The following is a 56762-nucleotide window of genomic DNA, read 5'->3' as shown; positions in this document are numbered from 1 at the left end:
CTGCCCCACCCGATTGCCATGAACAAACGCCACCTCCTGCGCGCCCTGGGCGCCACCGCTGCCGCCGCTGCGGCCTTTGCCAGCCTGCATGCGCCCCTGGCCCATGCCGCCGACGTGAAGAGCTTCCCCTCCAAGACCGTGCGCATCGTGGTGCCAGTGGCCCCTGGTGGCAGCGCCGACAAGCTCACCCGCACCCTGGCGGAAAAGCTCAGCGTGTTGTGGGGCCAGAGCGTGGTGGTGGAGAACGTGGCCGGCGCCAGCGGCACCATCGGCGCGGCGCGCGTGGCCAAGGCCGCGCCCGACGGCTACACCCTGCTGCAGCAGGGCGAGGGCATCACCCTGAACGGCATCCTGTTCAAGGAACTGCCCTACGACACGCAAAAGGCCTTCACCCCCGTGATCAAGGCCGTGGTCAACCCGCAGATCCTGGTGGTGAACCCCGGCACCGGCCTGAACACCTTCGCCGAGTACCTGGCGCGTGCCAGGTCGCAGCCCGAGAGCATCAGCCTGGGCCTGCCCGGCAACGGCGGCATCGCCCACGTGGCGCACGAGATCCTGGCGCAGGAGACCGGCGCCAAGGTCAACTACATTCCCTACCCCGGCGGCGGCCCGGCCACCCAGGACGTGCTGGCCGGGCACACCAATGCCACCTTGATCACACTGGCTGCGGTGACCGAGTTCGTGCGTGCCGGGCGCCTGCGCGCGCTGGCCGTCACCACCAGCTACCGCTCGGCCGCGCTGCCCGACGTGCCCACCGTGGCCGAGGCTGGCGGCCCCGCGGGCTTCTCGGTAGAGAGCTGGCAAGGCTACTTCGCCCCGGCCGGCACCCCGCCCGAGGTCGTGGCCAAGATCAACCAGGACATCCAGACCGTGCTCAAGGCGCCCGATGTGCGTGCCAAGCTCGAGGACCTGGGCTTCAAGATCGCCGGTGGCTCGCCCGCCGACCTGGCGGCCAGCCTGCAGGCCGAGCAGCCCCGCTATTCGCGCGCCATCAAGACGGCCGGCCTGGCCCTGCGCTGACGGACCCGTCCCGTGACCGACCTTTCCAGCACCCCTGCCACCACCGCCCCCTGGATCGCCGCGCTGGAGCAGCTCATCGCCACCCTGGCTTCCACTGCCGTGGAGCGCGACCGGGCTGGCGGCTCCGCGCTCCATGAACGCCAGCTGCTGCGCGCAAGCGGCCTGCTGACGCTGGCGATTCCGCGCCGCTTCGGCGGCCAGGAGCTGCCCTGGCCCGACATCCACCGCATGGTGCGCAGCATCGCCGCGGTGGACGGCTCCCTGGCCCACCTGTTCGGCTTCCAGCACCTGCAGGTGGCATCGGTGCTGCTGTTCGGTTCGGCAGCCCAGCAGGAGCACTACCTGCGCACGGCCGTGCAGGAGCGCTGGTTCTGGGGCAATGCGGTGAACGCGCGCGACACCCGCCTGGCGGTGGCAGCCCACCCCGATGGCTACGTGCTCGACGGCATCAAGGCTTTCTGCTCGGGCGCGCGCGACTCGGACGTGCTCAACGTGTCCGTCACCCTGGGCCAGCACCCCACCGACCGGATCTTTGCCGTCGTCCCTACCGCCCGCGCGGGCATCACGATCAACGACGACTGGGACAACATGGGCCAGCGCCAGACCGACAGCGGCTCCGTGCACTTCGACAACGTGGTCGTGCGCCGCGACGAGATCCTGGGGCCGCCCGGCGTGGCCTCCTCGGCCCGTTCCACCTTGCGCAACCTGATCGGCCAGCTGGTGCTGACCGAGATCTACCTGGGCAATGCCCAGGGCGCGCTGCGCAACGCGGTGGAATATGTCGCCAGCCATGTACAGCCCTGGGCCATGGCCGGCGTGGAAGCGGCGGCGGACGACCCGGTACTGCAGCTCAATGCCGGTGACCTGTGGATACAGCTGCGCGCGGCCACCACATTGGCCGATGTGGCGCTGGAGCGCTTTCAGGCGGCCTGGGACGCGGGCGATCAGCTCACCGAGGCGCAGCGCGGCGAGCTGGCCATCGACATCGCCGCGGCCCGGGTGCAGGCAGGCCGCACGGCGCTGGCCGTGACCTCGCAGATCTTCGAGCTCGTCGGCGCCCGCGCCACCGCGCGCCAGTACGGCTTCGACCGCTACTGGCGCAACGTGCGCGTGCACACCCTGCACGACCCGCTCGACTACCGCCAGAAGGCGGTCGGGCGCTGGCTGCTCACGGGCCAGGTGCCCGACCCCTACGGCTACGGCTGAAACCGCGCAGGTCCTGGCCCGCCTTCCCGTCACCTTTCCCAACCGCTCAAAAAATGCAAATCAACCGCCGCCAATTCAACCTGGGCCTCGGCCTTTCGGGCCTGGCCCTGGGTTCAGCCCCCCTGTCGGCCGCTGCCGCGCAGAAGATCGTCATCGCCGAAAGCCAGGGTTTCAGTTGGGCCATCCCCTACCTGGTGTCCAGCAAGAACCTGTGGAAGAACTACGGCATCGACGCCAGCACGCTGCAGTTCACCTCGGGCCGCCTGGCCTTTGATGCCGCCGTGAGCGGCAAGGCCCAGTTCGCCACCACCACCGACAGCGTGGTCGGCCTGGCCGGCGCCAACGGCGTGCAGTCGGTGATCGTGGCCGAGTTCACCCGCCTGTCCAGCGGCATGGTGGTGGTGGCACGCACCGACCGCGGCATCGACACGCCCGCCCAGCTCAAGGGCAAGCGCGTGGCCACCACGCTGGGGTCAAGCGGCCACTTCTTCCTGTCGCGCTACCTGTCGCTGCACGGCCTCACGCTCAAGGACGTCACCGTCGTCAACCTGCGCGGGCCCGACGCCGTCACCGCCATCACCCAGGGCGGCATCGATGCCTTCGCCTGGGGCTGGGACGCCGGCCAGCAGGCCATCACCAGCGCGGAGGGAAAAGTGCGCCAGCTGCCGGCCGAGGGTTTGGAGAAGGTGTTCCTGAGCCACTATGTGCTCAGCGCCAGCGAAGAACTGGTCAAACGCGACCCCAAGCTTGTGGAATCCGCCGTGCGCGCCCTGCTGGACGCGGAGAAGTTCTACCGGGGCAACACGGCCGACGCGGTCGGCCTGGTGGCCGAACGCACCAAGACCTCGGTCGAGACGACCAAGGAGGGCCTCTCCAACGTGCAGATCGGCGTGCGCCTGGACGACCGCCTGATCGACGACCTGGTGCTCAACGGCGAATGGGCCATCGAGGCCGGTCTGGCGCAGCGCCCCAAGGAAGACCTGCGCCAGCTGTACAAGCGCCTGGTCTACCCCGACGCGCTGCGCGCCGCCGCGCCAGACCGCGTCAGCCTTTCCCGGTGAGCGCGGTGACGACCGGCGCCGCCGTGCGCATCCGCGAGGTGTCGCAGCTGTATGCCTCGGCTTCGGGCCAGATCCACTGGGCGCTGAGCGACGTGGGCCTGGACATCGCCAACGGCGAATTCGTCTGCGCCATCGGCCCCAGCGGCTGCGGCAAGACCACCTTGCTGAACATGATCGCGGGCTTTCTGCAGCCCACGCTGGGCAGTGTCGAGGTGCATGGCCAGGCCGTCCAGGGCCCGGGCCCCGACCGGGGCGTGGTGTTCCAGGAGTACGCGCTCTTCCCCTGGCTGTCGGCGCGCCGCAACGTGGAGTTCGGCCTCAAACAGCAGGGCCTTTCCAGGGCTGCGCGGCGCCAGAAGGCCGATGAACTGCTGGCCCTCACAGGCCTGGCGCATGCGGCCGACCGCTTTCCCTTCGAGCTCTCGGGCGGCATGCGCCAGCGCGTGGCGGTGGCACGCGCGCTGGCCACCGAGCCCAAGGTACTGCTCATGGACGAGCCCTTCGCGGCCATCGACGCACTGACCCGCGCCAGCCTGCAGGACGAATTGCTGCGCATCTGGCAGAAACTGGGCCTGTCGGTGTTCTTCATCACCCACAACATCGAGGAGGCCGTGTTCCTGGCCCAGCGCGTGGTGGTGATGAGCCCGCACCCGGGCCGCATCCAGCGCATCGTGGAGATCGACCTGCCCTACCCCCGGGACCGCGGCGACCCGGCCTTCGGTGCCGTCTACGCGCAGATCCACGAGGCCTTTGCCGACATCGCCCAGGAGGCCACGGCATGAGCGCGCTGCCCGAAACGATTCTGCGTGCCCAAGGTGGCACGCCCGCAACTGCGCCCCGCCCCGCAGCGCAAGCCACTGGCGCCAAGCAGCAGGCCGAACGGGATTTCGTCGCGCGCGAGCGCGGCCGGCGCTTGAATGCGCTGCGCTGGCAGGTGCTGCTCGGCATCGCCGGGGTGCTGCTCTTCCTGGCCGTCTGGGAGATTGCGCCGCGCATCGTGCCGGGCGTGAACCCGAAGATGTTTCCGCCGCCCTCGCACATCGCCTCGGTGTTTGCCGACATGACCTGGGGCAGCGGTGAGATCTGGCCCCATGTGGGGGCCAGCCTGCAGCGCGCCCTGTGGGGCTTTCTGCTGGGTTCGTCCCTGGGCATCGTGGCCGGCGTGGCCACCGGTCGCAGCAGGCTGCTGCGGCACCTGAGCGATCCGGTGATCCACGGGCTGCGCTCCATCCCGGCGATTGCCATCGTGCCGCTGGCCATCGTCTGGTTCGGCCTGGGCGACGTGTCCAAGGTGGCGCTGATCGCCTGGGGCACTTTCTTCCCGGTGTGGCTCAACACCTTCATCGGCGTGCGCGATATCCCGCCGGTGTTCATGCGCTCGGCCGCCTCCCTGGGTGCCAGCCGCCTGGCCGCCGTCACCCAGGTGGCCCTGCCCGCCGCCCTGCCCTTCGTGTTTGCGGGGCTGCGGCACGCGACCTCGGTGGCCTTCGTGGTCGTGGTGGCGGCGGAATTGGTGGGTGCCGAGAAGGGCCTGGGCTTCCTCATTTCGTTTGCGCACCTGGTGTTCCGCGTGGACATCATGTTCGTGGGCCTGATCTACCTGGGCGCCATCGGCTTCGTGGCCGACCAGTTCTTCGCCTGGCTGCTGCACCGGCTGTTCCCCTGGTACGGAGCGGAGGCGCGGCGGTGAGCAGCGTTTCCTCGGCCACCGTGGCCGACCTCGTCCTGACCGGCGGGCAGGTGCTCAGCATGGTGCCGGGCGCCGCGCCGGCCCAGGCCTTGGCGATTGCCGGCGATCGCGTCGTGGCCGTGGGCAGCGACGAAGAGGTCCTGGCCCTGCGGGGCCCGGGCACGCAGCGCATCGACCTGCAGGGGCGCACCGCCGTTCCGGGCCTGATCGATGCCCACGCCCACATGGAGCGCGAAGGGCTCAAGACCCTGCGCCCCAGCCTGGCCCATGCGCGCAGCATTGCCGACGTGCTGGCCGTGGTGCGCAGCGAGGCCCGGAAAGTGCCCCGGGGGCAATGGATCATCACCATGCCGGTGGGGCAGCCACCCTACTACTTCGGCGGCCCGGCGACCCTGGCCGAAGGGCGCATGCCCGACCGGCACGAACTCGATGCGGCGGCACCCGACCACCCGGTGTACATCCCCGGCCTGTTCGGCAACTGGGGCGTTCCGCCCGGGCACAGCGCGCTCAACACCCTGGCACTGCAGCGCAACCACATCACCGCCGACACCTGCCCGGACTGCGCGGGACTGGACATCGTGTTGGGGCCCGACGGTGCGCCGAACGGCGTCATCGTCGAGACCAACAAGCGCCCGGCCATCGAGTTCTCCATCCTCACCCAGGTGCCGCCCTTTTCCTTCGCCGACCGGCTGGAGGGCCTGCGCCGCTCGCTGCCGCTGTACCACGCCTGCGGCACCACCAGCATCTACGAGGGGCACGGCTCCGCCCCCGAGACGATTGCCGTCTACCGCGCGCTCTGGGAGCAAGGCGGCCTGAGCATGCGCACCCGCCTGTGCGTGAGCCCGACCTGGGGCAACGTGGCCGAGGCGAAGCTGGCCATGCGCGATTGGCTGTCCTACGCCCGGGGCAAGGGCAGTGGCGACCCCTGGCTGTCCATCAGCGGCATCTACCTGGGCCTGGGCGGCCAGGCGGCCACGGCCAAGGCGGTGCGGCGCGCCCTGCCCAATACGGGCTGGACGGGCTTCGTGGAATGGGCCAACCGCATCGAGGACTTTGGCGAGCAGGCCTGGCTGGCGGCCGAGCACGACCTGCGCGTGCACAGCGTGGTGGTGGACCGGCTGGCCGAGGTGCTCGACGTGTTCGAGCGCATCGATGCCCGCTTCCCCCTGGCCGGACGGCGCTGGGTGGTGGAGCACATCGGGCGCGTGCAGGCCGCGGACATCCCCCGGATCATCGCGCTCGGGCTGCAGGTCACGGCGATACCGATGTACATGCTCTGGAAGAACGGCGCCACCTACCTCGACGAACCCGATGGGGGCAACGGCTTCCTGCCCCAGCGCAGCCTGCTGGAGGCCGGCATTGCGGTTGCAGCGGGGAGCGACAACATCCCCATCTCCCCGTTCAGCGCGGCCTGGGCCTCGGTGGTGCGCAGCGAGCGCACCACCGGCCGGGTGATCGGCGCCGGCCAGCGGCTGACCCGCCTGCAGGCACTGCAGACCATCACGCGCAACGGGGCCTTCCTCAGCTACGAGGAAGGCGCCAAGGGCACGCTGGAGGCCGGCAAGTGGGCCGATGTCGCCGTGCTGTCGGCCGACCCCCTGGCCGTGCCCGACGAAGAGATCGCGCTGATCCGGTCGGACCTCACCCTGGTGGCTGGGCGGACGGTGCACGAGACCACCCGCTGACCCGCTCTGGCCAGTGCATGCAACACATAAGCATGCACACAAATCTTCGTTGGCCGGGGTGCCCCGCCACCGTAGATTGCCCGTACCCGTCACTTTCCAGATTCCGGAGTTGTCCCCATGCTGTCTTCCTCCCGCACGCCCGGTGCGCGCACCCTCTTTCGCCTGAGTGGCCTTGCGGTCTCGCTGCTGCTCACCGGTCTGGCCAGTGCCGCCGACCTGAGCATCGGCTTCATGCCCGGCCCGTACCGCGATGCGTTCACCAAGGGCATCGAGCCGCTGCTCAAGAAGCAGGGCTACAGCATCAAGTACGTGGAGTTCAGCCAGGGCGTGCAGCCCAATGATGCGGTGGAGCGCGGGCAGATCGATGCCAACATCTTCCAGCACTCACTGTATCTGAACGCCACCAACAAGCAGCAGGGCTTCGACCTGGTGCCCGTGATCCACGTGCCCACGCCGCCCATGGGCCTGTACTCGCAGCGCCACAAGACACTGGAGTCGGTGCCCGACGGCGCCACCGTGACCCTGCCCGCCGATCCGGTGAACGCCGCCCGCGCGCTCAATATCCTGGCCGCCATCGGCTGGATCGAGCTCAAGCCCGACGTGAACCCGATCACGGTGTCCGAGCGCGACATCGCCACCAACCGCAAGAAGCTGCGCCTGGTGCCCCTGGACGCCGCGCAGGCACCGCGCTCGCTGGCCGATGCGGACCTGGCTGCCGTGCAGGGCAACTTCGCCGTTGCGTCCGGCCTCAAGCTGACCGACGCCCTCAAGCAGGAGAACATGACCCTGCCCTACGTGAACGTGGTGGCCGTCAAGCGCGGCAACGAGAACGCCAAGTTCGCCCGGGACATCGCCCAGGCCTACCAGTCGGCGGAATTCCAGCAGGTCTTCAAGGCCAACCCGACCTGGGCCGGCTACCGGCTGCCGGACTACTTCTCCAAGTAAGCAAAGGACAACGGCCTGGCACCCTGCCAGTGCCCATGCCATGCCCTTCGCGCTGCACCTTGCCGACTATGTCCAGGCGCTCCCGTCGTCTCCCTTGGCGCGCCTGGAAGGCCTTTCCCCCTGGGAGTGGACCAGCCAGGCCCAGGAGATCGTGCAGGGCTTGCTTGCGGCGCTGCCAGGCGATGAATTCGCCATCGAGGGAGACATCGCCTGCCACCGCAGCGCCAGGGTGGAGGATGGCGCCGTGCTTAAAGGCCCGCTGGTCCTTGGCGCCCGGTGTCTGGTGGCATCCGGTGCCTACCTGCGCGGAGGCAACTGGGTGGGCGACGACTGTGTGCTGGGGCCGGGAACGGAACTCAAGTCGTCGTTCCTCTTCGCGCAGACAAAGCTGGCGCACTTCAATTTCGTGGGGGACTCGCTGATCGGCAGCGGTGTCAACCTCGAAGCGGGCAGCGTGGTGTGCAATTTCCGCAATGAGCGCGCGGATCCCGAAGTCCGGGTTCTCAGCAATGGGGTGCTTCACCCCACCGGCAAGCACAAGTTCGGCGCATTGATCGGGGACCGCACCCGGATCGGCGCCAATTCGGTGATTGCGCCCGGGGCCCTGGTGTGTCCCCGCACCGTGGTGGCTCGCCTGGAACTGTTGGACCAGGACCCCACCGTACGATGAATCAACCGTTGGCCCCGCCGCTGGCACCCCGGCGCATTTTCTTCGCGTCGGCCATGCAGGCCGCATAGTGCCAGGCGGCAATATTGCTGTTGGAGCGTCGGGCCTTCTGCTCGTAGATGAGCTCCACCATCGGCAAGAGATCAGGTTGGGCGGCCATCAGCCGTTTCATCTGCTGTTCACTGACCCCGGCATCGGCTTTCTGGGCGATGGTCAACACCAGATCCCGATAGCCTTCGCAGGCCTGGCGGTCGTCTTTCGGAAGCGCGTGGACCGGGAGGGCCAGCAGGACCACCAGGGCGACCCACACCAGGCCAGGAAACCGCGTCCCCTCGCCGCTAGTCTTCGGCGGCATAGCCCGTCAGCTCCAGCAGGGTGGCGACAAACGCATCGTGGGAGGGGAGTGCCTTGCGGCGCGTGGCTACCGCTCGCGGCGCCTGCAACGGCTGGCGGGCCGTCGCAGCAGGCAGTACGAGCAGTTCGAGCTCGGGTGCCTCCCCCGCATCCATCTTGAATGGCAGGCCCGCGGGCAGTGCCAGCCATTCCCCGGCTTCGCAGAACACGGCGCTGTGGCCCTGCCCCGACTCCAGGTAGACCAGCAGGCTGCCTTCGACCACCCGGAGCACGAGCACGCCATTGCCATCTGCCTGGTGGCGGCTCCATTCGCCCCACCGGGCCTGCCAGGAACCCGCCTGCAGCGGTAAGCGGATGCACTCTGCGGAGTCCGTCCCCCGCGCGCCTTCGGGCAGCGGCAGGCTGCTGTCGTCCTGGCGGCCGAAATCGGCGCCCAGGGCACGCAGGTGCAGCTTCAGCAGGCTGTCGCAGACATGGGTGGTCCCCCAGCTGCCGTGCACGTCGAATGCGACCAGGGCGCCCATCGCGTGCCTGCCCTTACTGCAGAAAAGCGGGCTTGGCGTAGCCGCGGAACTTGCTGTCCACCACGGCCTGGAAGTCCTTGGAGCGGTAGGCCTCCACCAGGTCCTTGGCCCAAGGCGCTTCCTTGTCGGTGCGCTTGACGGCCACCACGTTGAGGTAGTGGTCGGGTGTCTTTTCGAGCGCCACGGCCTCGGTCAGCTTCAGGCCCGAGGAGATGGCGAAGTTCCCGTTGATGATGGCGTATTCGGTGTCGCCGAGCGAACGCGGCAGCTGGGCCGCTTCAAGGGGGATGAACTTGAACTTGCGCGGGTTCTGCTCGATGTCCTTCTCGGACGCGCGGATCGGGTCGATCCCGGACTTGAGCGTGATCAGCTTGTTCTGCTCCAGCAGCACCAGCGCCCGCGCCAGGTTGCTCGGGTCGTTGGGCAGGGTGAAGCGGTCGCCGTCCCTGGCCTCGGCCAGGGTCTTGCGCTGGGTGGAGTAGACACCCAGCGGCGCGATCGGGCCCTGCACCAGCTCGACGATGTCGAGCTTCTGGTCGGCCGCGAACTTCTTGAGGTACACCAGGTGCTGGAAGAAGTTGGCGTCGAGCGAGCCCTGGGCCAGCGCCAGGTTGGGCTGCACGTAGTCGTTGAACTCGACCAGCTTGACCTTGTAGCCCTTCTTTTCCAGGATGGGCACGATGCCCTGCTTGAGCTGGTCGATGTTGGAGCCGGCGGTGCCGCCGATGGTCAGCTCCTTCTTGGCCGCCTGGGCGCTGGCCTGCAGCGGCACCAGCACGCCGGCGGACAGGGCCAGCAGCGACAGGGAGAGGACGGAACGGCGGAGCAATGCGTTTTTCATGGGAATGCGGGAGAAAAATGGGGAAGAAGGGTTCAGCGCTTGTCGAGCCGGCGCGCGGCCGTGGTGCCCACGAACTGCAGGATCTGCACCAACACCACGAGCAGGGCCACGGTGAGCACCATCACGTCGGTCTGGAAGCGGTAGTAGCCATAGCGGATGGCCAGGTCACCGATGCCGCCGCCGCCCACCACCCCGGCAATGGCCGAATAGGAGAGAAAGCTCACCGAAAGCACCGTGAAGGCCAGCACCAGGCCGGAGCGGGCCTCGACGATCAGCACGCGCCAGATGATCTGCAGCTCGCTCGCGCCCATGGCATGCGCGGCCTCTATCACGCCCCGGGGCACCTCGCGCAGGCACTGGTCGACCAGGCGCGCCAAGTAGGGGATGGCGGCCACCGAGAGTGGCACTGCAGCGGCCAGCGGGCCGATGGACGTGCCCGCGATGAGCCGCGTGAACGGCACCAGCGCCACCAGCAGGATGATGAACGGGAAGGAGCGCACGGTGTTCACGATCCAGTTGAGCACCAGGAACACCGGCCGGTTGGCCAACGACTGGCCCGGACTCAGCAGGAACAGCAGGATGCCCAGTGGCCCGCCGATCAGCAGTGCGGCGCTGAGGCCGATGGCCAGCATCAAGAAAGTCTGGCCGATGGCCACGCCCAGCTCGGGCAGGATGGCGACGATGTTCTCAGGCATAGGCCACTCCCTGCGTTCCGTTGGCGTGCGCGGCATAGCCTGCGGCGGTGGCTTCCTCACGTGCATCGCGCGCGCGGCGGCGCACCAGGGCGTCGATCTCGCGGCCCAGCGCGGTCAGGCGCTGCGCGGGCGGTGCGTCCACGACGAACTGCTCGATCAGCTCGCCCTGCTCCAGGATGGCAACCTGGCGGCACAGCAGTTCCACCACGGGCAGCTCGTGCGTGACGATGACGATGGTCACGCCAATCTTCTGGTTGATGTCGCGCAAGGTGGCCAGCAGCTCCTGCGTGGTCTCGCTGTCCAGGGCCGAGGTCGGCTCGTCGCACAGCAGCACCTTGGGCCGCGGGGCGAGCGCGCGGGCGATCGCCACGCGCTGCTTCTGGCCGCCTGAGAGCTGGGCGGGGTAGCTGTCGATCTTCTCTTCCAGCCCCACCAGCTTGAGGCACTCGCGCACACGCTCGTGGATCTCGGCACGCGAATGGTGGCCGTGGATCTTGAGCGGGAAGGCCACGTTGTCGGCCACCGTGGCGTTCTGGATCAGGTTGAACTGCTGGAAGATCATGCCCAGGCTCTGGCGCGTGTCGCGCAGCTCGCTGCGCGAGAGCGTGGTCAGGTCGCGCCCGCCCACGATCACACGGCCGGCGTCGGGGCGCTCGAGCAGGTTGATCAGGCGCAGCAGCGTGGACTTGCCGGCGCCGCTCTTGCCGATCAGGCCGAAGATGTCACCGGCGTGGATGTCCAGGGACAGGGAGCGCACGGCGTCGAAGCGCTCGCCGTTGGGCAGGGTGAACGACTTCTGGACGGATTCGAGCCGGATCACGGGCACTGTGCCGGGCGCCGGGGGATGCAGGGGGGTGACAGCAGTCATGGAAGTGAATGGCCCGTCGGCAGGCACGCGGGTGGCATGCAGGCCGGGAAGGGGCGGAACATCGAAGCTCTCGAGTATGGGAACGCACGCCCCCTGAGGGAACGACGCATTCGGCGCGTGCATATGCGGATTTCAAGTAAGAGCGGCTGCACAGCGGCGCGCTTGTGTGGTGCGCGCATAAGGTTGCGCGCATTTCTTCGTTGGGGAATGCGCGCTGCGCGGCCACAGTCGGCGGCTTCTTCACCCTTTCATGCCGACACCATGTTGAATATGTTCCGCCGCCGCACCGCGGTGATCACCGCCGTCTCGCTGGCCTCTGCCGCCCTCCTCGCTCCCCATGGTGCCCTGCATGCGCAGGAGAAGAAGACGCTCAAGGTGGGCGTCTCCGTGGGCAACGGCGACCAGATCTTCGAGGTCGTCAAGAAGGTCGCGGCCCGCGACGGCCTGGCCATCGAGGTCGTGGTCTTCAACGACTACCAGCTGCCCAATGCCGCCCTGGCGGCCGGTGACCTGGATGCCAATGCCTTCCAGCACCAGCCCTTCCTGGACAACCAGAACAAGGCGCGCGGCTTCGACATCGTGCCCGTGGGCCTGACCATCACCGCGCCGCTGGGCTTCTACTCGCGCAAGATCAAGAGCATCGACGCGCTGCCCGAAGGCGCCTCGGTGGGCATCCAGAACGACCCGTCCAACGGCAACCGCGCCCTGCTTTTGCTGCAGGAGGCCAAGCTCATCACCTTGAAGCCCGAGGCCGTGAAGAACAACAATGCCACGCCGCTGGACGTGGTGTCGAACCCCAAGAAGCTCAAGCTGGTGCCGCTCGACGCGGCGCAGCTGCCGCGCTCGCTCGATGACCTGACGATCGCCTCGATCAACAACGACTACGCCGAAAAGGCCGGCCTCACCCTGGCCAAGGATGCCGTGATCAAGGAATCGCCCCAGGGCCCCTACGCCAACCTGATCGCCGTGCGCCGCGCCGACAAGGACAAGCCCTGGGCCAAGCAGTTAGTCAAGGCCTACCAGTCGCCCGAGGTGAAGAGCTTCATCGAGACCAAGTTCAACGGCTCGCTGGTTCCCGCCTTCTAAAACGCCTTCGAGCGTGGCCACAGGCCCTGCGCCCTCACCAGGCGGGGCCTGTGCTGCTTTTTTTCCATCCCCTTGCTTGCTGGAGCCCTTCCATGAAACGCCGTTCCGTCCTCCACGCCGCCGCTGCCGGTGCCACCACCCTTGCCCTGCCTGCCGTGGTGCGCGCAGCCGATGCACTCAAGGAAGTGCGCCTGGATTACGCCTACTACTCGCCCACCAGCCTGGTGCTGCGCCGCTTCGGCTGGCTGGAGCAGGAGTTCAAGAAGGACGGCATCGATGTCAAGTGGGTACTCAGCGCCGGCAGCAACCGGGCGCTCGAATACCTCAACGGCAACAGCATCGACATCGGCTCGAGCGCCGGCCTGGCTGCCGTGCTCGCGCGTGCCAACGGCAACCCGATCCGCACACCCTATATCTTCTCCCGGCCCGAGTGGACGGCGCTGGTGGTGCGCAAGGATTCGCCGATCCGCTCCCTTGCTGACCTCAAGGGCAAGAAGGTCGCCGCCACCAAGGGCACGGACCCCTACCTCTTCCTGCTGCGCGCGCTGCAGACCGTGAAGCTGCGCCGCAGCGACATCGAGCACGTGGGCCTGCAGCACGCCGACGGCCGCGTGGCCCTGGAGCAAGGGCGCGTGGACGCCTGGGCCGGACTCGATCCGCTGATGGCGGCCAGCGAGCTCGACGCAGGTTCGCGCCTCATCTACCGCAACGTGGCCTTCAACACCTATGGCTTTCTCAACGTGCGCGAAGACTTCCTGGCACGCCACCCGGCCGTGCTGCTGCGCGTGATCAGCGCCTACGAGCGGGCACGCAAGTGGACGCAGGCCAACACCGTGGAAGCCGCGCGCATCCTGTCGGAAGAGGCCAAGGTCAGCCTGGAGGTGGCGCTACTGCAGCTCAAGCTGCGCACCGACCTGGGCAACCCGCTGCCATCGTCCGAGCACGTCAAGGCCCTGCAGGCGGCCTCGCCGATCCTGCTCGAAGAGCAACTGGTCAAACCCGGCACCAACCTGAACAAGGTCATCGCCGACCTGGTGGATACGCAGTTTGCGCGTGCCCAGCTGGCAGGCGCCGCGGCCTGATCCGTCCATGAGCGCCGTACCGCCGCTGCCGGCCGCTTCGGTCTCCGTGCCCGGCCCGCGGGAGCCGCGGGCTGCAGATGGCCACCGGCCAGCCCGCAAGCTGCCCTCGCGCTGGCTGGGGGTTGCGCTGCCTCTGGTCTTTCTTGCCGGGCTGGAGCTGGCCGTGCGCCTGGGCTGGGTGGCCGCCCATCTGCTGCCCCCGCCGAGCGAGATTGCACGCACGCTGCTGGCGCTGGCCGACCAGGGCCTGGACGGCCATGTGCTGGTCAGCACGGTGCGGGTGCTTGCCGGCTTTGTGCTGGGCGCCGGCCTGGCCATTGCCCTGGGCGTCTGGGTGGGCCTGAGCCGGCATGCCGAGGCGCTACTCGACCCGAGCTTCCAGGCCCTGCGCGCGATTCCTTCGCTGGCCTGGGTGCCGCTGCTCCTGCTGTGGCTGGGCATCGACGAGGGGGCCAAGCTGGCGCTGATTGCCATCGGCGCCTTCTTCCCGGTCTACATGGGCGTGGCCTCGGGCCTGCGCGATGTGGACCGCAAGCTGGTCGAGGTGGCCGAGATGGCGGGCCTTGGGCCCATCGCCCTCGCCCGCCGCGTGCTGCTGCCGGCCGCGCTGCCCGCGGTCTGGACGGGCCTGCGCAACGGCCTGTCGCTGGCCTGGATGTTCATGGTGGCGGCCGAGCTGATTGCCGCCACGCGCGGCCTCGGCTACCTGCTGACCGACGGGCGCGAAACCGGTCGTGCCGACATCGTGCTGGCCGCCATCGTGCTGCTGGCGCTGATGGGCAAGCTCACGGACAGCGGCATGCAGGCGCTGGAGAGCCGCTGGCTGTCCTGGCGCGACACGGTGGCCACACGATGACAACGACGACGACAACCACACCCCATTCCCCCCTGCTCGATGTGCGCGTGCGGCGCAAGCAGTTTGCCGGCAACGAGGTGCTGCGCGACGTGCACCTGCAGCTGCACGAGGGCGAATGCGTCACCCTGGTTGGCGCTAGCGGCTGCGGCAAGAGCACGCTGTTGCGCATCGCTGCCGGGCTGGAGCGCGACTACGACGGCCAGGTGCGCCTGGACGGCCAGCCCACGGCGGGGCCTGCGCGGGACATCCGCTTCGTCTTCCAGGAGCCACGCCTCTTCCCCTGGCTGACCGTGGCCGGCAACGTCGCGTTCGACGGCCAGGGGGCGGGCGATGCGGCGCGCGTGGAGGCCCTGCTGGACGAGGTGGGCCTGGCCGGCTTCGGCCAGCGCCTGCCCAAAGAATTGTCTGGCGGCCAGGCGCAGCGCGTGGCCATTGCGCGGGGTCTGTTCGTGCAGCCGCGCGTGCTGCTGCTCGACGAGCCCTTTTCGGCGGTGGACGCCTTCACACGCCTGAAGCTGCAGGAACTGCTGCTGCGCGTGGCCCGTGCCCACCGCATCGCCGTGCTGATGGTCACGCACGACATTGACGAGGCGGTCTACCTGGGCGACCGCGTGCTGGTGTTCGAGGCGGGTCCCGGCCGCATCAGCGCCTCGGTCGCCGTGCAGGTGCAGCAACCGCGCGACCGCGACGGTACGGCCGTCGGCCTGGCCATTGCCAGCGTGCGCCAGGCCCTGCATAGGGCCCATGCGCTCTGATCGCTGAACTGCCTTGTTCCACCTGCCATGCCGTGCTGCAGGCAACTCTCATTGCATGACCCCGGCGGACCCGCGCATGCGGGAATTGGCATCGCCTTGCAGGCTGATGCGGTCGGCACCGCTGCTGCTCTCGCGGATGCGCGCCACCAGCATGCGGTTGCGGGCCGCAGCCGTGGCCACATCTGCCTGCCGGGCGGCCATGTAGGCCAGGTGGTTGGTCTCGGCCTCGTCATGCGTCTTGCGCCATATGCCATCGGCATAGGCCAGGGCCTGCGCCGCCTGTTGGAGTTCCAGCGGTGCATGCAGGGCCACGGCCGGGTTGGCGCTGGCGGCGCCCACGGCGGCACGCGCGTGCTCGAGCGCCATCGACGGGGCCGTGGCGCAGGCGGACAGAAACCCGGCAGCCGTCGCGCCGGCGGCGAGAACGGCCGTGGTGCGGCGCAGCGCGGAAGGCACACGGGGTGCCAGGATTTCAGGGTGGCGAAACAGCATCTGTCGGGACTATCCAGGGGTTTGCAACGTGGGTATGCACTGCAGTCGGCAAGGTGGAAAAGGCCTATTCTGGCCACGCCCCCCTTCTCATCCAACGAAGGAATGCGAGTTTGCAGATGCGATTTCTGCTGCCGCTGACAAGGCCGCAGGCGACGCAGCAAGTCCATTGCCCTGGTGCCAGCAACGTTGTTCGGTCTCACGTACAAAGAAACCATGCCTAACCATCGCCAACTCAAGCTGGGCGCCTTCATGCGCCCTGTCAGCATCCACACCGGCGCCTGGCGCTACCCTGGTGCGTATGCCGATGCCAACTTCAACTTCGCGCATCTGAAGCGCTTTGCGCAGACGCTGGAGCGCGCGCGCTTCGATGCCTTCTTCATGGCCGACCACCTGGCGGTGCTCAACATGCCGGTGGAGGCGCTCAAGCGCAGCCACACGGTCACCTCGTTCGAACCGTTCACGCTGCTGTCGGCGCTGAGCCAGGCCACCGAGCACATCGGCCTGGTGGCCACGGCATCGACCACCTTCGACGAGCCCTTCCACATCGCGCGGCGCTTTGCCTCGCTGGACCACCTGAGCAACGGGCGCGCGGGCTGGAACATCGTCACCACCTCCAATCCCGATGCCGCGCTGAACTTCGGCCGCGAGGACCACATGGCGCACGACGAGCGCTATGCCCGCGCGCGCGAGTTCTACGATGTGGTGACCGGCCTGTGGGACAGCTGGGCCGACGATGCCTTTGTGCGCGACCAGGCCAGCGGCCTGTTCTTCGACCCCGCGCGCCTGCACACGCTCGACCATCGGGGCCAGTACCTTTCGGTGCGCGGGCCGCTGCACATTGCCCGGCCGGTGCAGGGCTGGCCGGTGATCGTGCAGGCCGGTGCCTCCGAACCCGGTCGCCAGCTCGCGGCCGAGACGGCCGAGGTGATCTTTGCCGCGCACGGCACCCTGGCCGAGGGCCGAAGCTTCTACGCCGACGTGAAGGGCCGCCTGGCGGCGCTGGGGCGCGGGCGCGACGACCTCAAGATCCTGCCGGCCGCCTTCGTGGTGGTGGGTGATACGGTGGCCGAGGCCCAGGCCATCCGCGCCCGGCTCGACAGCCTGGTGCACTACGAGAGCGCGATCGCCTCCCTGTCCATCGCCCTGGGGGTGGATGCCTCGCAGTTCGACCCGGACGCGCCGCTGCCGCCGGTGCCCGAGACCAACGCCAGCCAGAGCAGCCAGCAGCGCGTGGTCGCCCTGGCCGAGCGCGAGGGCTTCACGGTGCGCCATCTGGCACAGCGCCTGGGTGGCTATGGCGGCCTGGCCTTTGTCGGCACCGCGCAGACCATTGCCGACGAGATGCAGGAATGGCTGGAGTCCGAGGGCAGCGATGGCTTCAACATCATGTTCCCCTGGCTGCCCGGCGGGCTCGATGCATTCGTGGAGAAGGTCGTGCCCGAGCTGCAACGCCGCGGCATTTTCCGCACGGGGTACGAAGGATCGACCCTGCGCGAAAACCTGGGTCTGGCGCGCCCGCCGAACCGCTTCTTTCCGGCGCCGGCGCCTTGAGGCGGGGCGCCAGCATGCGGTGGTGCTTGTTCAGGGGTGCGGCTGCAGCCAGGGCAACTGGTGCGGTGCGTAGCGAAAGGTCTGGAATACGCTATTGAGCTGCCCGGCCCTGTCTTTCGGGCTGCTTCGTCGGGGTACTCGGCAAACCAGGGGATGACATACTCCCAGACCACCTCCCCGCCCGGCGTCACCTCGAACAACCGGCCGGTGGACGACTCGGTGATGTGGGTGTTGCCATTGGGTAGTCGCTGGGCGTTTCCCATGAAGGGCGAGTAGAACAACTGGGCCGTCTCGTCCTGGTACTGCCAGGCGATGCGGTTGCCATCCCTCGGGTCGATCTCCAGCACACGCGAGAAGGCCACGTGCGCACCCGTGCGGAAATTGCCGTTGTCGAAGACCAGGATGTTTCCGTTATCGAGTGCCACCGGCGCATGCTGGTGCGACACGACCTCGGGCGGGATGTACAGGCGCACCTCGCCCGTAGCCCGGTCCACCCCAACCACGCCCGAGGTGGTGCGCAGGCTCATCAGCACCAGTCCTTCCGCCGTTACACCCAGGCCGTTGACCAGGGGCCAGTGGTAGCGACCGAAGCCCGGATGGATCGGAAAGCGGGCCGGGTCCAGGTGCTCTGCCGCACGCCATTCCCACACCAGCCGGCCGGAACGGTCGACCTCGCGCACCACGTCTGCGTACAAAGGTGTATCCGGATCGCCCGTCCCACCGGGAACTTGCTGGGCGAAGCCGTCGTCCACCCGCTCGCAGGCGGCGTACAGCAGATGGCCGTTGGGCAGCCACTGGGCATCGTGGTGGTGGGTCGGGTCCTGGTAGCGCCAGACCACCTCCCCTGCGGGCGTGACTTCGTAGAAATCGCCGCCATGCCACATGGACCACGGCGCATACAGGTCGGGCGATTCGGCATGGCTGCCGTTGTAGCCCAGGTTGCCGCCCGGCAGGATGACGGCATGCCGACCCGGGCGCACGGGCAGCAGCCACTCGTGCGCCACCTCGCCCCGGGCATCGATCAGCACGACACGGCCGCCGCCCGTCTGCGGCGCGATCAGGGTATAGCCGCCAAAGCTGCGCTCGGGGTCATGCGCGATGAGGCCGACCCCGCGCCGGCGCTGGGTCGCCTGGTCGACGCCCCCACTCATGGTGCGGGAGGGCCGCGCCAGACGATGTCGCGCACGTTGATCTTGCGCGGGATGATGCCCAGCGACTGAAAGGTATCGGCCAGTTGCTGCTGCTGCGCCACGTGGGCATCGGTCACTGGGCCCAGCGAGAACTCTGCCCGCTTGAACGCGGCCGACCACGACTTCACGTCGATGCCCGTTGCTTCCGCAGCCAGCGCAGCCAGTTCCTCGCGGTTCTCGCCCGACCAGATGGTGAGCTTGCGCAGCTCGTCGAGCACGGCACTCAGCACCAGGGGATGGCGCGCCGCAAAGTCCTTGCCGGCCATGTAGTAGGACGAACTGGTCAGGCGCTTGTCCGTGGTGTCGGCGATGGCGCGTGCACCGTACTTCTCCTCGGCAATCGCATAGTACGGATCCCATACCACCCAGGCATCAATGTTGCCGCCGTTGAAGGCCGCCGTGGCATCCGCCGGCGAGAGGTAGGTGGGAACGATGTCTCCGAACGTCAGCCCTGCGGTTGCCAGGGCCTTGACCGTTACGTTGTGGGCGCTCGATCCCTTGCCGAAGGCAACCTTCTTGCCCTTGAGATCGGCCAGGGTCTTGATGGGCGAATTCTTGGGCACCAGCACCGCATGCTGCGCCGAAGGCGTGGCCGCCGCGTAGACCAGGTTGGAGCCGCCGGCCTGCGCGAACACGGGCGGCGTATCGCCTACCGATCCCAGATCAACCGCGCCGGCACCCAGCGCCTCCAGCAAGGGAGGACCGAACTGAAACTCGACCCACTTCACGCTGGGCACGCCCAGGGCCTTCAGCCGGGCCTCGATGACCTGCTGCTTGCGCGCCAGTACCAGGATGGCCGAGCCTTTCTGGAAGCCGATCCTCACCTCCTTGGGCAGGGCATTGGCTTGCGCCCAGGCAGGAATCCCCCATACGGAGGCAGTCAGCGCCAGCAGTACGGGCACAAGCAATCGGCGGCTCGGCCGCAGCGGGAAATCGGTGGACACAGCGCGTTCCTTCAACTCGATGAGAAATGGGATGCTGAGCTTAGGTGGCGCGGTACCGCACGGTCCAATGCGTTCTGCATGCTTGCTTATGCGTTTTCAGTCAAGGCCGCAGCGGTCCAGGGGAGCCATACGCAGCACCCTACTTTTCCGCAAAAGCCCGTTCCACGACGAAGTCTCCGGGCGTCGATGTATTGCCCTCCTTGAAGCCCCTCGATTCCAGCAGGTGCTTGAGGTCGCCGAGCATGCCCGGGCTGCCGCACAGCATCACGCGGTCTTCGGCCGCATCCAGGGGCGGCAGGCCCAGGTCGTCTGTCAGCTTGTTGCTCGCCACCAGTTCGGTGATGCGTCCCCGGTTGCGGAAGTCCTCGCGTGTCACGGTCGGGTAGTAGAGCAACTGGTCCTTGACGAGATCGCCCAGAAACTCGTGCCGGGGTAGGTGGTCGAGCACCAGGTCGTGGTAAGCGAGTTCATCGACTTGGCGCACGCCATGCACCAGGATCACCTTCTCGAACCTCTCGTAGGTCTGTGGGTCGCGAATCACGCTCATGAAGGGCGCCAGACCGGTGCCCGTACCCAGCAGGTACAGGCGCTTGCCCGGCAGCGTGTAGTCAATCAGCAGAGTGCCGGTGGGTTTGCGCCCCACGATGACCGTATCACCGTGCTTTATGTGCTGCAGCCTCGATGTCAGAGGCCCATCGTCCACCTTGATGCTGAGGAACTCCAGGTGCTCCTCGTAGTTCGCACTCACGATGCTGTAGGCGCGCAGCAGCGGCTTGTTGTCCACTCGCAGGCCGATCATGGTGAAGTGGCCGTTGGAAAACCGCAGCGCGGGATCGCGCGTGGTGGTGAAAGTGAACAACCGGTCCGTCCAGTGGTGGACGCTCAGCACGGTTTCTTCGCTGAAGGCGCTCATGGGATTTTTCTCTCAGGCGACCGAGGCGGCGGCCTCGGCCGCATTGGTCTCGCCGGGCAGGCCTGGTGCCCCGCCCGGCCGCCGGAACTGCGCCCCCGCATGGCGCGCCGGCAGATGGTCTGCCTCGCCGAACAGCTTCTTGCGCAGGCTGCCCTGAGCGTACTCCGTCTTGTAGACCCCGCGCGACTGTAGCTCGGGCACGATCAGGTCCACGAAGTCCTCGTAGCTTTCGGGAACCACGGTACGGCTCACATTGAAGCCGTCCACGCCGGTCTCGTCGATCCAGGACTGCAGTTCGTCGGCCACCTGGCCCGCATCACCGACGATGGCCGGGTAGCGCCCGCCGAGCTCGAACAGCTCGAGCAGTTGCCGGCGCGTCCAGCCGTGCTGCGCGGCGGTGCGCGCGGCCGACTCGATGGCATTGGTGGGGCCGTAGACGATGGGCTCGTCCAGGTCGTAGTGCGAATAGTCCACGCCCGTGCTGGCCGCGAAGTGCGCCAACCCGGCCTCGCGGCTGGCGTAGCGCTTGTAGTCCTCGTACTTCTCGTGCGCCTCCTTGTGCGTGGCACCGGTCACCACGGCAGAGCCGACGAAGACCTTGACATCGTCCGGTCGCCGGCCGGCGCGCACCAACTGCTCGCGCAGCGCATCGACGCTCTTGCGCGCCGCCGCCTTGTTGGGGGGCGAGATGAACACGCATTCGGCATGCCGCCCGGCAAAGCGCTGGCCCCGGCCCGAGGCACCGGCCTGGAACAGCACGGGAGTGCGCTGCGGCGAGGGCTCGGCCAGGTGGTAGCCGTCCACCTGGTAGTAGCGACCCTGGTGCTGTACCTTGTGCACCTTGGCCGGGTCGGCGTACATGCGCCCGGCGCGGTCGCGCCGAACGGCGCCCTCTTCCCAGCTGCCCTCCCAGAGCTTGTAGAGCACCTCGAGGAATTCGTCGGCCCGGTCGTAGCGCTCGTCGTGCGGCAACTGCTCGGACAGGCCCATGGCCCGCGCCGCGCTGTCGAGGTAGCCGGTAACGACGTTCCAGCCGATGCGCCCGCGCGTGAGGTGGTCCAGGGTCGAGAAGCGCCGCGCCAGCAGGTAGGGCAGCTCGTAGCCGAGGTTCACCGTGACGCCGAAGCCCAGGTTCTGCGTGACCGCCGCCATGGCCGAGATCAGCATCATCGGGTCGTTGACCGGCAGCTGGATCGACTCGCGCAGGGTCACGTCCACATTGGCCTGGTAGACGTCGTACACGCCCACGATGTCGGCGACGAACAGGCCGTCGAACAGCCCGCGCTCCAGCGTGCGGGCGATGCCGGTCCAGTGCTCCATGGTGTTGTAGGCGGCCGACTCGTCGCGCGGGTGCGTCCACAGGCCGTGGTTGATGTGGCCCACGCAGTTCATGTTGAACGCGTTGAGCAGGATCTGCTTCTTCGGGGTGGCCATGGGTCAGAACGCCGGGATCACGCCGCCGCCGAAGGTTTTCACGATGAACTCGCGCACCTCCTCGGTCTGGTAGGCCTTGACCAGTTGCTGCACCCAGGGCTGGGCCTGGTCCTGTTCGCGCACGGCGATCAGGCAGGCGTAGGGGCCATCCTTGTCCTCGACCAGGATGCCGTCCTTGGCCGGGTTGAGGCCGGCCTTGATCGCATAGTCGGCATTCACGGCGGAGGCGTCGGTATCGTCCAGCGTGCGTGGCAGCTGGGCGGCCTCGATCTCCACGAAGCGCAGCTTCTTCGGGTTCTCGATCACGTCGCGCGGCGTGGCGTTGATGCCTTCGATCGGGTCGATGCCGGTGCGCAGCTTGATGTGGCCGGCCTTTTGCAACAGCAGCAGGGTGCGGCTCTCGTTGGCCGGGTCGTTCGGTATCGCCACCCGCGCGCCTTCGGGCAGGTCGGCGATGGACTTGTACTTCTTGGAGTAGATGGCGATCGGCCCGATCCAGGTGCGGCCGAAGCCCACGATCTTGTAGCTGCGCGAACGCACCTGCGCGGCCAGGAAGGGACGGTGCTGGAAGCTGTTGGCATCCAGGTCGCCAGCATCGAGCGCTGCATTGGGCCGGCTGTAGTCGGTGAAGGGCACGATCTGGATCTTGAGCCCGTAGTCGCGCTCGGCCACGCGCTTGACCACCTCGAAGGTCTGCTCGTGCGGCCCGGTGGTCACGCCGACCTTGAGCAGCTTGCTGGTGCCGGGCGGCTCCTTCAGCGCCGCAGCGGCCGGCAGCCCGAGGCCGGCCAGCGCCATGGCAGACCCCGCCTGCAGGAGGCGGCGGCGCGAGGCCGCAGGGTTGGGGGAAACAGGGCGGGGAGAAATCACGGTGCGGTTCCTGGCGAAATGGGGATCAAGGACATGGCCACCCGCCCTACAGCGCACCGTGGCGCGGGGGCAGTTGGCCGTTGAGGTAGTAGTTGCCGATGGCGTGGTACTTCCAGCGCACCGGGTCGTGCAAGGTGTGGGTACGGGCGTTGCGCCAAAAGCGGTCCAGCCCCAGGCCGTCGAGCGTGGCGCCGGTGCCGGCCAGCTCGAACAGGCGGTTGCCGGCGTCCAGCGATGCCGTGGTGGTCAGCACGCGGGCCTCGGCCACGGCGATGGAGGCGGCAGCCACGCTGGCCTCGTCGGGTGCGGCCTGGGCCTGGTCGACAAAGCGGCCGGCACGGCGCTGCAGCGCCTGGGCGGCGCGCAGCCGCACCGCCACGTCACCCACCTGGCGGATGGTGAGCGGGTCGTCGCTGGCGCGCTCCACCCCGGCATCGATCCAGGGCCGGGCCTGTTCGCGCACGAAGGGCATCGTGGCCTGCAAAGCGCCCTGCCCTATACCCAGATCGATGGCCGCGTGCAGCAGCTGCGCGAACGGGCCGATGGGGGTGGGCCGCTCGAACGAGGCGAGAAAGGGCACGACCCAGGCCGGGTCGACTGCCACGGCATCGAAGGACACGGACCCGCTGCCGGTGACGCGCTGGCCAAAGCCGTCCCAGTCGTCGACGATGGCCACACCCTCGGCCCGGCGCGGGATGAAGGCCAGCAGCGTCACGTCCCGCCCGCCCTGCTGTGCGCTGACCAGCGTGGGGATCCAGTGCGCGAACAGCGCGCCGGTGCAGTAGAACTTCTGCCCGTCCACGCGCCAGCCGTCGGGGTGGTCGGTGGTCAGGCGCGTGCGGCGCTTGAAATCCTTGTGGCCGATCTCGGCCAGGGCGTTGCCAAAGCGCTCGCCGTCGAGCGCGCGGCGGTAGAAGAAGGCCTTTTGCGCATCGCTGCCGCCCACGCGCAGCACTTCGAGCGCGTAGTAGTGGTTCTGCGGAATCTGGCCCAGGGAGCCATCGGCCGCCGAGATGGTGGCGATGACCTCGGCCAGGGTGACGTTGGACACCCCTGCCCCGCCGTAGGCGCGCGGCACGGTGATGCCCCACAGGCCGCTGGCCGTGAAGCGGTCCAGTTCGTCCCAGGGCAGGATGCGGTCGCGGTCGCGCGCCACCGCACCGCGCGCAAAGTCGGCGGCCAGGGCGCGGGCGACTTCGAGGGCGTGCGCATCGTCGCGGATGCGCTGCACGGGCTGGGCTGGCGGGGGCGCAGGTTCCTCGGCAGCGCCCTGCGGCCCCAGGGCGGGGTTCAACAGTTCGAGGGCCATGTCAGTTCCAGGAGTGCCGCCGTGGGGCGACACCGTTGAGCAGGTAGTTGCCGATCAGGTGCGCCTTCCAGCGCACCGGGTCATGCAGGGTGTGGGTGCGGGCGTTGCGCCAGTGGCGCCCGAGGTTGTGCGCCTCGCGCGTGGCGGACGAGCCCGCCAGCTCCAGCAGCTTCTCGGAGGCGTCGAGCGCGACCTGCGTGGTCAGGATCTTGGCTTCGGCCACGGCGACCGAGGCGCGGGCACTGTCCTCGGCCGTCACCGTGCCGGCGGCGCGGATGGCGTCCAGCAGCAGGCCGGCTTCGCGCAGCACCTCTTGCGCGGCATGCAGGTCCACCTGCAGGCGGCCCACGTCCTGGATGATGTAGGGGTCGTCGGTTGCCTGTTGCAGCCCGGAGTCGATCCAGGGCCGCGCGCGTTCGCGCACGAAGGCCAGGGCGTCGGCCAGCGCCGCCTGGGCAATGCCCTGGTCGATGGCGGCCTGCACGATCTGCGACGCGGGCCCGAACAGACCCGGCCGGTCGGCCAGTTGCCAGATGGGCAGTACGTCGGTCGCGTCGATGGCCACGTTGTCGAAGCGCACGGTGCCGCTGGCCGTGGTGCGCTGGCCGAAGGACGACCAGTCGTCGACCACCGTGAGCCCGGGCGCATCGCGCCGTGCCCAGACCTGCACGGCCCGGTCCTCGTCGTCCAGCGCGCGCGTGGGCACCCGGTGGGCGAATAGTGCGCCGGTGGAATAAAAGCGTTCTCCGGTCAGGCGCAGGCCCTGCGGCGTTTGCGCCAAGCGCGTCTGGCCATGCAGGATGGTCCTGGAGCGGCGCTCGGGCCCCGCATTGCCCAGGCGGTGGCCGGCCAGCACCTCGGCGTAGAAGCGTTGCTTCTGGGCATCGGTGCCGATTTCACGCAGCACGCCCAGCAGACCGAAATGGTTCTGCGGAATCTGCCCCAGTGCCGGGTCGGCCGCCGAGAGGATCACGAACACCTCGGCCAGCGTGGCGAAGGACACGTCCGCCCCGCCGTAGGCGCGCGGCACGGTGATGCCGCCCAGCCCGCTTTCGGACCACAGGTCGAGCTCGGCCCAGGGCAGGCGGCGCTCACGGTCGCGCCCGGAGGCACCGGGTGCGAACAGGGCCGCCAGCCGGTGTGCGGCCTCCAGGGCCTCCTGGTCGCTGTGCAGGCGCTGCACGCGCGATGCGTCTGGCGCGCGGGGCCGCTGGTCGGGTGCAGCCTGCGGTGGATGGGAATGGGTATCGGTCATGCGGGAGCACCGTCAAGAAAAAACGGGCATGCGGGCCGCGTGTGCGCTGCCCGCATGCCTCGCTGCGTGGTGGATTTGGTCAGGCCAGCGAGAGAACCGGGATTTCCACGAGCCCATGCGCGCGCTGGCGCAATGCCGGCAAGGCCCGCTCGACCGCCAGGGCAATGCGTGCCCTGAGGGCATCGCTGCTCACGCGGTAGTTGTCGAACTCCTTGTCGGTCGCATACACGCCGATGGGCAGCGTGTGCGCCTGGAAGAAGCTGAACAGGGGTCGCAACTGGTGGTCGATGGCCAGCGCGTGCCGGTCACTGCCGCCTGTGGCGGCGAGCAGTACGGGAACGTCGATCAGCGCCTCGTGGTGCACGAAGTCGAACAGGTGCTTGAACAGCCCGGTGTAGGAGCCGCGGTAGATCGGGCTGGCCACCAGCAACAGGTCGGCGGATTCGATCTCGCGCAGCACGGCCTCGATCGCGGGCGGCAGCTGGGAGCGCTGGAGCACGCCGCCGAACTGGGGCACGAGCTCACCCAGTTCGATCAGCCGCGTGTCCACGGGCAGGGCATCCGACAGTCCTTCGAGCAGCTGCTGCACCAGCGCCAGGGTGCGGGAGGGGCGCTGCAGGCCGCCAGAGACGGCGACGATCTTGGGGGTTCTGGCCATGGCAAAAAATGGGTTGAAAGAGAAATGGGGGCGGTCGTCCGGTTAACGCGACCGAAGGCCCCAGACTGTGCGCCCGCCCGGGGCCTTGCGGGGCATGGCAGCTAGAAGCATTTCGGCTATCGATATGCGCAATGGCTGCAAGCACCACCGAGCACACCCCGGCTTATGCGCACTGCGCATTTGAAGTGGCGCTTTCCTTCGTTCAAGGACAGCAGGGAGCCTCCTAGCATGGCCATTTCCGGCCGCAACCGGCGCCAGGCCCCTCCCCCATCCGAGAAAGCCCCATCCCATGTCCCGCAATCCCCCCACGCATGACTTTCTCGTGCAGCGCTTTCACCCCCTCTTTGCGCACATTGCCGAGCATGCTGCCCAGCGCGAGCACACGCGCGAGCTGGCGCACGAGGCCATCGGCTGGCTGCGCGATGCCGGGTTCGGCGCGCTGCGCGTGCCCATTGAGCACGGCGGCTTCGGCGCCACGCCCGAGCAGCTGTACGACCTGCTCATCGACCTGGCCGAGGCCGACTCCAACCTGCCCCAGGCCCTGCGCGCGCATTTCGGCTTTGTCGAACGCGTATTGGCCGAATTCGAGCCCGATCAGCGCGCCCCCTGGCTGCGGCGCGTGGTCGAAGGCGCCATCTTCGGCAACGCCACCACCGAACAGGGCGACGGTACCCTGGGCCGGCTGCAAACCCGGCTGTTCCAGCAAGAAGACGGCACCTGGCTGCTGAGCGGCGAGAAGTACTACAGCACCGGCACCCTGTACGCCGACTGGGTGGCGGTCACAGCCGAGCGCGAGGGTGGCGACCCGGCCCAGTGGCGCACCATTGCCCTGGTGCGCACCGATGCGCCGGGCGTCGAGTGCGTGGACGACTGGCGCGGCTTCGGCCAGCGCCTCACGGCCTCGGGCACCACACGCTTTCACCGGGTGGTGGTGGCGGCCGGCGACATCATCGACTTCTCGCGCAGCGGCACGACGCTGATGACCGCCGTGTTCCAGCTGTTCCACATCGCCACGCTGGCCGGCATCGCGCGTGCCATCGAGCGCGACGCGGTCGCCTTCGTGCAGCCGCGCAAGCGCGTGTTCAGCCATGCCAGCGGCAACGTGCCGCGCGAAGACCCGCTGGTGCAGCAGGTCATAGGCCACCTGGCAAGCACTGCCTTCATCGCCACGCTGGCCACGCGCGAGGTGGCGCGCGGCCTGGGCGAGCTCGACCGCTGGCGCCTGCGCGGCGAGCCCTTGCCCGATGATTTGTTGGTCGACGTGGAGCTGCGCGCCGCGAAGGCCCAGGTCGCAGTGACCGAGGCGGTGTTGGCCGCCGCCACGCGCCTGTTCGATGTGGGCGGCGCCAGCGCCCTGCAGGAGGACCGCCGCCTGGACCGCCACTGGCGCAATGCCCGCACGCTGGCCTCGCACAACCCGGTGATCTACAAGTCGCGCGTGATCGGGGAGCATGCGCTCAATGGCACGCGCCCCACTTTCTATTGGGCTGTGGGCACACAACACTCTGTGGTTTCATCCACCAATACCGACTGACTCGCAACATGTCCGCGAGGACCAAATGGAAACTGCTAAGCACAGGCGCCTGCGCGATCTGACGGAAGTGGTCACCTAAAATGCTCAGCAAATTTTGATAGGTCTGCCATGAGCTCTGCGTCCGAAGTGAATGCTTCAGCGCCCAAGCGGCGCAGCACGAACCGGTACGATCGAATGGAGTGGGCGGGTGCATTCGGCGATCTGGGAACGCTGATCCCCTTTGTCGCTGCCTATATTGGCGTCCTCAAGCTGGATCCGTTCGGCGTTCTTTTCGCCTTTGGCATCTCGATGGTCGTGTGCGGGCTTTACTACAGGACGCCATTTCCTGTGCAGCCGATGAAGGCCATCGGCGCAGTTGCCTCCATTCAGGCGGTGCAAACGGCCCTGGTGACGCCTTCGGCCGTCTACTTCGCCGCCATGGCGACCGGCATCATCTGGTTCGTCCTGGGCATGAGCGGTCTGATGGCGAGAGTTGCCAGAAGTGTTCCTCCTGCGGTGGTGATGGGCATTGTCTTAGGCCTTGGCTTTGGCTTCATGCTGCAAGGCATCAAGATGATGCAAACCGACTGGCTGATCGCGATCCTCGGGTCCATCGGCACGTTGTTGCTCATGGGCAATCGCACCGTGCCAGCCATGTTCGTATTGCTTGTATTTGGCGCCATAGTGGGGGGCTTTCAACACCCTGAACTGCTTTCTCGTCTCGGCAATGCATCCATGGTGTTAAAGACACCGTCGTTCGCACTGGCGGACGTCACCTGGAAACAGGTATTTGTTGGCGTCGTCCTCTTGGCGCTGCCGCAGATTCCATTGACCTTGGGCAATGCGGTCATCGCCGTGACCGACGAGAACAATCGGCTTTTCCCACAACGGCCTGTGACAGAGGGGCGGGTCGCTGTTTCCACGGGCCTTATGAACATGTTCAGCGGCGCCGTTGGCGGCGTCCCGATGTGCCACGGAGCCGGGGGTATGGCCGCCCACCTTGCTTTCGGCGCCAGAACGGGCGGCTCTGTCGTCATACTTGGCTGTGTGCTTCTGACCTTGGCCTTGTTCTTCAGCAACGGCGTCGAAGCATTGTTTCAGTTGTTCCCTGCAGCGGTGTTGGGGGTTGTTCTGTTTCTCACCGGGGTGCAGTTGGCCATCGGCAGCAGCGTGTTTCCTTCTGACCGGGGTGATCGCGTGGTTGTCCTGGTGTGCGCTGCGCTATGCATGTGGAACGTGGCCGCAGGCTTTCTGGCCGGGATGGCACTGCACCATCTCCATCAACGAGGCCTCCTCAGACTATGAAGGCAGGCTGCTGTGACGGCCTCGAGGTCTTCCCTCAGAAAACCCGCCCCTCCTCCAGGTGTGTCGTCACGCCATTGAGCTGGTAGTCGCCCAGCACCCGGGTCTTCTGCAGCAGCGGGTTGTGGTTGAAGATGGTGCGGATGTTGCGCCAGTGGCGATCGAAGTTGTGCTTGCTGGACGTGGCCGATGCACCGCCCGCCTCGAACATGCGCTCGGCTGCGCCCAGGGCCAGGCGGGCCACCACGGTCTGCGTCTTGGCCGTGGCCAGTGCGCCCTGCAGCACCAAGTCGGCAGCCTGAGCCGCATTGGCGGCAATGGCATCGGCCGAGCGGTCAAGGTGGCGGGCATTGTCCAGCACCAGCGCATCGATGGCATGCGACGCCGCAGACAGCTCGCCCACGACAAGCTGGTTGAAGTGGTCCTCGCGCGCCGTGGCGGCCGGGCTGTGCATGGCCGGGCGGCCATGATCGCGCACGAAGCGTGTGGCATCGGCCAGCACATTGCGCACCGCGCCGGCGGCGGCCGTCACCAGGTGCAGTTGGCGCAGCGCCGAGGTGTGGCGCCCCACCAGCGAGCCCGAGTCGCGGGACTGCACCTCGTGGGCATGCACCAGCACATCGGTGAAGACGATGGAGCCGCTGGCCGTGAGGCGCTGGCCAAAGCCGTCCCAGTCGTCCAGGATGGCGATGCCTTCGCGGTCCACCGGCAGGTTCACGGTGACCATGGTGCCCTCTTCGTCCAGCACGCTCACGTTGGCATAGTCCGAGAAGGCCGTGCCCGTGGCATAGAACTTGCGGCCGCTCAGCCGGAAGTGGTCGCCCTCGCGCACCAGCGCGGTGTGGGTCACGCCGGCCCGCTCGGTGCCGCGTTCGGTGTAGGCGCCGCCGAACAGCGCGCCCTCGAGCGTGCGCTGCACCTGCAGCTGCCGGTAGGCGCCGGGCGGTGCCAGGCGCAGGGCCTCGGTGGCGTTGAAGTGGATGCGCAGCGCATGCGCGACGTTGGAATCGGCCGCGGCCAGCGTGGCCAGGGCACCGATCAGGTCCTCCAGCGAGCAATCGGGGCCGCCATCGGCCTGGCCGATGCGCAGCGCACCCAGGCCGGACTGGCGCACGCGCTGGAAGGCCTCATGGGGGAGCGTGCGGTCGGCCTCGCGCTGGGATGCGCCCTGGGCGATGGCGTCGGCCAGGGCCGGAACACCGGCCAGGATGGCCGCGCGCGTGCGGGGAATCTGCAGGATGGTGTGTGCCATGGGCCCGGCCTCACTGTGCGGTAGCAGCAGCAGCGGTCGCCGCCACGCGGGCCACGCGGCCTTCCACGGGGTGGCTCGGGTCGGTGAAGCCCAGGGTGGAGGCATGGCCGGCGGCCACCAGGCGGTTGACCAGGGCCTCGTCCTCGGGGGTGAACTGGTAGTCCAGCGCGCGCACATAGCCCTCCCACTGCTCCAGCGTGCGGGGGCCGGCGATGGCCGAGGTGATGAGGCGGTTGTTGAGCACCCAGGCCACCGCGAAGTCGGTGGGGTGGACGCCGCGCGCCGCCAGGTCGTCACGGATCTGGCGCGCGATGGCCAGGGATTCGGGGCGCCACTCGGTCTCCAGCAAGCGCTTGTCGGCCCGCGCGGCGCGCGAGCCGGCTTCGGGCGCCGCACCATCGTCGTACTTGGCCGTCAGCACGCCGCGTGCCAGCGGGCTGTACGAGACCACGCCCAGGCCGTAGGCCGCGGCGGCAGGCAACTGCTCGGCCTCGGCCGTGCGGTTGACCAGGTTGTACAGCGGCTGGCTCGCCACGGGGCGGTCGATGCCTTCGGCATCGGCCAGGTGGGCCACCTCGGCAATGCGCCAGCCCCGGAAGTTGGACACGCCGAAGTAGCGCAGCTTGCCCGCCCGCACCAGGTCGCCGATGGCGCGCACGGCCTCGCCCAGCGGGGCGTTGAAGTCGGTGCGGTGAAAGTACAAGAGGTCGATGTAGTCGGTGCCCAGGCGGCGCAGGCTGCCCTCCACCGCATCGATGATCCACTTGCGCGAGATGCCGCTGCGGTTGGGCCCGTCGCCCATCCGGTTGGCGAACTTGGTGGCCAGCACCCAGTCGTCTCGGTCGTGGCGGATGCCGCGGCCTACGATCTCCTCGGTGCGGCCCTTCTGGTAGGCATCCGCCGTGTCGATGAAGTTCACGCCGCTGGCCTTGGCCGCGGAAATGATGGCGTGCGAGGTGGCCTCGTCGGTGGGGCCGCCGAACATCATGGTGCCCAGCGCCAGGCGCGAGACTTTGAGGCCGCTGCGGCCCAGGTAGTGGTAGGTGGTCAAGAAGGCTCCGGGAAAGGGGTGGTGGCACGCGGCCGAGGCCGGTCAGCCGCGCATGATAGGCAGCGCTGCGCAAAGCACATACTCGCTGCACGCATATCGATAGCCGCTCCTGAATCGGTAGCAGCCGGTGCGCCAGGAGCAAGCTTCATCGGCGCAGATGTCCGCATAAGCAAATGCGGAAAGAACGCTGCAGCCCGCCGCGATATTGGGTGCAATGCAAGGGTTTCCATTCCTGCCCTGCGACCCGTTGCGCAGGGCTTGCCGATTGCCTTCATGACCACCATCACACACCGCGCTGGCTCGCTGGTCGGGCTCGACCGTTTCTCCGCACCCACCGATTTCCCGGGCAGCCCCTTGTCCGAGGCCTTGAAGCAGCCCATCCTGCTCGGGCTGTTCCTGCCCATCCAGGCGGGGGGATGGAGCGCCTCCACCCTGCCCCGCACCACCGACTGGCAGTTCGCCTACAACCGCGACCTGGTGCTCAAGTCCGAGGCCCTCGGCTTCGACATCGTCTTCGCGCTGTCGCAGTGGCTGCCCAAGGGCGGCTACGGCGGCGTGTTCGACGGCAATGCGCTCGACTCCTTCATGGCCACGGCGGCGCTCACCGGCGTCACGCAGCGCATCATCCTGATCTCCACCATCCACGTGCTCTACGGCCCGCTGCACCCGCTGCACCTGGCCAAGTGGGCCAGCACGCTGGACCACATCTCGGGCGGGCGCTGGGGCATCAACGTGGTTACCGGCCACCGCGCCGTGGAGCACGAGGCCTTCGGCTGGGACCGCATCGACCACGACCGGCGCTACGAACTGGCCGCCGAGTTCCTGGAGGTGGTGCAGCGCCTGTGGACCGACACCGAGAACTACTCGTACGAAGGCGGCTCCTCCTGGAAGCTGCAGGGTGCCTTCGTCTCGCCCAAGCCGCGCTATGGCCGCCCGGTGCTGGTCAATGCCACGGGGTCGGACGCCGGCATCGAGTTTGCCGCGCGCTATTCGGACATCGTGTTCATCACCAGCCCCGCGGGCTCGGACTTCGCCAGCGCCATCGCCGCGTTGCCGGCGCACACGGCACGCGTGAAGGCCGCTGCGCGGGCCCAGGGGCGCGAGGTGCGCACCCTGCTCAACCCCATGGTGATCAGCCGCGAGACCGAGGCCGAGACCTGGGCCTACCACGATGCCATCGTGGCCGCGCAGGACCAGCATTCGCCCCAGGGCTTCAACGGCTTCGACAGCGACGCCCATGCCTGGAAGGGCCGCGTGGGCGTGGATGCGCCCAAGCGCCGCGCCATCGGCGGGAACATCGAGGTCATCGGCACGCCCGAGCAGGTGGTCGAGCAGTTCGTGGCCTTGAAGCGCGCAGGCGTCGACGGCCTGCAGCTGAGCTTCTTCGACTTCCAACCCGACCTCGAATTCTTCGGCGACCGCATCCTGCCGCTGCTCAAGCAGGCCGGCCTGCGCTTCTGACCGCGCTCCATCCACCCAGCCCTCCCCCTCTTTCATGGCCCTCCACCGCACCTTCGCCCACCTTGCCTTCGCTGTGCTGCCAGCCTTGGCACTGGCACAGCCCGCCACCGATGCCGCCACCCCGGTCAAGGGCGGCACGCTCACCTACGCCAGCGACATCGAGCCGCCCATCCTGGTCTCGCTGCTGGACACCAATACCCGCATCCGCAACATCAGCGCCAAGATCACCGAGGGGCTGCTGCGCTACGACGCGCAGTTCAAGCCCCAGCCCCTGCTGGCCACGCGCTGGAGCGTGAGCCCGGATGGCCTGCGCTACACCTTCGAGCTGCGCAAGGGCGTCAAGTGGCACGACGGCAAGGACTTCACCGCGACCGACGTGCGCTACTCGGTGCTCACGCAGAAGAAGCAGGGCCCGCGCGGGCGCATCACCCTGGCCAACGTGGAGCGCGTGGACACGCCCGATGCGCTGACGGCCGTGCTCGTGCTCTCCAAGCCCGCGCCCTACCTCATCAAGGCACTGTCCTCGGCCGAGCTGCCCATCGTGCCGGCCCACCGCTATGGCGACGGCGACCCGCTGGCCAGTGCCAATGCCACGGCACCGGTGGGCACGGGGCCCTTCATCTTCGAGCAGTGGGTGCGCGGCAGCCACATCATCCTGCGCAAGAACCCGAACTACTGGCGCAGCGGCGCGCCGCACCTGGACCGCATCATCTTCCGCTTCATCCCCGACAAGGCGGCCATCTCGGCCGCACTGGAGGCCGGCGAGGTGGACGTGGCCAGCAACGTGAACCTGGCCGACCTGGAGCGCCTGGGCAAGAACCCGCAGCTCAAGGTCGAGGACACCTACGACGCCTACCTCAACAACGCCGTCTTCCTCGAATACAACCTGGACAACCCGGTGCTGGCCAAGGCCGAGGTGCGCCACGCGATTGCCCATGCCATCGACCGCAATGCGCTGAGCAGCGTGGTCTGGTACCAGCGCGGCGAGGTGGTGAACTCGCCCATCCCCAAGGTGTTCACCAGCTACTACGACGACAGCACCTTCAACTACCCGTACGACGTGGCCCGCGCCAACCAGTTGCTCGACCAGGCGGGCTACCCGCGCCAGGGCGGCGGCACGCGCTTTGCCCTCAAGGTCACCAACATCCCGGGTGCCGACTTCAAGCGCACCTCGGACTTCCTGCGCTCTTCGCTGGCGCGCGTGGGCATCCGCGTGGAGATCCTCGACGGCGACCTGCCCACCTTCCTCAAGCGCGCCTACACCGCGCGCGAGTTCGACCTCAACGTCAACGGCCTGGGCCGCCTGTACGACCCCACCGTGGGCGTGCAACGCATCTACTGGGGCGACGGCGTGAAGAACCCGCTGATCTGGATCAACGCGGCGCACTACAACAACCCGCAGGTGGACGAGCTTTTCCGCCAGGCCGCGATCGAGGTCGACGAGACCCGCCGCGCTGCGCAGTTCCGCCAGATCCAGCAGACCGTGGGGCGCGAGCTGCCGGCCTACCCGCTGGTCACCGTGCCCTCGGCACTGCAGGTCTACAGCACCCGCGTGCACCGGCTCAACACCACCATCGACCTGACGGCAGGCGATCTGGCCGACACCTGGCTGCAACCCCGCAAGTAATCCACGCCATCGCCACCAAGGAGCCTCCATGAGCACAGCCACTGCACCCGTCCCTTCCGACGCCCGCAGCCCCGCCGCCGAACTGAGCTTTGCCAGCGCCGTCGAGCAGGCCCGCGCCCTGGCCGAAGGCCGCATCACCGCCACGGCGCTGCTGGAGCACAGCCTGGCGCGCATCGCCCGGCACGACGCGGCCTTCAACCTCGTCGCCGTGCGCGATTTCGAACAGGCCTGCGCTGCGGCCCGGGCGGCCGACGAGGCCCTGGCGCGCGGCGAGCGCAAGCCGCTGCTGGGCGTGCCCATCACGGTCAAGGAATCCTTCGACGTGCAGGGCCTGGTGACGGCCACCGGCAACCCTGCCCACGCAGGCAACGTGGCGGCGCAGGACTCGTGGGTGGTGCGCGCGCTGCGCGAGGCCGGCGCCGTGGTGCTGGGCAAGACCAACGTGCCGGTGGGCCTGGCCGACCTGCAGAGCTACAACCCGCTGTACGGTGTGAGCAACAACCCCTGGGACGTGGCGCGCACGCCCGGCGGCTCTTCGGGCGGCTCGGCCGGGGTGCTGGCCGCGGGCTTTGTGGCGCTGGAGCTGGGCTCGGACATCGGCGGCTCCATCCGCATCCCCGCGCACTTCAACGGCGTGTACGGCCACAAGCCCACCCAGGGCCTGATCGGCCTGCGCGGCGCCGGCCTGCCCGCCGGGCGCGTGGCCGACCGCGACCTGAGCGTGGCCGGCCCGCTGGCGCGCAGCGCCGCCGACCTGGCCCTGGCGCTCGACCTGCTGCTGAACCTCGACCCGCTGCAGGCCAAGGCCTGGCGCGCCACCCTGCCCCCGGCGCGGCACCAGCGCCTGGCCGACTACCGCGTGCTGGTGATCGACCAGTGGCCCGGCACCGAGCGCAGCCTGGGCGAGCGCGTGGCCATCGAGCGCGTGGTGGAGCGCCTGCGCACCCAGGGCAGCCAGGTGCTGCGAACCAGCGACCTGCCCGCCGGCCTGCTGCCCGACCTGGGCGAGGCCCACCGCATCTACCGCAGCCTGCTCGGCTCCTCGCTGGCCGAACCGCCCGCGCTGTCGGCCGGGGCCCAGGCACGCCTGGACGCCCTGGCGCCCGAAGACACCAGTGCCGATGCCGCCTGGCTGCGCTCGTTCAGCCTGTCGCACCGCGCCTGGCTGCACGACAACGAGGCACGGCTGAAGCTGCGCCAGCAGTGGGAACAGCTGTTCGGGGTGGTGGACGTGGTCGTCACCCCCGTGCTGGCCACCCAGGCCTTTGCGCACAACCACAGCGAACCCAAGGACGAGCGCAGCTACCCCGTGGCCTTCGAGGGCGGCAGCAAGCCCGTGCGCTTTCTGGATCTGTTCACCTGGGCCGGCCTGCCGGTGCTGCCGGGCCTGCCGGCCACCAGCTTCCCGCTGGGGCTGGACGGCGATGGCCTGCCCATCGGCGCGCAGGCCGTGGGCCCCTACCTCGAAGACCACACCAGCATCCACTTCGCCCACCTGCTGGAGCAGGCGTACGGCGGCTTCCAGGTGCCGCCCGGGCTTGAAGACTGAGAGATCGCCTGTGAGTGACCTGTCCCAGCCTTTGCAGGCTTCGCCCCGGTCCGCCGCGCACGCCGATCTCATCGCGCATGCGCGCCAGCTGGGCCATGACTTCGCCCTGCTGGCCGCCGAGCACGACCAGAGCGGCGCCCCGCCCGAGGCGCAGTTCGCGGCCCTGCATGCCGCGGGCCTGCTGCGCATGACGATAGACAGCGCCCACGGCGGCCATGGCGCCGGACTGGCCGTGGCGCGCGAGGTCGTCAGCGCCATTGCCTATGGCGATCCTTCGGTGGCGCTGATCCTGTCCATGCACTACAGCCTGCACGGCCACATCGCGCGCAGCCTGCGCCAGGGCTCGGACGAATGGCCCGAGGCGCTGGCACGGCAGCTGATCGCCGAGTCGCTCGAAGGCCGCTCCCTGCTCAACGCCGCGCAGGTGGAGCCCGCACTGGGCTCACCCTCGCACGGCGGCCTGCCGGCCACGGTGGCACGGCGCGTGGGCGACCAGTGGCTGCTGTCGGGCCACAAGCTCTACGTGACGGGCGTGCCCCTGCTCTCCTGGATCAGCGTGCTGGCCGTGACCGACGAGCCCGAGCCGCGCCTGGGCAGCTTTCTCGTGCGGCGCGGTGCGCCCGGTGTGCAGGTGGTCGACACCTGGGACCCGGTGGGCATGCGCGCCACGGCCAGCCACGATGTGCTGTTCCACGACGTCGCCGTGCCGCTCGGCCATACCGTGGGCCTGCGGCCTGCGCACCTGGGCCTGCGGCGCGACGCGACCACCATCGCCTGGTACTTCAGCCAGGTGGGTTCGGTCTACCACGCTGCGGCGCAGGCGGCGCGCGACTGGTTGCTGCGCTTTCTCAACGAGCGCAAGCCCAGCGCACTGGGTGGTGCCTCGCTGGCCAGCGTGCCCACGGTGCAGGACGCCGTGGGCCGCATACAGGAGCTGCTGGCTACCAACGACTGGCTGCTGCTCAGCCATGCGCAGGCCTACGACGCCGGCACTGCGCCCGACCACCTGGGTGCGCTGGTCAAGCAGGTGGTGACCGACAACGCGGCCCAGGCTGTTACAGCGGCCTTCGAGCTGGCCGGCAACCACGGCCTGGCCCGGCGCAACCCGCTGGAGCGGCACCACCGCAACGTGCTCTGCAGCCTGATCCATGCACCTCCCAACAACCTGCTGCGCACCCATGCGGGCCGCGCGGCGCTGCAGGCCGCGGCATAGCCCGGCCTGCCACCGATTCACTCCCACACCGTTCTGTCCATCCATGCCATCCTTCGACGATATCCACACCCTTGCCGCCGCTGCCGTGCAGCGGGATGCCTCGCGCCGCGCCTTTCTGCAGGGCACCGCCGGGCTGGGCCTTGCCACCCTGGTCCCCTGGGCCCAGGCCCAAGGTGGTGAGACGCCCCAGCGCGGCGGATCGCTCACGCTGCTCATCTTTCCCGAGCCACCGACGCTGACCACCATCGCGCACACGGCCAATGCCTCGGTACTGATCTCGGGCAAGGTGACCGAAGGCCTGCTGACCTACGACTTCGACCTGAACCCCAAGGCGCAGCTGGCCACCTCGTGGACCACCAGCGCCGATGGCCTGCAGTACACCTTCAAGCTGCGCCAGGGCGTGAAATGGCACGACGGCAAGCCCTTCACCTCGGCCGACGTGGCGCATTCGCTGAACCTGGTCAAGGAATTCCACCCGCGCGGGCGTGCCACCTTTGCCGCGCTGAGCGAGGTGCAGACGCCCGACGCCCACACCGTGGTGCTGCGCCTGGCCAAGCCCGTGCCCTACCTGCTGTCGGCGCTTGCAGCGTCCGAGACGCCCATCGTGCCCAAGCACCTGTATGGCACCGGCAAGGCCGATGCCAACCCGGCCAACAATGCCCCCGTGGGCACAGGCCCGTTCGTGTTCAAGGAATGGGTGCGCGGCAGCCATGCCATCTTCGAGCGCAACCCGGCCTACTGGGACGAAGGCAAGCCCTACATCGACCGGCTGATCGTGCGCTTCATCCCCGATGCCGCGGCACGCTCGGCCGCCATCGAAAGCGGCGAGGTGCACCTGGCGCCGGGCTCACCCGTCTCGCTGGCCGACGTGGAGCGCCTGCGCGCCAAGCCCAACCTGGTGTTCGAGAGCAACGGCTACCAGTACATCAACTCCATCTACCGCACCGAGTTCAACCTGGAGACCCCGGCCCTGCAGGACCTGCGCGTGCGCCAGGCCATCGCCCACTCCATCCAGCGCGACAACCTGCTCAAGGTGGCCTGGTACGGCCAGGGCAAGCTCATCCCCGGTCCGGTGAGCAACACGCTCAAGAAATACTACGTGCCCGACCTGCCCGTGCTGCCCTACGACGTCAAGCAGGCCGAGAAACTGCTCGACGAAGCGGGCCTGACCCGCGGCAAGGCCGGGGGCAACCTGCGCCTGAAGCTGCGCGCCACGCCCATCCCCAATGAGGGCGGCCTGCGCACGGCCGAGTTCCTGCGCCAGTCGCTGTCGCGCATCGGCATCGAGCTGCAGCTCAGCTCGCAGGACTTCGCGACCTACATCAAGCGCGTGTACACCGACCGCGACTTCGACCTGCACATCAGCGCGATGAGCAACACCTTCGACCCCACAGTGGGCATCCAGCGCCTGTACTGGTCCAGGAACTACAAGCGCGGGCTGCCGTTCTCCAACGGCTCGGCCTACAGCAACGCCGAGGTAGACCGCCTGCTCGAGGCCGCGTCCGTCGAGACCAACGAGGCCAAGCGCATCCAGCTCATCACCGAGTTCCAGCGCCTGATCATCCGCGACCTGCCCGACATCAACCTCGTGGCGCCCGACACCTACACCATTGCCGACCGCCGCGTGCGCAACCACACCGTGGGCGGCGACGGCCCTGCCGGAAACCTCGCCAACGTTTGGCTGGGCAAGGCCTGACCAGGCCAGCCCGCCCATCCACAGGAGGAACTGCCATGACGACACACACCACCGCAGCCAACCAGCCCCAGCCCGATAAGCTCTGGTACACGCGCTGCCCCGTGCCTTCGCCCCTGGGCATCGCCGCGCGCCTGGGCTGGCTGGCCGAGGCCTTCGCCGAGGACGGCATCGCCATCGAGTCCATCATCGACTCCAAGGACCGCAGCGTGCGCGAAAGCCATTTCGACCACCACCTGGCCTGGTCCTTCCGCCAGGGCGGCAACATCCCCCCCATCTGGGCACGCGCCAGCGGGCGCGACACGCGCCTGGTGGCCATCACCTGGACCGACGAGTTCCAGGCCCTCATCGCCCTGCCGGGCAGCGGCCTGACCAGCGCCGCCCAGCTGGCGGGCAAGCGCATCGCCATCCCACGGCGGGTGAACGATCTGATCGACTTCCACCGCGCCACGGCGCTCAAGGGCACCGTGTCGGGCCTGTCGCTGGCCGGGCTCACGCACCAGGATGTGACCCTGGTGGACCTGCCCATCGAGGAGTCGGTCATCATCGCCGCGGGCGAGCCCAGCCTGCACGGCCTGCGCCGGCGCCACCCCTACTTCGCCGAGGTGCAGGCCCTGGTGCGCGGCGAGGCGGATGCCATCTTCGTCAAGGGGGCCGAGGGCATCGTGGTGGCCAACCTCATCGGTGCGCAGGTGGTGGCCGAGTTCGGCAAGCACCCGGACCCCAAGGTGCGCATCAACAACGGCACCCCGCGCACGTTGACGGTGGACGCCGCCCTGGCCGACCGGCGCCCCGACCTGGTGGTGCGCCTGCTCGGCGTGGTCGAGCGCGCGAGCTACTGGGCCGAGCAGCACCCTGACGAGACCCTGCGCTTCGTGGCGCGCGAGATCGCCACCACCGAGGAAGCCGTGCTCGCCTCCAACGGACCCGAGGTACACCGCCACCTGGGCCTCAGCCTGGATGCGCCCCTGGTCGATGCCATCGGCCATTTCAAGGATTTCCTGCTTGCATGGGGTTTTCTGCCCCGCGACTTCGCACTGGGCGAATGGGTGGACCCACGTCCCCTGGCCCGGCTGCGTGCGCAGGCCGAGGCCGCCACTGCGTTGCCGTTGGCCGCCTGACGCCTGGGAGACCGCCACATGACTACCGAATCCTCAGTCCAGAGCCTGCGTGTTCTCGTCACAGGTGCCACCGGCAAGCTGGGCCAATTGCTGGTGCCGCGCCTGCTGGCACAAGGCGTTGCCGTGCGCGCGCTGACCCGCCAGCCTGAGCACGCCCGCCGGGTGCTGGGCCCCGCCGTGGAGATTGCCGCGGGCGACCTGGGCCAGCCCGCCACGCTGGACGCTGCCTTGCGCGGCGTGACGCACCTGTTCCTGCTCTCGCCCATCGACCCGCTGCTGGCCGTGCACCAGGGCAACGCGATTGCGGCCGCCGAGCGCGCGGGGGTGCAGCGCATCGTCAAGCTCTCGGGCTCGGCGTGGACCACCACCCCGCCTGGGCGATCGCTCTCGGGCGACCTGCATGCGGCCGTGGAGCGGCAGCTCGCACAGTCAGGCATTGCGCACCTGGTGCTGCAACCCAACGCCTGGGCCCAGGTGGCGCTGGGGCGGCTGGCCGAGCCATTGCAGCAGGGCGATGCGCTCACCGATCCCTTCGCCGGCGCCCGCGTGGCCTACATCGACGCGCGCGACATCGCCGACGTGGCCGTGGCAGCCCTGCTGGAGACTGCGGTGCAGCCACCGGAAGATGGCGGGCCCTGGGTGCTGACGGGACCCGAGCCGCTCGATTTCGCCGACCTGGCCGCAGCGGCTGGTGCGGCGCTGGGCCGCACGGTGGCCGTGCAGGCGCCAGGACCAGCGAGCCAGGCGCCGGCCGCCCTGCCGGCGTTCACCGCGCAGGTGCATGCGCAGTTCAGGCAACTGATTGCCGCCGGGGCCGCGCGGGAGACCACATCCACCGTGGAGCGCGTGCTCGGCCGGCCTGCGCGCAGCGTGCGCGACCACGTTGCCGAGCAGGCCCGGCAGGCATTGGCGGGTACCCCTGCGGCAGTGGCGGCGTAAGTACAAAGTAGCACTTGCTTACTCAGAATCGTTCGTTGTAGGGCCCGGGGGGGCTGCCTACATTGGGGCTTGTCTACCAACACGCTCTCATGCAAAGGATCTCCATGCCCCGCCCCCCACAGCGCCCCGCCCTCCCGTGGAAACGCATCGCCGTCGTGCTCGGCCTTGCCGGCCTGGCCAGCCTGTCGGCCATGGCCCAGGCGCGCCACGGCGGCACGCTCAACTGGGCCGTGAACCCGGTGCCCTCGTCGCTGGTACCTCTGACCACCACGGCCGGCGGCAACACCGAGATCGGCCCCAAGATCGTCGAAGGCCTGCTCACCTACGACTGGAACCTGGCGCCCAAGGCCCAGCTGGCCACCGCCTGGGCCGTCAGCAAGGACGGCCTGCAGTACACCTTCACCCTGCGCAAGGGCGTGAAGTGGCATGACGGCAGGGACTTCACCTCGGCCGACGTGGCGTATTCGATCCAGACGCTCAAGCAGGTGCACCCGCGCGGACGCGGCAGCTTCGCCAACGTCACCGAGGTGAAGACGCCCGACGCCCACACCGCCGTGGTGGTGCTCTCCAAGCCATCACCCTTCTTGCTGACGGCGCTGTCGGCGGCCGAATCCCCCATCGTGCCCAAGCACCTGTACGAAGGCACCGACGTCAACACCAGCAAGTACAACAGTGCCCCCGTGGGCACGGGGCCCTTCGTCTTCAAGGAATGGGTGCAGGGCAGCCATGTGCTGCTGGAGCGCAACCCCAATTACTGGGACAAGCCCAAGCCCTACCTCGACAAGATCGTGGTGCGCTTCATCACCGACGGCGTAGCCCGTGCCGCAGGCCTGGAGTCCGGCAGCATCGACCTGAGCGCCGGCAGCTCCATCCCGTTGTCGGACGTGGAGCGCTTCAAGAAGCTCCCGGGCATCGAGATCGACACACGCATCTCGCCCTACGTGGGCAACCACCAGCAGGTGTATTTCAACCTGGACACACCCGCGCTCAAGAACATCGAGGTGCGCCGTGCCATCGCCCAGGCCATCGACGCCAATGCCTATAACAACACCGTGTGGTATGGCCTGGGCAAGCTCTCGGCCACGCCCATCGGTGCGCACAGCCGCTACCACGATGCCAGCGTGCAGCGCATCGCCTACAACCCCAAGGCGGCCGAAGCGGCGCTGGATGCCGCCGGCTTCAAGAAGGACGCCAGCGGCACGCGCCTGAAGCTGCGCGTGCTCTACAACCCCTTCGTCGAGCGCCGCTCGGCCGACTTCATCCGCCAGTCGCTGGGCCGCATCGGCATCGATGCCGCCGTGGAGACTTATGACTTCGCCACCTACGTGAAGAAGGCCTATACCGACCGCGAATGGGACATCACGGCCGAGAGCCTGACCAACATCTTCGACCCCTCGGTGGGCGTGCAGCGCATCTTCTGGTCCAAGAACTTCAAGATCGGCCTGCCATTTTCGAACGCCCCGCACTACAGCAACCCCGAGGTGGACCGCCTGCTCGAAGCCGCCGCCGTCGAGGTGGACGAGGCCAAGCGCCGCCAGCTGTTCTTCGACTTCCAGAAGGCCGTGGCGGCCGACATCCCATCCATCGAGTTCGGGGCCAACCCCAACATCACGGTGGTGGCCAAGAAGGTCCGCGACTACGCCCCCACGGGCGAGCATGTCCGCGGCAGCTTCGCCGACCTGTATTTCGCCGCCCCCTGACCTGACACGCGAACGGGGCACGCCCATGACCACACTCTCGCGCGTCGGCCACACCCTACAGCGCACGGCCTGGCAGGCCGTGCCGACTGTGCTGGGCGTGGTGGTGCTCAACTTCTTCCTGCTGCAACTGGTGCCAGGCGACGCGGCCGACGTGATCGCGGCCGAGTCGGGATCGGCCACGGCCGAGACCATGGCCCAGCTGCGCACCCATTTCGGGCTGGACCTGCCGCTGCTCGACCGGCTGCTGGCCTACCTGAACAACCTGGCCCACTTCCACCTGGGCACCTCGCCGCGCCACAACCAGCCGGTGCTGGACCTGATCGGCGGGCGCCTGGGCAGCACCTTGCTGCTCATGGTCACGGCCCTGGGCATGGCCCTGGCCACGGGGGTTCTGCTCGGCACCATCATGGCCACCTGGGTCGGCAAGTGGCAAGACCGGGTGCTGTCCGTGCTGGCGCTGCTGCTGTACTCCACGCCGGGCTTCTGGCTGGGGCTGATGGCCATCGTGCTGTTCTCGGTCAAGCTCGGCTGGCTGCCCACCGGGGGCAACCTCACCATCGGCGCCGGGCTGACCGGCTGGGCCCTGGTGAAGGACGCCGCGCGCCACCTGGTGCTGCCGGCACTGGCCATGGCCGGCTTCTTCGTCGCCATCTTCTCGCGCCTCACGCGGGCCGCCATGCTGGAGGTGAGCCACCAGGACTTCGTGCGCACCGCCACGGCCAAGGGCCTGACCCCCGTGGCCATCACGCTGCGGCATGTGCTGCGCAACGCACTGATCCCGGTGACCACCGTCGCGGGTATGCACTTCGGCACGCTGCTGGGCGGAGCCATCGTGGTCGAGTCGGTCTTCAGCTGGCCGGGCCTGGGCCGCCTGGCCCTCGAATCGGTGCTGGCCCGCGACTACAACGTGCTGCTGGGCATTCTGCTGCTGTCCTCGCTGCTGGTCATCGTGGCCAACATGCTGGTGGACCTGCTGCACGCCTGGCTCGATCCCCGCATCCAGGTCCGTTGAGGCGTTTTCCGCACCTGTTGCATCCCACAAGATTGCCATGACCACCGCCGCCACCACCTCCCCCCAGAACCGCTTCCTGCGGCTCATCCGCGCATCATCGTCGTCCGCGGAAAAGAAGCCCGCGCTGGACGCCCTTTCCCCCGTGCCCGTGCAGCGCCACGCGGCCTTGCAGGCCTTCGTGCGCAACCCGGCGGCCGTCACCGGCGTGCTGATCCTGCTGCTGGTGGCCGGCCTGGCCGTGCTGGCGGGGGTGATCTTCCCGAACGACCCGCTGGACATGGCCACCCGCCCGCTGCTGGCGCCCCTGCAGTCGGCCGAATTCCCGCTGGGCAGCGACTCGCTGGGCCGCAATGTGGCGTCCGGCATCGTGCACGGCGCGCGGGTCTCGCTGGCGGTGGGGCTGTCGGCCGCCACGGTCAGCGTGCTCATCGGCATTCTGGTTGGGTCCGTCGCAGGCTATTTCGGCGGCCGGGTGGACGACCTGCTCGTGCGGCTGACCGAGCTGTTCCAGACCGTGCCCACCTTCTTGCTGGTGATCGTGATCGTGGCCATCGGCCAGCCTTCGGTGAAGGTCATCGTGCTGGCCATCGGCTTGGCCTCCTGGCCGGTGATAGCGCGCCTGGTGCGCGCCGAGTTCCGCTCGCTGCGCGAATCCGAGTTCGTGCTGGCAGCGCGCAGCCAGGGCTTTTCGGACCTGCGCATCATCTTCCAGGAGATCCTGCCCAACGCCCTGCCCCCGGTCATCGTGACCGCCTCGGTGCTGGTGGCCACGGCCATCCTCATCGAATCGGCCCTGGCCTTCGTGGGCATGGGCGACCCCAACGTGGTCTCCTGGGGCAGCATGATCGGCGAAGGCCGCGAGCAGCTGCGCACCGCCTGGGCGCTGACCGCCATCCCGGGCGCCGCCATCATTTTCACCGTGCTGTCGCTCAACTTGGTCGGTGACGGCCTCAACGACGCCTTCAACCCCCGCCTGCGAGGCCTGCGATGAGCCACCCGACCCTGATTCACCCTGTGCACGGCGATGGAGCCGCCGGCACCCAGCGTGCGCCCCTGCTGCTCGACATCCGCCAGCTGGACGTGCGCTTCAAGGGCTCGCAAGGTGTGCTGCACGCCGTGCGTGGCCTCGACCTGCAGCTGCACCAGGGCGAAACCCTGGCCCTGGTGGGCGAATCGGGCTGCGGCAAGTCGACCACGGCGCTGGCGCTGCTGCGGCTGCTGGCCCCCGGCGCACAGATCGGTGGCCAGATCCTGTTCGACGGCCGCGACATCGTGCAGTTGCCGCTGGACCAGCTGCGCCAGTTGCGCGGGCGCGAGATCTCGATGATCTTCCAGGAGCCCATGACCTCGCTGAACCCGGTCTACACCGTGGGCACGCAGATCGCCGAGACCTTGCGCCAGCACGAAAGGCTGTCGGCCCCGGCGGCCCGCCAGCGTGCCATCGAGCTGCTGGACCTGGTGCGCATCCCCGAACCCCAGCGCCGCGTGGACGACTACCCGCACCAGCTCTCGGGTGGCCAGCGCCAGCGCGTGATGATCGCCATGGCCGTGGCCTGCCGCCCGCGCCTGCTGGTGGCCGATGAACCGACCACCGCGCTGGACGTGACCATCCAGGCACAGATCCTGGAACTGCTGGACCGGCTGCGGCGCGAGCTGTCGATGTCGCTGCTGCTCATCACCCACGACCTGGGTGTGGTGGCCCAGTGGGCCGACCGCGTGGCCGTGATGTATGGCGGCGAAAAGGTCGAGGAGGCCAGTGCCCCCCAACTGTTCGCAGCGCCCTCGCACCCCTACACGCGCGGCCTGCTCGGGGCATCGCTGCACGCCGGCCAGGACCTGCACTACACCGATGCACGCCTGCCCGAGATCCAGTCACGCCTGAACCTGGAGACGGGCCAGCGCAGTTTCGACCTGCACATCCCCAAGGCCCGGCCACGTGAGGAATCCGCAGCGTTACAGGACAACACTCTGCTTTCGGTGCAAAACCTGCGCACGGACTACGCCACGCGCACCGGCACCGTGCATGCGGTCGACGATGTGTCCTTCACCATCGGCGTCGGCGAGACCGTGGGCCTGGTGGGCGAGTCGGGCTGCGGCAAGTCCACCCTGTCCAAGACCCTGCTGCACTTGGTGCCCGCCGCGGCCGGGCGAATCGTGTTCGACGGCACGGACCTGACCCGGCTCAAGGGCCGCGCCCTGCAGCCCTGGCGCCAGCGTATGCAAATGGTGTTCCAGGACCCTTATGCTTCGCTCAACCCGCGGCGCACGGTGTATGACATCCTCGACACGGTGCTGTACGTGCACGGCAACCGCTCGCGCCAGGACCGGCAGCAGCGCATCGCCGCCATCCTGGACCGGGTGGGACTGCCCCTGAACGCGGGCAACCGCTACCCGCACGAGTTTTCGGGTGGCCAGCGCCAGCGCATCGGGATCGCGCGCGCGCTGGTAGTGCGGCCGTCGCTGGTGATCTGCGACGAGCCGGTGTCTGCCCTCGATGTGTCCATCCAGGCGCAGATCTTGAATCTGCTGGTGGAGCTCAAGGAGGAGTTCAAATTGTCCTATTTGTTTATCTCGCACGACCTGGCTGTCGTGCGCTACATCGCGGACCGGGTGTTGGTGATGCACCAGGGGAGGTTCGTGGAGTCGGGGGACCACCAGAGCATCTGGGCGGCGCCGCAGCATGAATACACACGCAGCCTGATCGCCGCAGTCCCACGGGGTGAGCAGCGCAAGGCAGCGTGAGCAGGACTGCGGCAATCAAGAAAGCCAAGGGGCCCGCAGGCCCCTTTCTTCTTCCCGAACCTCTCGCTACCCTACACGGCTGCCTAGAGGCCGCACCAATCCCAGGTTCTCTCGCAAGGTCGCGCCGTCGTATTCCGAACGCGCCAGCCCCCGTCGGCGCAGCTCAGGCAACACCAGCTCCGCAAAATCCGTCAGCCCTGTAGGCAACACCGGCGCCATCACATTGAACCCATCGGCTCCGCGATGGACGAACCGCTCCTCGAGCTGATCGGCTATCTGCACCGGCGTGCCCACCAACTGCCAATGCCCCCGTGCCCCCGCCACCCTCAAATACAACTGACGGATGGTCAGGTTTTCGCGGCGCGCGAGCTGCAGGGTCAACTCCTGGCGGCTCTTGCTGGCGTTGGTCTCGGGCAGCTCCGGGATGGGCCCGTCGAGGTCGTAGCCCGACAGGTCCACGCCTCCGGTCAGGCCTGAGATCATGGACAGGCCGAGCACCGGGTCGATCAGCGACTGCAGCTGCTCGAACTTCTCCTGCGCCTCGCCCTCGCTGCGCCCCACCACCGGAAACACGCCGGGCATGATGAGCAGGCTGTCGGGGTCGCGGCCATAGGCTTCGACACGGCCCTTGAGGTCGGCGTAAAAATCGACGGCGTCCTGCAGGGTCTGCTGCGCGGTGAACACCACCTCGGCCGTGCGCGCCGCCAGGTCCTTGCCGGCGTCGGAGGAGCCGGCCTGCACGACAACTGGCCGCCCCTGCGGTGAGCGCGCAACGTTCAGCGGGCCTTGCACCTGAAAATGCTTGCCCTGGTGGTTGAGCACATGGCGGCGCGCAGGGTCGAAGACCCGGCCGCCCTGCTTGTCCCACAAAAACGCTCCGTCATCCCAACTGTCCCACAGGCCCAGCACCACGTCGGCGAACTCGCTGGCGCGCTCGTAGCGCTCGGCATGAACGTAGTGTGTATCGCGGTTGAAGTTGCGCGCCTCGTGCTCGCTCGACGAGGTCACGAGGTTCCAGCCCGAACGGCCGCCGCTCAGGTGGTCTAGCGAGGCGAACTTGCGCGCGATGTGGAAGGGCTCGTTGAAGCTGGTCGATGCCGTGGCCACCAGGCCGATGTGCTCGGTCACGGACGACAGTGCTGACAGCAGGGTCAGCGGCTCGAACTGCGAGACATAGCTGTGCGCCGTGCGGCTGAGCGCCTCGGGGTTGCTGCCGCGCGTGCCCACACCATCCGCCAGGAAGATCAGGTCGAAGCGCGCCGCCTCGGCCGCCCGGGCCAGTGCCCGGTAGTGGTGGATGTCCAGGCCCGCGCCGCGCACCGCGTCAGGGTGGCGCCAGGCGGCCAGGTGGTGGCCAGTGGGGTAGAGAAAGGCGCCGAAGCGCAGGAATCCGGAACGTTGGGGCATGGAAGGAGCAAAGAATCGGGTGCTAGACCGGGGTTTCATCGGGGGAGGCAGGCAGAAGCGCCAAGGGCTCATTTCTCCAGGTACACGTCGGCAAACGAATCGTTGAGCCCGTTGGAGTTGGTGGTGTGGTTGCGCACCTTCCTGTGGGCCACCGTGAGGGGCTGGAAGGCGGTGAGGTTGACCACCGGCAGGTCGCGGTGCACCAGTTGCTGAAAGCGCACAAACAGTTCGCGGCGCCTGGCCGGGTTGGCCTCGATGGAGGCGGCTTCGAGCAGCTGGTCGGCCTCGGGGTTGCTGTAGTGGCTGGCGTTCGAGAAGCCCAGGCCGGGCTTGAAGTTCTTCGACCAGTAGATGCGCTGCACGCCCACCGTGGGGTCGAAATTGTTGTTCAGGTTGTTGACGTTGATGTCAAAGGCTCGGTCGGTATACACCGCCTTGACGAAGCCGCCGAAGTCGTAGGCAGCAATGGTCGCGTCGATGCCCACGCGGCCCAGCGCCTGGCGCACGAACTCGGCCGTGCGGCGGTTGCCTTCCTGGTAGTAGGGGTTGTAGGTCAGGCGCAGTGCAAAGCGCTTTCCATCGGCCTTGCGGGCAAAGCCCGCCTCGTCCAGCAGCTTTTCGGCCAGGGCCGTGTCGAACTTGTGGTGGCGGATGCTGGTGTCGCTGTACTGCTTAAGCACCGGGCTGATGGGCGATGGCGACGGCTGTGCAAAGCCATACCAGGCGACGTCGACCAGTGCCTTGGCGTCCACCGCATGAGCGATCGCCTGGCGTACCTTCTGGTGGGCGAGCTGTGGCGTGTCGAGGTTGAACTCGAACTGCGATTGGTTCGCCACGTACTCGTACCCCTTGGTCTGCACCTCCAGTTGCGGCAGGGTCTTGATGCGGGCCACGTCCCCCAGGGGCACGGGCGAATCGCCGCTCAGGTCGATCTGCCCGGCCTCGAGCCCAGCGGCGCGGGCGCTGGCATCGGTGACGATGCGCACCACGATGCGGTCCAGATAGGGTTTGGGTTTGTCCCAGTAGTCCGGGTTGCGCTCCAGGATCACATGGCTGCCCTTGACCCATTCCTTGAACACGAAGGGGCCCGTGCCCACCGGCTTTGCGTTGTAGGGATTGGTGCGGATGTCGGTGCCTGCGTACAGGTGCCGGGGCACGATGGGGGATTCGCTGGATGCCAGCGCGGTCAGCAAGTACGGCGCGGGTTTGGACAGCACGATGGTGGCCGTTAGCGCGTCGGGCGTCTTAACCTCCGTCACATTGGCGAAGGTGGCTCGACCGCGGGGATGGAACTCCTTCAAGGTGAGTATGGAGAAGGCCACGTCGGCCGAGCTGAAGTCCTTGCCGTCATGCCACTTGACGCCCGTGCGCAGCTTGAAGCTGTACTGCAGGCCATCGGCGGACACCGTCCATTGCCTGGCCAGGCGCGGTTGGGGACTCAGGTCGAAGTCATAGGCCAGCAGGCCCTCCACGACCTTGGTGCCGACCTTCTGCGGAAATCCAAAGGTGTTGTCGATGGAGACGATGGTGGCCGACTCGGGCCCGGCCACGAACTGCAGCGTGCCACCGCGCACGGGCTGTAGCTGCTGCGGTGACTGCGCGACAGCGTGACCTGCGAACAGGCCAACGCAGAGCGCCAGCGCAAACCAGGGGCGAACCGCTGGCCGCGCCAAATGAACGGCTGAGAAGACGAGGTATCGGGCGTACATGGGGTTCCTTGACGGAAAGAAGCGCCACGCATCCGGCGGCACACGCCGCCGCTGGGGCGAAACATCGGCTGCAATGCTATGTGCCGACCCACTGGTCGCTTAGACCAATTTCGAGGAATCAAAGACGAAAACGTGCGCCCCATGGCGGTGTTCATGGCGGCCCGCATAGCCCCTGGATTTCCCGCGGGCGTTCGCGTCCTCACGGACGATTCCGTCATGAGCATCTGGTTGCGCTGCGCACTACCCTCGCAGATGATCGGCCTCACTTGCGTTTCGCGGCAACCACTCGGCGTGCAAGGTGGTGTCTTGCGTTCACCGTAAGCTTCCAGCGAGGCGAGGCCTCCGGGATCAGCAGAAAATCAAGGGTCCACATCGTTGCAAACGCCGCATGTACAAGTCCAAGCCTGACCGCAGACATGTCTGAATCAGCACTCCGTAAATTTATGCTGGCGGTCGGGCTTTGAAGTATCTTCGGTAGACGCCCCATTCCCCGGAGCCCTTACGAACTGCTAAAGCTTGCGAGTCAGCCGGATCTCTTCCTTGAGCTCCTTGGCGAAAGCCTCGGCCAGTAGCATGCGCGCGCCCGGGTAGGGAAAAATCACTGCCGAGCGCGAACTCATCTCCTCGCGCACGGGCCGCACCACCACGTTCGGCCCGGCAAAGGACTCCGCCGCCCAGTGCGACACCAGGGTGATACCTGCCCCCGCCGCTGCAAAGCCGCAGGCAATGAGCGAGTGCGGGGTTTCCATCACCACATGGGGCACCACGTCGGCCTTGGAGAAGGCATCGTCGATCTGGTAGCGCAGGAAACTGTGCTGCGACAGCAGCACCATACGCTCGCCCGCAAGGTCCTTCACCGAGATCTGCTTTTTGGCTGCGAGTCGGTGGCCTGCCGGGATCACGGCCACCGAACGAGCAGGCTCCAGCGGCTCGATGGAGATGGACGGGCGTGCCATGGGCAGCTCGATCAGGCCGACGTCGAACTGGCGCGTGGCTACCAGGTCGGCCACCTGGCGCGAGGGCAGGCTCTGCACGAACACCGACACATTGGGCCGCGTTGACAAAAAGCGCGCCGTGGCTCTCGGCAGCAGAGACTGCGATAGCGAAGGCAGCGTGGCGATGCGCAGCTCCCCCGCGCGCTGGAATCGGATGTCCTGCGCCACCTGGGCCAGCCGGTCCAGGCTGCCGTAGATGGGTTCGGCCTCTCGGTAGAAGGCCTGGCCTTCTGGCGTGGGCACCAGCTTGCGCCCGCGCCGTTCGAACAGCTTATAGCCAATACGTGATTCGAGCAGGCTGATGGCGCGACTCACCACCGGCTGCGTCACGTTCATGTGGCGCGCTGCGGCCACCACGGTGCCAGTGCGCATCACGGAATAGAACGACTCGACCTGGCGCAGATTCAGCGTGGGCTTCATGCATAGCATTTGAGCATAAAGTGAAGCGATCTATCGAATTGTCGTTTGCAGTACCGGGGCATACGATTCGTTCCATACCGCCGCAACGCCTGTACAAAGGATGCCCTCCATGCCCAAGACTCCCCATATGCCTTCCACGAGCACACTGATGTGCAGCACCGTGACCGCGCCATCGCGCCTGCGCCGTGGGCTGGCCTTGGCCGGTCTAGCTCTGTGCGCCATCGGTGGAGCTGCAGGCTCCGCGCCTGCGCACGCCCAGGCCTGGCCCAACAAGCCCATCCGGCTGGTGGTAGGCTTTCCGCCCGGAGGGTCGTCAGACGCCACGGCCCGGATGCTGGCCACTGCGCTCAGCGCCAAGCTCGGCCAGCAGGTGTTCGTGGAAAACAAGGCCGGGGCCAACAGCATCATCGCGACACAATTCGTGCGCAGCCAGCCGGCCGACGGCTACACGCTGCTGTCGGTGTCGTCCTCGTTCGCCATCAACCCGGCGCTTCAGAAGCTCAATTACGACATCTACAAAGACTTCACGCCCGTGGCGCTGTTGGGCATCATCCCGCTGTGGATGGTCACGCCCAACGACGTGCCGGTGAAGTCCGTCAAAGACTTGGTGGCCCTGGCCAAGTCCCAGCCCGGTAAGCTGCCCTACGCCAGCTACGGCTCGGGCAGCGCGGGGCACCTGGCATCGGAGCTGCTGCTGTCCATGACCGGCACCAACATGATCCATGTGCCCTACAAAGGCACCGGCCCCGGGCTGGTGGACGTGATGGGCGGCCAGGTGACGATGATGATGCCGACCGTGGCCTCGTCCGTCACCCTGGTCAAGGAAGGCAAGCTGCGCGCCATCGCAGTGACCAGTGCCAAGCGAGTCTCCGCCGTGCCGGACGTGCCCACCATCGCTGAATCGGGTGTGTCCGGCTTCGAGCTGGTGGCGTGGGAAACGATCCAGGTAGCGGCTGGCACGCCACCTGAGATAGTGAACCGCCTGAACACCACCATCCGCGAGATCATCGCCACGCAGGACTTCCGCGACAAGCTGGTAAAGATCGGCATCGAGCCCGAGCTGAAAATGCCCCCCGCCGACGTGGCGAAGTTCGTGCGCAGCGAAGCCGAAAAGTTCGATAAGGTGGTGCGCGAACGCAATATCAAGGCCGAGTGAAATCAGCGCCCTCAGCCAACAGCGAGCAGCCAGCGGCCTGGGATTCCCGGGCCGGGCGCCATTGCTCTCCCCACCTGCTTCATTTCAACACCACCCCATGACATATCCCAACGCCCCTGAGCGAGCGCCATGGGCAACTGCGCCCACCCCCGGGAAGCCCCATCCCCCAGCAGGAGACCCGCAGTGAACAACATCCCCTCCAGCAATGCTCTCCCCGACATCGACACCCTGGTGGTGGGCGGTGGCGTGGTGGGCATGTCCATCGCCTACGGCATGGCACGCGCCGGTGACCGGGTCTGCGTGCTGGACGGCGAAGACGAGGCGCTGCGTGCCTCGCGCGGCAACTTCGGACTGGTATGGGTCCAGAACAAGGGCCTGGGCCGCACGCCCTATGCCCTGTGGACCATGCAGGCCGCGCGCGGCTGGCAGGCCCTGGCCACCGAGCTGCAGGACTTGACCGGAACCGACGTGGAGCTGCAGCAGCCCGGCGGCCTGACCATGAGCTTCGACGAAAAGACGCTGCAGGCATCAAGCGCCAAGCTCGACGCACTGGGCCGGGAACTGGGCATCACCTACCCTTACGAGGTCCTGGGCGCCGATCGCCTGCGCCAGATCACCCCAGGAATCGGCCCCGATGTGGTGGGCGCCATCTACTGCCCGCTGGACGGTCACGTGAGCCCGCTGCGCACCCTGCGTGCGCTGGTGCATGCCTACCAGTTGCGTGGCGGGCAGCGCGTTGCAGGTGCCACGGTCGACCGCATCGAATACCGCGGCGGCGAATTCCAGGTTCATGCCGGCGACCGCAGTTGGACGGCCGGCCGTGTGGTGCTGGCCGCCGGCTTGGCCAACCGCGAACTGGCGCCACTGGTAGGACTGAACGCGCCGGTGCGCCCGGTGCGCGGCCAGTTAATGGTGACCGAACGCATGCAGCCATTCCTACACCACCCCTGCCACTTTGTGCGCCAGACGGGCGAAGGCACGGTGCAGATTGGCGATTCGAAGGAAGAGGTGGGCTTGGACGATGGCACCACCATGCCCGAGATGGCGCGTATCGCTGCGCGCGCAGTGCGGTGCTTTCCCATTCTGGCGAGCGCCAACATCGTGCGCACCTGGGGTGCGCTGCGCGTGATGACTCCTGATGGCTACCCCATCTACCAGGAATCGGCACAGTGCCCCGGCGCCTTCGTCGTCACCTGCCACAGCGGCATCACGCTCGCCCCTGCCCATGCCGGCCCCCTGGTGGACTGGATGCGCACGGGCACCGAACCGGCAGAGCTCCGGGGTTTCAAAGCGGAGCGTTTCGACCATGTTCAAACCCATTGATGCCTTGCCGGCGGCCGAGCAGCCGGCCACCCTGTTCATCGAGGTGGAGGGCCGCACCGTGGCGGCCCGCGCCGGCCAGACCCTGGCCACGGCCCTGCTGGGCGCGGGCGTGGTCGCGTTTCGGCACACCCCCGTCTCGGGTGCGCCGCGCGCGCCGCTATGCCTGATGGGCGTGTGCTTCGACTGCCTGCTTGAAGTAGATGGTGCGCAGAACGTGCAGTCGTGCATGGTCGAGGTGCGCCAGGGCATGCAGGTGCGCTTGCCCACTGGGGCGCGCCGCGTGGATTCCACTTTCTCGGATACAGCGGGAGGTGCAGCATGAGCACGGCCCCCCAACCGGTGCACACGCACGACCTGGCCATCATCGGCGCAGGGCCTGCCGGCATGTCCGCCGCCATTACCGCCCAGGCCCTGGGCCTGTCCACCGTGGTGCTCGACGAGCAGCCTCGCGCAGGCGGCCAGATCTATCGCAACGTGACGGTGGCACCGCCCACCGTGGCCCGCCTGCTCGGGCCCGACTATCAGCATGGCGCCAGCCTGGCGCAGCGCTTTGTTGACTGCGGTGCCGAGGTGCACCACAGTGCGCTGGTGTGGGACGTGGCACAGGACCTTACTGTGATGGCCCAGCAGTGGGGCCGTTCGTTCGCGGTGCGCGCGCCCCAGCTGCTGGTGGCCAACGGTGCCATGGAACGCCCCTCGCCCATGCCGGGCTGGACGCTGCCGGGCGTGCTCAACGCCGGTGCTGCGCAGATCGCGATGAAGACTTCGGCTCAGGTGCCCAACGGCCGCGTCGTTTTGGTGGGAGGTGGCCCGCTGCTGCTGCTGGTTGCCTGCCAGCTGCTGCAGGCCGGTGCGCAGGTCGCGGCCATCGTGGACACGTTGCCTGTGGCCAACCGCCGCCGCGCCCTGCCCCACCTGGCCGGCGCCCTGGGCGCGCCCGCGTTGCTGGCCAAGGGCCTGCGCATGCTGTGGCGCTTGCGCCGTGCGGGCGTGCCTATGTACGCCAACGCAACCGAGGTTCGCCTGGAAGGCAGCGACAAGGTCGAGGCCGTGTCCTTCACTGCGGAAAAATTGGCCCATCGGCTGCCCGCTGATGCGGTGCTGCTGCACCACGGCGTGGTGCCCAACACGCAGGTCAGCCGCCTGCTGCGCGTGGAGCATCGCTGGAGCGACGTGCAACTGGCCTGGCACCCGCAGGTCGACGCCTGGGGCCAAACCTCCCTTGCAGGCCTGCGCCTGGCCGGTGACGGTGCGGCGATTGCCGGCGCGCTGGCGGCCGAGTGCAGCGGCGCCATCGCCGCCATCGGCGTGGCCTTGGCGCTGGGCCGCATCGACGCGGCCCGCGCCGACCAGCTGGCCGCGCCGTGGCGTGCACGGTTGGTGGGACAGACGCGCATCCGCCCCTTCCTCGACGCTCTGTACCGCCCGCCGGAGTGGCTAACCGACTGCGCGGACGAGACCATCGTCTGCCGCTGCGAGGAGGTGACGGCCGGCCAGGTGCGCGCCATGGTGCGCCTGGGCTGCGAAGGCCCCAACCAGACCAAGTTCTACAGCCGCTGCGGAATGGGCCCCTGCCAGGGGCGTATGTGCGGCATCACTGTCACGCAGGTGATGGCCCAGGAACTGCAGCGCACGCCCGCCGAGGTGGGCGCCTACCGCATTCGCGCGCCGCTCAAGCCCATCGCCCTGGGCTCGCTGGCCGCCCTGGCCGAGGCACCCGACGCCACCACACCCAAACCTTGACCGATCCATCCTCAGAAACCCACGACATGACCGACTTCACCACCATCCAGCGCACCCACAACAACGCCCGCCTCAGCAAGATCGTGCGCCACGCCGGCCTGGTCTACCTGTGCGGCCAGACCGCCAAGGGCAGCGCCAGCGCCGACGCCGGCATTGCCGAGCAGACGGCCGAGGTACTGGCCCGCGTTGACGCCCTGCTGGCCGAGGCTGGCAGCGACCGCAGCCGCATCCTAACCACCACCATCTACCTGCGCGACATCGCCGCCGACTTCGCGGGTATGAATGCAGTGTGGGAGTCTTGGCTGGCCGACAAGCAGGGCGAACAGGTTACCGCCCCTGCGCGCACGACGGTGCAGGCCGCACTGGCTACGGCCAGCCTGCGTGTTGAGATAACGGTGGTGGCGGCAGAGAATGATCGGCCCGCTGAGCCACAGACCTCTTGACACAACCTTCTCGCGATCGGCGAAGAGTTCTGCCGCAGCAACTCCCAGAAGCGAGTCGATCTCAACATAGCGTCCCATTCAGGGTGGGAATCCAGAAACATGCAGGAGTCCACGGATTCGAAAGGCTCGCCAATGGCCTGGTGTGCTTCGCGGGAAAAGGGGTCGATGGAGCCCACCAGATTAGCCCAGCACACGATCTGGCACATCTCGTTGAGGAAGTTTTCCTTCCGCGCCTGGTGCGGCAAATACAGCAAAATGCTGCGCATGGGATCTGAGGCTCGCCATCATCACTACGTTCCCCAGGGGTACCTGCGAGGCTTCGGGCACAAGAAAGGGAAGAACTGGTTCGTCTTTGCCAACGATCTGGGAACTGGCCGTTCCTATGAGACCAACACGCGTAACGTTTGCGGCGAGCGCGACTTCATGCGATTCGAGTCAGAAGGCCATGCCCCGGATGTGCTGGAAAAAGAGTTGAGCAAGCTCGAGGGCGCGGCTTGCGAGGCCATACGCAATGTTGTGCGGGCCGCGAAGTTCGAATCCGAGGACAAGGTGTTGATCCTGAATCTGATGGCGCTTTTGGCGGTCCGCTCGCCCGAGCGGCGCGAGAGCATGCGTCAGTCGCATGAGACTGTCGCCAAACGACTGCTTGACCTGATTCTTGCGGACAAGGAGCGCTGGGACGCCGAAACAGAAAAACTCGGTGACGCCAACTCCAGCACGGTCTCGTATGAACAAGCCAAGGAGTTTCACGAGCGCGGGGAGTACACCATCCAAGTGAACCGCGAACGACACATCATCAGCGAGTTCGATGTGTTCGATACCGTCTTGCGGCTACTGGGGCGGCGCTTGTGGACCCTTTACACCACCAACGGCGAGCACGGGGATTTTGTCACAACCAATCGCCCGGTGGCGATCTCCTTCAACGAGCCTGAAAAGGTCCCGCTTTTTATGCGGTACAGCCCGGGATTCGGCTTGAAGGAAACCGAGGTCTACTTCCCGCTCACGAAGCATGCTTTCCTCATCGGCCGCTGGGACAAGGGTGGGCACACCGAGGTCGCAACCCAGACTTTCATTGCGGCAGCCAACACCCACATGATGGCCCAATCATACGGACCGGTGTTTTCGGATCGGCGGCAGGTTCTTCATTGCGACGCATCTCCCACCATGCACTGGGATGCCAATTTCATGCGCCGCTTTAACCCGACGCTTCCATAGAGTTCGGCTCACCTTTGCACCGTGGAGGTCTTTGCTTGGATGAGCTCGGAGCCATGCCAGCGCGATCTTCAAACTCAGGCCTGACAACACTACCTATAGTGTCTTGCATACCTGTCGCACACCATATATAGTGTGCGACAGGCAAGACCAGCATGGAAGCGTCCTGTGATTCGAGTTGCCCTCATTCGCTAACGCATGCCTTCAGGGGCTGAAAGGCATCCCATG

Annotated in this window: 51 protein-coding genes and 1 pseudogene (1 of these 52 cut by a window edge); 33 read left to right on the top strand and 19 right to left on the bottom strand. The window is 67.9% G+C overall.

Going from position 1 to position 56762, the window contains the following annotated elements; translation table 11 throughout:
• Positions 1–18: 18 nt before the first annotated feature.
• The 8 genes from AC07X5_RS10460 (at position 19) to AC07X5_RS10425 (ending at position 8277) form a co-directional block, all read left to right on the top strand.
• Positions 19–1020 (top strand): tripartite tricarboxylate transporter substrate binding protein, encoded by a 1002-nt coding sequence (locus tag AC07X5_RS10460; RefSeq protein ID WP_494770065.1) that lies wholly within the window; start codon positions 19–21, stop codon positions 1018–1020.
• A gap of 12 nt (positions 1021–1032) precedes the next feature.
• Positions 1033–2226, top strand: coding sequence for an acyl-CoA dehydrogenase family protein (locus AC07X5_RS10455; protein ID WP_494770064.1), 1194 nt, complete (start codon positions 1033–1035; stop codon positions 2224–2226).
• A gap of 53 nt (positions 2227–2279) precedes the next feature.
• Positions 2280–3287, top strand: a complete 1008-nt coding sequence (locus AC07X5_RS10450; protein WP_494770063.1) for an ABC transporter substrate-binding protein — start codon at positions 2280–2282, stop codon at positions 3285–3287.
• On the top strand, positions 3284–4069 hold the full coding sequence (locus tag AC07X5_RS10445; RefSeq protein ID WP_494770062.1) for an ABC transporter ATP-binding protein: 786 nt from the start codon (positions 3284–3286) through the stop codon (positions 4067–4069). Before AC07X5_RS10450 ends, AC07X5_RS10445 begins: the two co-directional genes overlap by 4 nt.
• The gene (locus AC07X5_RS10440) at positions 4066–4977 is read left to right on the top strand and encodes an ABC transporter permease (protein ID WP_494770061.1); all 912 of its coding nucleotides are present in this window, start codon (positions 4066–4068) and stop codon (positions 4975–4977) included. Before AC07X5_RS10445 ends, AC07X5_RS10440 begins: the two co-directional genes overlap by 4 nt.
• On the top strand, positions 4974–6662 hold the full coding sequence (locus AC07X5_RS10435; RefSeq protein ID WP_494770060.1) for an amidohydrolase: 1689 nt from the start codon (positions 4974–4976) through the stop codon (positions 6660–6662). The genes AC07X5_RS10440 and AC07X5_RS10435 overlap by 4 nt, the downstream gene beginning before the upstream one ends.
• A gap of 117 nt (positions 6663–6779) precedes the next feature.
• Positions 6780–7607, top strand: coding sequence for a MetQ/NlpA family ABC transporter substrate-binding protein (locus AC07X5_RS10430; protein ID WP_494770059.1), 828 nt, complete (start codon positions 6780–6782; stop codon positions 7605–7607).
• Positions 7608–7647: 40 nt separating this feature from the next.
• On the top strand, positions 7648–8277 hold the full coding sequence (locus AC07X5_RS10425; RefSeq protein WP_494770058.1) for an LbetaH domain-containing protein: 630 nt from the start codon (positions 7648–7650) through the stop codon (positions 8275–8277).
• A gap of 1 nt (position 8278) precedes the next feature.
• Here the strand turns inward: AC07X5_RS10425 and AC07X5_RS10420 are convergent, their stop codons facing one another.
• Genes AC07X5_RS10420 through AC07X5_RS10400 form a run of 5 tightly spaced genes read right to left on the bottom strand, consistent with a single transcriptional unit; the run spans position 8279 to position 11556 of the window.
• Positions 8279–8629 carry a hypothetical protein gene (locus AC07X5_RS10420; RefSeq protein ID WP_494770057.1) on the bottom strand — a complete coding sequence of 117 codons (351 nt, stop codon included), beginning with the start codon at positions 8627–8629 and terminating at the stop codon, positions 8279–8281.
• A complete protein-coding gene (locus AC07X5_RS10415) occupies positions 8613–9152 on the bottom strand; it encodes a hypothetical protein (RefSeq protein WP_494770056.1) in 540 nt (179 codons plus the stop codon). Before AC07X5_RS10415 ends, AC07X5_RS10420 begins: the two co-directional genes overlap by 17 nt.
• A 13-nt stretch (positions 9153–9165) precedes the next feature.
• A complete protein-coding gene (locus AC07X5_RS10410; RefSeq protein WP_494770055.1) occupies positions 9166–9993 on the bottom strand; it encodes a MetQ/NlpA family ABC transporter substrate-binding protein in 828 nt (275 codons plus the stop codon).
• 32 nt (positions 9994–10025) lie between these two features.
• On the bottom strand, positions 10026–10688 hold the full coding sequence (locus AC07X5_RS10405; RefSeq protein WP_494608803.1) for a methionine ABC transporter permease: 663 nt from the start codon (positions 10686–10688) through the stop codon (positions 10026–10028).
• On the bottom strand, positions 10681–11556 hold the full coding sequence (locus AC07X5_RS10400; RefSeq protein ID WP_494770054.1) for a methionine ABC transporter ATP-binding protein: 876 nt from the start codon (positions 11554–11556) through the stop codon (positions 10681–10683). Before AC07X5_RS10400 ends, AC07X5_RS10405 begins: the two co-directional genes overlap by 8 nt.
• 261 nt (positions 11557–11817) lie before the next feature.
• Between AC07X5_RS10400 and AC07X5_RS10395 the strand changes: the two genes are divergently transcribed.
• The 4 genes from AC07X5_RS10395 (at position 11818) to AC07X5_RS10380 (ending at position 15335) form a co-directional block, all read left to right on the top strand.
• Positions 11818–12642: a MetQ/NlpA family ABC transporter substrate-binding protein gene (locus AC07X5_RS10395; protein ID WP_494770053.1), complete on the top strand. Its 825-nt coding sequence runs from the start codon at positions 11818–11820 to the stop codon at positions 12640–12642.
• A 92-nt stretch (positions 12643–12734) separates the two neighbouring features.
• Positions 12735–13724, top strand: a complete 990-nt coding sequence (locus tag AC07X5_RS10390) for an aliphatic sulfonate ABC transporter substrate-binding protein (RefSeq protein ID WP_494770052.1) — start codon at positions 12735–12737, stop codon at positions 13722–13724.
• 7 nt (positions 13725–13731) lie between these two features.
• Positions 13732–14580 carry an ABC transporter permease gene (locus AC07X5_RS10385; RefSeq protein WP_494770051.1) on the top strand — a complete coding sequence of 283 codons (849 nt, stop codon included), beginning with the start codon at positions 13732–13734 and terminating at the stop codon, positions 14578–14580.
• Positions 14577–15335, top strand: a complete 759-nt coding sequence (locus tag AC07X5_RS10380; protein WP_494770050.1) for an ABC transporter ATP-binding protein — start codon at positions 14577–14579, stop codon at positions 15333–15335. Before AC07X5_RS10385 ends, AC07X5_RS10380 begins: the two co-directional genes overlap by 4 nt.
• 48 nt (positions 15336–15383) lie before the next feature.
• Here AC07X5_RS10380 and AC07X5_RS10375 read toward each other — a convergent pair whose 3' ends face one another.
• On the bottom strand, positions 15384–15827 hold the full coding sequence (locus tag AC07X5_RS10375; protein ID WP_494770049.1) for a DUF4398 domain-containing protein: 444 nt from the start codon (positions 15825–15827) through the stop codon (positions 15384–15386).
• A gap of 213 nt (positions 15828–16040) precedes the next feature.
• On the opposite strand from AC07X5_RS10375, the gene AC07X5_RS10370 reads away from it, so the two are divergent.
• Positions 16041–17378 carry an LLM class flavin-dependent oxidoreductase gene (locus tag AC07X5_RS10370; protein WP_494770048.1) on the top strand — a complete coding sequence of 446 codons (1338 nt, stop codon included), beginning with the start codon at positions 16041–16043 and terminating at the stop codon, positions 17376–17378.
• Positions 17379–17408: 30 nt separating this feature from the next.
• On the opposite strand, the pseudogene AC07X5_RS10365 reads toward AC07X5_RS10370, so the two are convergent.
• The 8 genes and pseudogenes from AC07X5_RS10365 to msuE all read right to left on the bottom strand — a co-directional run bounded on the left by AC07X5_RS10365 (position 17409) and on the right by msuE (position 25951).
• A pseudogene (locus AC07X5_RS10365) lies at positions 17409–18529 on the bottom strand (aryl-sulfate sulfotransferase).
• Positions 18526–19512: a sulfonate ABC transporter substrate-binding protein gene (locus tag AC07X5_RS10360; protein ID WP_494770047.1), complete on the bottom strand. Its 987-nt coding sequence runs from the start codon at positions 19510–19512 to the stop codon at positions 18526–18528. Before AC07X5_RS10360 ends, AC07X5_RS10365 begins: the two are co-directional and overlap by 4 nt.
• 139 nt (positions 19513–19651) lie before the next feature.
• Entirely contained in the window at positions 19652–20425 is a 774-nt protein-coding gene (locus AC07X5_RS10355; RefSeq protein WP_494770046.1) for a ferredoxin--NADP reductase, read from the bottom strand.
• Between the two features lie 12 nt (positions 20426–20437).
• Positions 20438–21859, bottom strand: coding sequence for an LLM class flavin-dependent oxidoreductase (locus AC07X5_RS10350; RefSeq protein WP_494770045.1), 1422 nt, complete (start codon positions 21857–21859; stop codon positions 20438–20440).
• Positions 21860–21862: 3 nt separating this feature from the next.
• Positions 21863–22657, bottom strand: coding sequence for a MetQ/NlpA family ABC transporter substrate-binding protein (locus tag AC07X5_RS10345; RefSeq protein WP_494770098.1), 795 nt, complete (start codon positions 22655–22657; stop codon positions 21863–21865).
• Between the two features lie 118 nt (positions 22658–22775).
• Positions 22776–24038, bottom strand: coding sequence for an SfnB family sulfur acquisition oxidoreductase (locus tag AC07X5_RS10340; RefSeq protein WP_494770044.1), 1263 nt, complete (start codon positions 24036–24038; stop codon positions 22776–22778).
• Between the two features lies 1 nt (position 24039).
• On the bottom strand, positions 24040–25293 hold the full coding sequence (locus AC07X5_RS10335; RefSeq protein WP_494770043.1) for an SfnB family sulfur acquisition oxidoreductase: 1254 nt from the start codon (positions 25291–25293) through the stop codon (positions 24040–24042).
• 79 nt (positions 25294–25372) lie between these two features.
• Complete coding sequence (gene msuE, locus AC07X5_RS10330) at positions 25373–25951, bottom strand: FMN reductase (protein ID WP_494770042.1); 579 nt, start codon at positions 25949–25951, stop codon at positions 25373–25375.
• A gap of 289 nt (positions 25952–26240) precedes the next feature.
• Here msuE and AC07X5_RS10325 point away from each other — a divergent pair, with 289 nt between their 5' ends.
• Complete coding sequence (locus tag AC07X5_RS10325; protein WP_494770041.1) at positions 26241–27485, top strand: acyl-CoA dehydrogenase family protein; 1245 nt, start codon at positions 26241–26243, stop codon at positions 27483–27485.
• A gap of 108 nt (positions 27486–27593) precedes the next feature.
• Entirely contained in the window at positions 27594–28769 is a 1176-nt protein-coding gene (locus tag AC07X5_RS10320; RefSeq protein WP_494770040.1) for a putative sulfate/molybdate transporter, read from the top strand.
• A 34-nt stretch (positions 28770–28803) separates the two neighbouring features.
• Here the strand turns inward: AC07X5_RS10320 and AC07X5_RS10315 are convergent, their stop codons facing one another.
• Both AC07X5_RS10315 and AC07X5_RS10310 read right to left on the bottom strand, forming a co-directional pair.
• Complete coding sequence (locus tag AC07X5_RS10315; protein ID WP_494770039.1) at positions 28804–30018, bottom strand: acyl-CoA dehydrogenase family protein; 1215 nt, start codon at positions 30016–30018, stop codon at positions 28804–28806.
• Between the two features lie 10 nt (positions 30019–30028).
• Positions 30029–31069, bottom strand: a complete 1041-nt coding sequence (locus tag AC07X5_RS10310) for an aldo/keto reductase (protein ID WP_494770038.1) — start codon at positions 31067–31069, stop codon at positions 30029–30031.
• A 273-nt stretch (positions 31070–31342) separates the two neighbouring features.
• Between AC07X5_RS10310 and AC07X5_RS10305 the strand changes: the two genes are divergently transcribed.
• From AC07X5_RS10305 to AC07X5_RS10255, 11 genes are all read left to right on the top strand, one after another.
• Positions 31343–32530, top strand: a complete 1188-nt coding sequence (locus tag AC07X5_RS10305; RefSeq protein WP_494608784.1) for an LLM class flavin-dependent oxidoreductase — start codon at positions 31343–31345, stop codon at positions 32528–32530.
• Positions 32531–32564: 34 nt separating this feature from the next.
• Positions 32565–34157: an ABC transporter substrate-binding protein gene (locus AC07X5_RS10300; RefSeq protein WP_494770037.1), complete on the top strand. Its 1593-nt coding sequence runs from the start codon at positions 32565–32567 to the stop codon at positions 34155–34157.
• 28 nt (positions 34158–34185) lie between these two features.
• Positions 34186–35706: an amidase gene (locus AC07X5_RS10295; RefSeq protein ID WP_494770036.1), complete on the top strand. Its 1521-nt coding sequence runs from the start codon at positions 34186–34188 to the stop codon at positions 35704–35706.
• A gap of 10 nt (positions 35707–35716) precedes the next feature.
• Positions 35717–36919 carry an acyl-CoA dehydrogenase family protein gene (locus AC07X5_RS10290; RefSeq protein WP_494770035.1) on the top strand — a complete coding sequence of 401 codons (1203 nt, stop codon included), beginning with the start codon at positions 35717–35719 and terminating at the stop codon, positions 36917–36919.
• Between the two features lie 43 nt (positions 36920–36962).
• Complete coding sequence (locus AC07X5_RS10285) at positions 36963–38615, top strand: ABC transporter substrate-binding protein (protein ID WP_494608780.1); 1653 nt, start codon at positions 36963–36965, stop codon at positions 38613–38615.
• Positions 38616–38650: 35 nt separating this feature from the next.
• Positions 38651–39733, top strand: a complete 1083-nt coding sequence (locus tag AC07X5_RS10280; RefSeq protein WP_494608779.1) for an ABC transporter substrate-binding protein — start codon at positions 38651–38653, stop codon at positions 39731–39733.
• Positions 39734–39751: 18 nt separating this feature from the next.
• The gene (locus AC07X5_RS10275) at positions 39752–40672 is read left to right on the top strand and encodes an NAD(P)H-binding protein (RefSeq protein ID WP_494611804.1); all 921 of its coding nucleotides are present in this window, start codon (positions 39752–39754) and stop codon (positions 40670–40672) included.
• A 104-nt stretch (positions 40673–40776) separates the two neighbouring features.
• Positions 40777–42372, top strand: coding sequence for an ABC transporter substrate-binding protein (locus tag AC07X5_RS10270; RefSeq protein ID WP_494770034.1), 1596 nt, complete (start codon positions 40777–40779; stop codon positions 42370–42372).
• A gap of 25 nt (positions 42373–42397) precedes the next feature.
• A complete protein-coding gene (locus tag AC07X5_RS10265; RefSeq protein WP_494770033.1) occupies positions 42398–43384 on the top strand; it encodes an ABC transporter permease in 987 nt (328 codons plus the stop codon).
• 37 nt (positions 43385–43421) lie between these two features.
• Positions 43422–44375 (top strand): ABC transporter permease, encoded by a 954-nt coding sequence (locus AC07X5_RS10260; protein ID WP_494770032.1) that lies wholly within the window; start codon positions 43422–43424, stop codon positions 44373–44375.
• A complete protein-coding gene (locus tag AC07X5_RS10255) occupies positions 44372–46126 on the top strand; it encodes an ABC transporter ATP-binding protein (protein WP_494770031.1) in 1755 nt (584 codons plus the stop codon). The genes AC07X5_RS10260 and AC07X5_RS10255 overlap by 4 nt, the downstream gene beginning before the upstream one ends.
• 66 nt (positions 46127–46192) lie before the next feature.
• Here the strand turns inward: AC07X5_RS10255 and AC07X5_RS10250 are convergent, their stop codons facing one another.
• From AC07X5_RS10250 to AC07X5_RS10240, 3 genes are all read right to left on the bottom strand, one after another.
• The gene (locus AC07X5_RS10250) at positions 46193–47533 is read right to left on the bottom strand and encodes an LLM class flavin-dependent oxidoreductase (protein ID WP_494770030.1); all 1341 of its coding nucleotides are present in this window, start codon (positions 47531–47533) and stop codon (positions 46193–46195) included.
• A gap of 68 nt (positions 47534–47601) precedes the next feature.
• Positions 47602–49107, bottom strand: a complete 1506-nt coding sequence (locus tag AC07X5_RS10245; protein ID WP_494770029.1) for an ABC transporter substrate-binding protein — start codon at positions 49105–49107, stop codon at positions 47602–47604.
• A gap of 644 nt (positions 49108–49751) precedes the next feature.
• Positions 49752–50657, bottom strand: a complete 906-nt coding sequence (locus AC07X5_RS10240; protein ID WP_494611808.1) for a LysR family transcriptional regulator — start codon at positions 50655–50657, stop codon at positions 49752–49754.
• A gap of 109 nt (positions 50658–50766) precedes the next feature.
• Here AC07X5_RS10240 and AC07X5_RS10235 point away from each other — a divergent pair, with 109 nt between their 5' ends.
• From AC07X5_RS10235 to AC07X5_RS10205, 7 genes are all read left to right on the top strand, one after another.
• On the top strand, positions 50767–51813 hold the full coding sequence (locus AC07X5_RS10235; RefSeq protein WP_494770028.1) for a Bug family tripartite tricarboxylate transporter substrate binding protein: 1047 nt from the start codon (positions 50767–50769) through the stop codon (positions 51811–51813).
• Positions 51814–51996: 183 nt separating this feature from the next.
• The gene (locus AC07X5_RS10230; protein ID WP_494770027.1) at positions 51997–53136 is read left to right on the top strand and encodes an NAD(P)/FAD-dependent oxidoreductase; all 1140 of its coding nucleotides are present in this window, start codon (positions 51997–51999) and stop codon (positions 53134–53136) included.
• Complete coding sequence (locus tag AC07X5_RS10225) at positions 53120–53458, top strand: (2Fe-2S)-binding protein (RefSeq protein WP_494770026.1); 339 nt, start codon at positions 53120–53122, stop codon at positions 53456–53458. The genes AC07X5_RS10230 and AC07X5_RS10225 overlap by 17 nt, the downstream gene beginning before the upstream one ends.
• Complete coding sequence (locus AC07X5_RS10220) at positions 53455–54879, top strand: FAD-dependent oxidoreductase (RefSeq protein WP_494770025.1); 1425 nt, start codon at positions 53455–53457, stop codon at positions 54877–54879. Before AC07X5_RS10225 ends, AC07X5_RS10220 begins: the two co-directional genes overlap by 4 nt.
• A gap of 26 nt (positions 54880–54905) precedes the next feature.
• The gene (locus tag AC07X5_RS10215) at positions 54906–55322 is read left to right on the top strand and encodes a RidA family protein (RefSeq protein ID WP_494770097.1); all 417 of its coding nucleotides are present in this window, start codon (positions 54906–54908) and stop codon (positions 55320–55322) included.
• 99 nt (positions 55323–55421) lie between these two features.
• The gene (locus AC07X5_RS10210) at positions 55422–56537 is read left to right on the top strand and encodes a DUF4238 domain-containing protein (protein ID WP_494770024.1); all 1116 of its coding nucleotides are present in this window, start codon (positions 55422–55424) and stop codon (positions 56535–56537) included.
• A 222-nt stretch (positions 56538–56759) separates the two neighbouring features.
• A protein-coding gene (locus AC07X5_RS10205; protein ID WP_494770023.1) for a DUF3892 domain-containing protein crosses the window boundary here: on the top strand, positions 56760–56762 show its 5' portion. It continues 396 nt past the right edge of the window; 3 of the gene's 399 nt are visible here — the first part of the coding sequence; it begins with the start codon at positions 56760–56762; its stop codon lies off the right edge, out of view.

The sequence above is a fragment of the Acidovorax sp. GW458-11-26-14-TSB4 genome, assembly GCF_059423865.1.
Note: the sequence above shows the minus strand (reverse complement) of the source record. Positions and strands in the feature narration are given on the sequence as shown.

Excerpts from the sequence above, each read along its gene's own strand:
- AC07X5_RS10460 (WP_494770065.1), top strand. The coding sequence starts at position 19 with ATGAACAAACGCCACCTCCTGCGCGCCCTGGGCGCCACCGCTGCCGCC.
- AC07X5_RS10450 (WP_494770063.1), top strand. The coding sequence starts at position 2,280 with ATGCAAATCAACCGCCGCCAATTCAACCTGGGCCTCGGCCTTTCGGGC.
- AC07X5_RS10440 (WP_494770061.1), top strand. The coding sequence starts at position 4,066 with ATGAGCGCGCTGCCCGAAACGATTCTGCGTGCCCAAGGTGGCACGCCC.
- AC07X5_RS10430 (WP_494770059.1), top strand. The coding sequence starts at position 6,780 with ATGCTGTCTTCCTCCCGCACGCCCGGTGCGCGCACCCTCTTTCGCCTG.
- AC07X5_RS10425 (WP_494770058.1), top strand. The coding sequence starts at position 7,648 with ATGCCCTTCGCGCTGCACCTTGCCGACTATGTCCAGGCGCTCCCGTCG.
- AC07X5_RS10420 (WP_494770057.1), bottom strand. The coding sequence starts at position 8,629 with ATGCCGCCGAAGACTAGCGGCGAGGGGACGCGGTTTCCTGGCCTGGTG.
- AC07X5_RS10415 (WP_494770056.1), bottom strand. The coding sequence starts at position 9,152 with ATGGGCGCCCTGGTCGCATTCGACGTGCACGGCAGCTGGGGGACCACC.
- AC07X5_RS10410 (WP_494770055.1), bottom strand. The coding sequence starts at position 9,993 with ATGAAAAACGCATTGCTCCGCCGTTCCGTCCTCTCCCTGTCGCTGCTG.
- AC07X5_RS10405 (WP_494608803.1), bottom strand. The coding sequence starts at position 10,688 with ATGCCTGAGAACATCGTCGCCATCCTGCCCGAGCTGGGCGTGGCCATC.
- AC07X5_RS10400 (WP_494770054.1), bottom strand. The coding sequence starts at position 11,556 with ATGACTGCTGTCACCCCCCTGCATCCCCCGGCGCCCGGCACAGTGCCC.
- AC07X5_RS10395 (WP_494770053.1), top strand. The coding sequence starts at position 11,818 with ATGTTGAATATGTTCCGCCGCCGCACCGCGGTGATCACCGCCGTCTCG.
- AC07X5_RS10390 (WP_494770052.1), top strand. The coding sequence starts at position 12,735 with ATGAAACGCCGTTCCGTCCTCCACGCCGCCGCTGCCGGTGCCACCACC.
- AC07X5_RS10385 (WP_494770051.1), top strand. The coding sequence starts at position 13,732 with ATGAGCGCCGTACCGCCGCTGCCGGCCGCTTCGGTCTCCGTGCCCGGC.
- AC07X5_RS10380 (WP_494770050.1), top strand. The coding sequence starts at position 14,577 with ATGACAACGACGACGACAACCACACCCCATTCCCCCCTGCTCGATGTG.
- AC07X5_RS10375 (WP_494770049.1), bottom strand. The coding sequence starts at position 15,827 with ATGCTGTTTCGCCACCCTGAAATCCTGGCACCCCGTGTGCCTTCCGCG.
- AC07X5_RS10370 (WP_494770048.1), top strand. The coding sequence starts at position 16,041 with ATGCCTAACCATCGCCAACTCAAGCTGGGCGCCTTCATGCGCCCTGTC.
- AC07X5_RS10355 (WP_494770046.1), bottom strand. The coding sequence starts at position 20,425 with ATGAGCGCCTTCAGCGAAGAAACCGTGCTGAGCGTCCACCACTGGACG.
- AC07X5_RS10350 (WP_494770045.1), bottom strand. The coding sequence starts at position 21,859 with ATGGCCACCCCGAAGAAGCAGATCCTGCTCAACGCGTTCAACATGAAC.
- AC07X5_RS10345 (WP_494770098.1), bottom strand. The coding sequence starts at position 22,657 with ATGGCGCTGGCCGGCCTCGGGCTGCCGGCCGCTGCGGCGCTGAAGGAG.
- AC07X5_RS10340 (WP_494770044.1), bottom strand. The coding sequence starts at position 24,038 with ATGGCCCTCGAACTGTTGAACCCCGCCCTGGGGCCGCAGGGCGCTGCC.
- AC07X5_RS10335 (WP_494770043.1), bottom strand. The coding sequence starts at position 25,293 with ATGACCGATACCCATTCCCATCCACCGCAGGCTGCACCCGACCAGCGG.
- msuE (WP_494770042.1), bottom strand. The coding sequence starts at position 25,951 with ATGGCCAGAACCCCCAAGATCGTCGCCGTCTCTGGCGGCCTGCAGCGC.
- AC07X5_RS10325 (WP_494770041.1), top strand. The coding sequence starts at position 26,241 with ATGTCCCGCAATCCCCCCACGCATGACTTTCTCGTGCAGCGCTTTCAC.
- AC07X5_RS10320 (WP_494770040.1), top strand. The coding sequence starts at position 27,594 with ATGAGCTCTGCGTCCGAAGTGAATGCTTCAGCGCCCAAGCGGCGCAGC.
- AC07X5_RS10315 (WP_494770039.1), bottom strand. The coding sequence starts at position 30,018 with ATGGCACACACCATCCTGCAGATTCCCCGCACGCGCGCGGCCATCCTG.
- AC07X5_RS10305 (WP_494608784.1), top strand. The coding sequence starts at position 31,343 with ATGACCACCATCACACACCGCGCTGGCTCGCTGGTCGGGCTCGACCGT.
- AC07X5_RS10300 (WP_494770037.1), top strand. The coding sequence starts at position 32,565 with ATGGCCCTCCACCGCACCTTCGCCCACCTTGCCTTCGCTGTGCTGCCA.
- AC07X5_RS10295 (WP_494770036.1), top strand. The coding sequence starts at position 34,186 with ATGAGCACAGCCACTGCACCCGTCCCTTCCGACGCCCGCAGCCCCGCC.
- AC07X5_RS10285 (WP_494608780.1), top strand. The coding sequence starts at position 36,963 with ATGCCATCCTTCGACGATATCCACACCCTTGCCGCCGCTGCCGTGCAG.
- AC07X5_RS10280 (WP_494608779.1), top strand. The coding sequence starts at position 38,651 with ATGACGACACACACCACCGCAGCCAACCAGCCCCAGCCCGATAAGCTC.
- AC07X5_RS10275 (WP_494611804.1), top strand. The coding sequence starts at position 39,752 with ATGACTACCGAATCCTCAGTCCAGAGCCTGCGTGTTCTCGTCACAGGT.
- AC07X5_RS10270 (WP_494770034.1), top strand. The coding sequence starts at position 40,777 with ATGCCCCGCCCCCCACAGCGCCCCGCCCTCCCGTGGAAACGCATCGCC.
- AC07X5_RS10265 (WP_494770033.1), top strand. The coding sequence starts at position 42,398 with ATGACCACACTCTCGCGCGTCGGCCACACCCTACAGCGCACGGCCTGG.
- AC07X5_RS10260 (WP_494770032.1), top strand. The coding sequence starts at position 43,422 with ATGACCACCGCCGCCACCACCTCCCCCCAGAACCGCTTCCTGCGGCTC.
- AC07X5_RS10255 (WP_494770031.1), top strand. The coding sequence starts at position 44,372 with ATGAGCCACCCGACCCTGATTCACCCTGTGCACGGCGATGGAGCCGCC.
- AC07X5_RS10250 (WP_494770030.1), bottom strand. The coding sequence starts at position 47,533 with ATGCCCCAACGTTCCGGATTCCTGCGCTTCGGCGCCTTTCTCTACCCC.
- AC07X5_RS10240 (WP_494611808.1), bottom strand. The coding sequence starts at position 50,657 with ATGAAGCCCACGCTGAATCTGCGCCAGGTCGAGTCGTTCTATTCCGTG.
- AC07X5_RS10235 (WP_494770028.1), top strand. The coding sequence starts at position 50,767 with ATGCCCAAGACTCCCCATATGCCTTCCACGAGCACACTGATGTGCAGC.
- AC07X5_RS10225 (WP_494770026.1), top strand. The coding sequence starts at position 53,120 with ATGTTCAAACCCATTGATGCCTTGCCGGCGGCCGAGCAGCCGGCCACC.
- AC07X5_RS10220 (WP_494770025.1), top strand. The coding sequence starts at position 53,455 with ATGAGCACGGCCCCCCAACCGGTGCACACGCACGACCTGGCCATCATC.
- AC07X5_RS10215 (WP_494770097.1), top strand. The coding sequence starts at position 54,906 with ATGACCGACTTCACCACCATCCAGCGCACCCACAACAACGCCCGCCTC.
- AC07X5_RS10210 (WP_494770024.1), top strand. The coding sequence starts at position 55,422 with ATGCAGGAGTCCACGGATTCGAAAGGCTCGCCAATGGCCTGGTGTGCT.